Source organism: Staphylococcus sp. HMSC055A09 (assembly GCF_001809655.1).
GTDB classification, from domain to species: domain Bacteria; phylum Bacillota; class Bacilli; order Staphylococcales; family Staphylococcaceae; genus Staphylococcus; species Staphylococcus capitis.
The window spans coordinates 173,014-230,684 of record NZ_KV798364.1; the positions used below are offsets into that span (position 1 = coordinate 173,014).

Consider the following 57,671-nt stretch of genomic DNA (forward strand, 5'->3'; position numbering starts at 1 on the left):
TTTATGGTTCGCTATCTTATTTTCATATAACGTGTCTTTGTCCACTTTCTTCTCTGTTGTTAAGAAATAAAAGAGGAACGAAATCACAATTGTTATAACTAAAATGACACTCAAGGTCACTTTATTATATATATTCATATTTAGCTTGCCCCTTTTGAAAGATATTGCTGTTCTCCATTTTTCAATTCATTTTGTTCATAATGATCTAAACCTTCATTTGCTTTGGCAAATGTCACTAATAAGAAAATGACAATAACTAAGATGACAACGACGATTGGCAACCAATGTTTTTTAATATTCAAAAGTATAACCTCCACTATTATCTGATTTTAAATTAACTGTTTTATCTTTGATATTGTTATGGAATCTTACATGATCCAATTTATTCATATCATCTTTAGAGATTTTACCGTCTTTTGACTGAATTGGTGTGATATGGAATTTATTATGTTTTCCGTTCCAATCTTGTTGTACGACCATGCCTTTTTGGTTTTTCGATAAGAAGTCATCTGAAGTTGTATTACCTAAACTATAGAAAATAGGTGTATTTTTATATTTTTCTATTTTATGTACAACTGAATTATGACCAACAATAATGTCAGCACCAGCATCTGATAATGCGTGCGCATATTCTTTTTGTCTATCAGTTACATTTCTTTCATTAGGAATACCCCAGTCAACATTAACTACTACGTAATCATTGTTTTCTTTTAACTTCTTAATGAGTGGATAAAAAATCTTCGGATCTAAACTGATTGAAGTCGTATTTTTTAAAGGTTTAGTATAATTTGATTCAACATCTGTAAATGATACATTTGCGATTTTCTTACCTTTAATTTCTTGTTGAACAGTTTTACTATTTATAGGATTTGAACCATTTCCTGTTAAAAAGTTATAACCTGCTTGAGATTCAACTTTTCTCATTAACTCTGTCGCTTGAATATTATCAATAGACTTGTTGATGAGATTTACACTTTTAATATTTTGTTTACGTAAGAACATGATATTTTCTATGTTTTTATTAAGATCATCTTTTTGATTTTTTGAAAATTCATTAACCAATAAAGAAGCCGAAGAAAAATCACTATTCTTTAATGTGTCTTGAATTCCTGCAAATACATCATTCAAATTATTTTGGCGAATGTGTTTATTTAAAGTAATGTTGCCTAAGTATGTAAATCGAAGGCTATTTCCACTTTTAGCATCACTTTTGACAGGATCGACATGTATTGCTCTGATCGCAAATACTAATAGAATTAAAGCTAATAAAAGGACAATCGCCGTGTAAAGCGTGTTTCTTCTTTTATGTCTTTTAGACTGTTTAAGTAACCACTCACTGGGCGATAATCGTTTTTTCTTTTTCATTAATACGCGCTCCTTGTTCGTGATTAGTTGATAAAGCTATATAAGAACAAGATGACATAAGTAATACAAGTTAATAACATTGTAGTTGATAATGTAATTACGACACCTTGCTTTTGAACCGTATTTGCAATGATTCCTGGAATGACAACACCAATACCTGAAACTTCAACCATCTCAAATGGCGTGAGAGGATAAATTAAGTCAAATATAAACTTGAGTACCATACCAGTTAAAATCATAGCAGCGAATTTTCTTCTACCATATAAAATCACCCAATTACTAATACCGTTATTAACAATAAAGTAAGTTAAACAACTAATAATCAATACTGATAATAACATTATGGGTTGATCAAAAATTAAAGCTAAGTAACCAGGAACAACAAGTCCTGCCGGGTTGATCCCGAATTTCTCAGCAAATATTAAACTGAGAATAACACCTACGAATAAGGAGAAATATAACTCTGAACCTATCATTTTTTTATTCTATCCCTTCTATGAATTCCGCTATTCTTCCACCCGGGCCGTGGATGTTTCCTACACAAAAGACAAGTGCATTTTCTGACTCATGCATAATTCCTTTTTCAATTTCAGAGAATTCTTGCCCTTCGTAATTTAAATATTTCTTATCTGGCATTTTTTGCATTAGGTTTGAAACCATTTGCGTACTCTTACCAGTACAAATTAAAACATCATAATCAACATCTTCTAAGAAATTTTCAACGAATAATTGTGTTCTATCAATTCTATCTGAACGACAATTTAAAATGATAATTTTCTTTTTGTATGGATAATTATATGATTCAACTTTATTCAAAATTGCCTTTGTAGATTTTGGTTCATTTGCAGCAAAAGCATTAACAAAGACATTTTGCGTGTTATTTGCATGGAAATATTTAATACGCACCGCACCTGGATCGGCTGGGGCATTTAACATACCTTGAAGTGCTGTTTCATAATCTACACCAACAGCCTCTGCTATACCTAAGACAATGGCAACATTATCCGGGAAGACTAAGTAGTCAAATTTTCTTAAGTATGATTCAGGTATTTCGTCTTTATCTACAACGATGATTTCCGAATTTCGCTTTTTAGCTTCTTTCGCGAAGAAATCAGTATATTCATCTTTCATTACAACTAATTTACCATTATATGGAATAGTTGCTGTAAAGGCTTGAGCTACATCTTTAAGAGTTGGACCCAATACATCCATGTGATCTTCCATCACGTTTACAATAACGCCAATGTTTGCCTTTACTAAATCTTTTTGGAATGTAATTTGGTAGTCAGGGTTAACAGCCATACACTCATTAACAAGTGCGTTTGCTTTTTGCTTTACAACCTTACGAATAATATCACGCTGTTCACCAATATTTGCACCTTGAGGTTTTCTAATTACATCGTATTCTTTCTGTGTGAACCAGTACATCATTCTTGCATCTGTTCCAGTCGTTTTACCGATTACTCTGTAATGGTCTTCTCGAAGCACACTGTAAGCCATTCGAGTGATTGTAGATTTCCCACGAATCCCATTGATATTAATTCGTAAAGGGATTTTCTTTAGTCGATTCGCATGACGTCTTTTTTCTTTAATTCCTAGCCATAGAATCAACAGGACACACACTATAATGAGAATCAATCCGTCTTACCTCGCTTTTCTATGTAATATTAAATTGTTAATGGAAAATGATAAACACTAATTTAAATTAATTAACTCACAATTTTTACAAAAATTTAAAACGTTTCCATCATAGTAAAGTCTAAATAAAAAATTAATCAAAAGTCAATATAATCTATATAATTCATCATAATTCATTACAAATTTTTTTATTCTCTAACTAGTAGTAGACTATCATGTGCGTGTTGACTCAGTTTTAAATCTTTTAACCCAACATTAAGATAATGTAAATAAATGTAAAGTTATTGCATATACACTATGCATTTTTTAGAAAAAATGATAAATTTTATTTTTATATTGTAGAATTTTTTAATTCATTTCATATCTTTAGTAAAGTAATGAGAATTTTACTTTGAATTTACATTAGCTTAAAAAACACATGTTATCTTTAATATGAAAGTTACTACGACCTTAGGAGGATATGGATGGATAAACCAGTAAAACTCGCTGTTGGCGTCTATCTTGCAATCATACTAGTTGTTTGTAGTTGTTATCTTGCTTTTATACTTATCGGTAGTTTACAAGGTAAAGATATGAGTAATTCAGTTTTAGATAGTGATCATTCTCGTATCAACAACACATCTAGAAATAGTGATGAGGACGTAAGTTCAACATCAAGTCATTCAGATTCATCTCATTCACATTCTTTCACAACTTCTAACTACAAAAATGTAAATTCGAATAACACTCAAAATAATTATCATCAAACACCAAAAAATGCGAATTCCAGTTATCAGGTATATTGATAACAGAATTCGCATTTTTATTAATGTGATAATTGAAATTGTTTAGGTGTAACTTTGTATTTATCTTTAAACACCTGTATGAAATAACTCGTTGTAGAAAAACCGCAATCCATAGCTACTTCCGTTACATTATTATGAGTTAATTTAAGTTGCTTTGCGCCCTTTTCCAATCGATAATGCAATAAATATTGAAAAGGCGTCATACCTACATACCTTTTAAAGAGCTTAATCGTTTCTGAACTGCTAATGCAGGATATCTTACATAAGTCATGCATTTTTATTTTATATGTGTAATTCCTCTGAATAAAGTTTATGCACTCTTTTATTCTTTGATCAAAGTAATAATATTGTTTGGAATGATGAGTTTGATCAATCAGCATGACGAGATATTTCAAACAAATATAATACTCACTTAATATATTAAGTTGATAATGCTTATCTTTTGCTTCAAATAATTCTCCTACATTTTTTATCTTTTCAATTAATATCTTTTCTTCTACATTGACACCATTTATTTTCATATAAGGATGCTTATCAAGCGTATTAATAATTTGATTTACATATTTATAATTTACATAGTCTGTCGCATCAGGTAAACCAATATTCCAACAGTAAAAGGAAGTATCCGCTTCAAGCCCTTCTATTTTATGAACTACATTTGTATTAATAAACAAAGCTTGATCCTTTTTTAATACAACGGTTTGATTAGCAATTTCAATTTGAATAGTCCCACAAGTGACCACCATTAGCTGTAAATCATTGTGCCAATGCAAAGGGATATAACCTAGAATCGTTTGGTCAAGTTGAGTATGTAACATGATATGTTGACATAAGGAATCTGGATAATGAATAATTTCTTCTAAATTATCTTTCAATCGGATATTTATTGCCATGAATATCAACCTCAACATATTGATACTTTTTTAAAGTAAAAAGATATATTTCTCATTATATACTATATATCATGAGATTAATCATCATTATGGAGGTGGCGAATTGAAAGGTTATAAACAATCGAGATTAAAAGGTATCTTATTCGCTATTATAGGGGCAATCTTATGGGGATTAGGGGGAACTGTTTCAGATTTTCTATTTAAGCATGCAGGAATCAATGTAGACTGGTATGTAACTACAAGATTAATAATTAGCGGTTTATTTTTATTAGTCATGTTTAAAATAATGAATTCTAGACAATCCATATTTGTCATTTTTACTCGTGTATCTCACGTGATTACTTTGATAATTTATAGTCTCTTTGGCATGTTAATCGTTCAATATGCTTACATGGCATCAATTAATGAAGGTAATGCAGCAGTCGCTACTTTATTACAATATATTGCGCCTGTATATATCATTCTATGGTTTGCATTCAGAGGTAAAGAAAAGCTAAGGGCATTTGATATAGTTGTTGTACTCTTGACACTTGTCGGTACATTTCTGCTCTTAACAAACGGTTCACTTTCTAAATTAATTGTTGCCCCTTCAAGCTTATTTTGGGGAATCTTGGCCGGATTAGCTCTAGCATTTTACACTATCTATGCGGAAAAATTATTGAATAAATATGCCTCCATTTTAGTCGTTGGTTGGGCAATGATTATTTCCGGTATAATTATGACTTTACGTCATCCTATTTGGAACGTCAGTATGACTCAATGGCATGTGTCCACGTTTCTTTATTTAATATTTGGAATTATTGGAGGCACTGCTCTAGCATATTATCTATTTATTGATAGCTTGAAATATCTATCAGCTAAAGAAACAACGTTATTTGGTACGATAGAACCTGTAGTTGCAGTTGTAGCAAGTGGTTTATTTCTAGGTGTATCATTTAAGGCTTTTCAAATATTAGGAATTATTATCATAGTCGTTCTTATTTTAGTTCTTTCTTTGAAAAAGCAACCCAATATCGACAACTAAAATGATTACCAGCCACTAAAAATTAAAAAACTCACATGAGGAAATACCATAATGAGTGATTTTTCTCATGTGAGCTTTTAACTTATCGAAATTATTTTAGGATAATACGCTTTAATTGTTCTAAGAAGCGTTCTCGTTCTGGAATAGGAAAAATAGGATAAATATGGAACAAGCTATAACCTGGTATAAATTCGTGATTAATACCCTTTTCATTCAACATAGTTGAGAATTTAACAGCATCTGGATACAATGTTTCTTTCGTACCCGTTGTTATAGTAATATGCCCCAAATCCTCTAAATCTCCATACATTGGTGATAATTTGTAATGATCTAAAGGTGCATCGCCAGCCCATAAATTGACTAAATATTTACTACCTTCAATACCCAACATTGGATCTTCTTTTTCATATTTTCGAGCTTCTGGATTACTAAATGTTGCATCTAAAACAGGTGAAATTAATACAATATGGCTTGGTTGTGGTTCACTATCTTTTTTAAGCTGTTGAGCAAACGCTAATGCAATTTGTCCACCAGCAGAATCCCCCATTATTATCATTTGTTTTGAATCATCTATTTTATTTAGCAAATGATGATACAGCTTTGTCAGTAATTCAAATGTAGTACGATAATCCCTATGTGGAATTTTTGGATAAATTGGCATAACAACCTTCGCATTTAGCGAATCAGCCAATAAATCCATGTATTCAAAATGATAATCTAATGGGTCCTGAAACCATGCTCCACCGTGTATATACAAAATAGTACGTTGATCGCGTTGTCCTTCATCATTGACGATATAAACTAAGGAACCATCGTAGTCTTTAATTTGAACTCCATGACTAAATTCATAATCTGTTCCACTATATTTACCCGCTGTTTCGTATTTCGTTTCCTCTAGAGCTTTTTCTGCATCTTGTACATTTTCAAACGTTTTTTTCATTCCAGACATGCGAATCATTTTTTCTTGTAAAAAGCTCTTGTAACTTCTCTTTTCTTTGACTCTTGCATATAAAATTGTGCCGACAATAGTGGATCCTATAATGGTTGCTAATTTTCTCAACATCTGAAAGTCGACCTCCTCATTTTCTATTTAATACCATTTTAAATCAAAAATAGAAAAACTTTGAGTAAATGACTTCAACAGTCCCTAATTAAATAAGAAGATTAATTATTTAGTATTAATAAAACCATTACCTAAGACATCACGCACATCGTGTATGACGAGGAAGGCACTTTCGTCATAAGAATTAACAATCTTCTTCACAGTACCAATCTGACTTTGTGAAACAACAGCGTATAATACATCTGTATTGTTTTGCTGATAAGCGCCTTTACCACTTAATAATGTTGACCCTCTGCCAGTTGCTTGATATATGTCAGAGCTTATTTGTCTATTGTATTCAGAAATCACTGTCACAGCCTTCTTAGGATTAAAACCTTCTACTACAAAAGCCATTGCTTTCTCCACTATGAATAGCATAACAATTGTATAAAGTACATTTGAAACCGGTAAGACAAGAAGGAAGGATAGCACGACTAAAGCATCTAAAATTAATAATGCTTGAGAGGTTTTTACTTCTGAATATTTGCTTATAATTCTAGCAATAACTGATGTCCCGCCTAATGTACTTTGAGCAGCAATAACAAGTCCTGTGCCAATACCGATGAGTAAACCAGCGAAAACAGAATTGATAAAGTTTTCATGAATACCTAATCCAAAATGCTCTGTTAAATCTAGGAAAATAGAACTTGCTGTAATCGTTATTGCAGTGTATATAGCAGTCGTTCGGCTTAAAAATTTCCATCCTACAACAATTAAAATAGCGTTAATAATAAATGAACTTAGCGCCGGTGAAATACCTAATGTATAGTTCAAAATAAGCGATAGACCAATTGCTCCACCTTCACCTAAATTACCAGGAATAACAAAGCAATTGACTCCTAACGCAATAATTAACGTCCCTAGTAAACAAAAAATAACGTTTTTAAAGTGTTCTTGACGACGTTTTTTCTCCATTTGAGCCTCCTCCAAGTGTTTTCATTTTTTATATGTTTGATTTTTCTTATTCTTGAAAAAGTCACACGTCTCTAATAATAACACTAAGTTTTTGTCTACCCAATCAATGAAGTTTAAATAAAAAAAGAAATGAAACAAAAGTTGTTCCATTTCTTTATTTAAGAGAATCATGCATTAACTTAAGTTGATGTTCAAACGATTGCATATCGATAAAACGTCCTTGTCTATGCATTTCCTTACCATTTAAGAAAATTAAATCTACCGGTACTGTAAAAATTGATAATTCTCCAGCAATCTCCTCTACATGAGATTGATTGACGACACCTAATTTTGCAAAAGGATATTCTTGTAATAAGTCTTGAAGTTGTGGAAGGACAGCATGACAAACGCTACAATGATCTCTCATAACATGGATAACTGCTAGTTCATTAGATTGAATAAACTGGTTAAATGCATAAATACTTTGTAATGTTTGAGTCATGGTCATCACCTTCCTTTTATTTTCTATTATTATTAATTAAAACTTTTCTTTTAGCAAAGTTTTTATTTAATTTTTAAGAATATCTTGAAATACTTGTGGCATTTTTGTGATTTTTTCTCTATCTAAATCATAAAATCCACCCATTTGAGACCCTACGCAATGCACTTTATCACCTGACGAGATTTCAAATTTAAAAACCCATTTCAATTTACTAGCTTGAACAAGCCAACATCTACCCACTGGGCGATCGTGAATCGTTATAGGCACTTTATATTCAATTTCAGTTTTCATAAGGATCGGCGAAATGTGATTCTTAATCATCTCTGAGTAATTCATATATTGATTAATAAATACTGTTCGTAAGTCTTCAAACCATCTGACATAAACAATATTACTAACAATACCCATAGCATCAATATCGTAATTATTCACTTCTATCTCTTTCTCAGCTACTAATTTACCTTCATGATTCATAACTCATTCTCCTTTACTATATTCAATTTTATTTTACAACGTTATTTACAGATTTTCATTTAGATAAACTGATTAAGATTAATATGAGTAAATTTACTATTTGTCATAAAGATGACTTAAACCGCTTACAAGAAGCATGGTATAATTATTGTGAAAATATTCACAATATTAGGAGGTTTTGCTAATGAAAGCATACAACTATGTTAAACCCGGAGTGGCTGAACTCATTGATAAAGAAAAACCAGAAATTACTGAAAGTACTGATGCTATTATAAGAATGGTTAAAACAACAATTTGTGGAACTGATTTACATATTATTAAAGGAGATACTCCTGAAGTTACTGAAAATACAACTTTAGGTCATGAAGGTATTGGTATTGTAGAATCTGTTGGTAGCAACGTTAATAACTTTAAAGTCGGTGATAAAGTTATCGTATCTGCTGTTTCTTCATGTGGTAAGTGTTACTACTGTACAAAAGGTATATACGCTCATTGTGAAAATGATGGCGGATGGATTCTTGGGCACTTAATCAATGGTACTCAAGCTGAGTATGTTAAAGTTCCTTTCGCAGATAACTCTTTATATCATGCACCCGCTTCTTTACCTGATGAAGCACTTGTAATGCTATCAGACATTTTACCAACAGGTTATGAAATTGGTGTATTAAAAGGAAAGGTCAAACCAGGAAGCACTGTTGCAATAGTAGGTGCTGGTCCAGTTGGTTTAGCTACACTGTTAACTGCACAATTCTTCTCTCCTTCTAAAATAATCATGATTGATTTAGACAATAACCGATTACAAACAGCCCGCTCTCTTGGTGCAACGCATTTAATTAATTCTAAAAATGTCGAAGAGGCTATACAAAAAGTGAAAGAATTAAATCCTCGCGGTGTAGATGTAGCCATTGAGGCAGTAGGTATCCCACAAACTTTTGACTTATGTCAAAAACTCATTGGTGTCGATGGTACGATTGCGAACGTCGGCGTTCATGGTCTACCTGTTCAATTTGATATAGACAAACTTTGGATTAAAAATATCAATGTAACCACAGGATTAGTTTCTGGTAATACAACTGAAGAATTGTTAGAAGCATTAAAAAGTAAAATTATTCAACCTGAACAATTAGTTACACATTATAGTAAATTAAGTGATATTGAAAATGCCTACGAATTATTTAGAAATGCAACTGACCATAAAGCAATTAAGTTACTTATAGAGAATGATATTACTCCAGTATAATATACCCTTTTTTAAACACTAAAAAAATAAGCATTTAATTCTTACTTAATCATTATGTGACAGATGACCAAGTTTGAATTAAATGCTTTTTGCTAAATCAAAACTTTCATTATTATTTAAAATAGAAATATAAGTAAATAATTAAAAAAGGTAGCGTTGTTAAAGAATTGTTAAATATATGTACCATCATACTGTCCTTCAAGTTTCGCCTTCTATCATAAGCAATATAGAGAATAATTCCCATTAAAAAATAAATTGCATAAGAAAATATATTTGATGATAGATGTTGAGAGCTGAATATCAATGATGAGAAAATTAAGGGTAGCCAAAAGCGGCATTTCATAAATAAAGTTTCCTTAAAGATTCCTCTAAATACCAATTCTTCTAAATATGGTCCTATGATACAAAGACACAATACGGTTACTAATACAATAGTGGGATGAGGTAAATGGCTTTTATCCATAAGTGAACTTAAACTGTCATCTATTGTATCCTGATTTTGTGTGTTTGAATTACCTGTAAAAATAAACATTAAAGCATTCGCACTAATACTACAGAGAATTACGAGAAAGAAAAAACCAATATTGATAAAGATATCTTTAATACTCATCTTAAAATCTTGATATTCATAAGTACGATATAAATAATAGGATCTTATCCCCCAAATGATTAAAAGTGTAATTCCTAGAATAAACATACTCATCGCTATTGTATACCAATCATTCAGTCTTAAAGATAATGGAAGTGCAACAAGTGATAAACCCACAGGAACTTGTATTACGACTATCATTATTAAGTAGATGAGAACATTGATTATCTTGTTCCCTTGATGTCTAACTCTAGAATTCTTGTTTATTTTAGAATCACACATACTTTTAACCTCCAGCTTTAGTGATAACATTTATGTAACTTACATTACTACATTGCTATTTATTGTTACCGTTGTCAATGTTATACAAAAAAAGTGCACATCTTTGAAATCTCAAAAATATGCACTACCAATTATGTGTTATTTAATTTTCATTATAACTTTTCCTGGATCTACAGATTTAACATCTTCAATTGTTAATGTTTTATCACCTAAATTTGTGATAATTACCGGCGTAACAATACTTGGTGCGTTATCTTTTAGATAAGCTAAATCAATTTTCATTAAAGGTTGACCTTGTGTTACAGTTTCATCAGCTTGAACAAAGCTTTCAAAGCCCTGTCCATTCAATTTAACTGTATCGATACCAATGTGAATTAAGACTTCTACACCTGTATCTGATTCTAAACCAATCGCATGTTTCGTTGGGAAGATGGTTTTAACTGTACCATCAAATGGTGCTACAATTTCGCCTTTTTCAGGAATGAAACCTACGCCATCGCCCATCATTTTTTCAGAGAAAACTTTATCCGGAACATCCGTTAATGGAATCATTTGACCATGTCCAGGTGAATAAATTTCAGTTTCAATGACGTCTTCTACATGAACTGGTTCATCAGAAATCTCTTCAGTTACTGTTGTCTCACTAGGTTTAGTAATTTCTCCACTCATAATCTTTGCCATGTCATGCTTAATTTGATCTGATTTTGGGCCAAATATAGCTTGCATGTTATTTCCTACTTCTAGAACTCCAGAGGCACCTAACGCTTTCAATCCTTGAACGTCTACCTTCGATTTATCTGCGACTTCAACTCTAAGACGTGTAATACAAGCATCTAGATGTTTAATATTTTCTTTACCGCCCATAGCATCTAATACATCAAATGGTAATTTAGCAACACTTGAATTGCGTATCTCTTGTTCTTTATCTTCACGACCAGGTGTTTTTAATTTGAATTTTCTAATTGCAAAGTCAAATAAGAAGTAATACACAATCGCATACACAATACCTACTGGAATAACCCAAAGCGCGTTTGTGCGATGCCAGTTAAGTAAACCGTATAAAATATAATCAATAAACCCTCCGGAGAAAGTCATACCTATTTTTACACCTAACAAGTGCATGACCAAGAAAGAAGTACCTGCTAAAAATACATGAATCACATATAAAATGGGTGCCACAAATAAGAATGAGAACTCTAATGGTTCAGTAATACCTGTTAAGAAAGAAGTTAAAGCTGCTGATAACATTAAACCTCCAACAACTTTCTTACGTTCTGGGCGAGCATTTTTATAAATGGCGAATGCTGCCGCTGGTAAACCAAACATCATGAATGGATATTTACCTGTAGTGAATGCGCCAGCTGTAAATGGCACGCCATCTTTCAATTGTGCCATCCAAATTCTTTGGTCTCCACGTACTAAATCTCCAGCGTGATTTGTATAATGGCCAAATTCAAACCAAAATGGTGCATAGAAAATGTGATGCAGACCGAATGGAATAAGTGATCGCTCAATAATCCCAAAAATAAACGTAGTTAAAGTTAAGTTCTTATTCAATAAGAAGTTTGAAAGCCCATTTAAACCATCTTGAATAGGCGGCCAAACAAAACTTAATATGATACCTGTCGCAATTGCGACAACTGATGTCACGATAGGTACAAAACGCTTCCCTGCAAAGAAACCTAAGAATGCTGGTAATGTAATGTTATAAAATTTGTTATAACACCATGCAGCTAAGGCCCCCATGATAATACCACCGAATACCCCTGTTTGAAGTGTCGGAATTCCAAGAATTAATGCATGAGCAGGATCTTTAGCTGCTTGGCTTAATTCCTTAGCACCATTTGAGTATGAGAATATATCATCAATAGTGATATGTAGAACTTTACCCATTGTCGCATTCATAATAAGGTAACCTACTAGTGCTGCAAGTGCTGCTACACCGTCTCCTCCTGCTAAACCAAGTGCTGTTCCGATTGCAAATAATAACGGTAAATTGTCAAAAACCACTTGTCCTGAAGCTTCCATAACTGAAGAAATTGCTACAAACACAGGATGGTTTAACCACGGTGCAAGGTGAACAAGTTGTTCATTATGCATTGCATTACCAAATGCAAGCAAGATTCCGGCAGCAGGTAATATTGCTACTGGTAGCATTAATGCTTTACCAATACGTTGTAACTGCCCAAATAGCTTTTTAAACATATTAAACATTCCTCTCCATCTATAGTTGATACATGTAATGGCATAAAAAAAGACATGAACAAACAAGACCATCATTTTCTTTAATAACTCAAAAAGATGGTAAACCTCATTTGCTCATGCCTGCATAACCAGTAACACGCAATATTTAATATTTATTTACACTAAGTATACACAGTTAATAAAGCGTTTACAAGACAATTTTTTTATTTTTTATATAAAAAGAACCCGACTTAATAAGTCGAGTTCTGTAAATCATCTATTATAAGAAACGTTTAGCTGCTACAGAGATTGGTGGGATTTGATCAAAGTCTAAGTTTTTATCTTCAGTGATTGATCTGTAAGCCCATCTACTATAACCTAATGCTTCTTCGTTAACGATTTTACCTGGTAATGGTGCAGCGTTTGGATCAACGTGTACGTCTACGATAGTTGGAACGTCTTGAGCCATAGCTTCTTCAACGATATCGTCTAAACGACTAGCATCTCTAACAACATAACCTTTACCACCAGCAGCTTCAGCGAATTTAGCGTGATCCATATCAGAGAAATCAATCGCATATTCTAATTCACCAGCAGCTTGTTGTTCATATTTAATGAATGATAATTGTTTATTGTTTAATACGAATACAGTCATTGGTAAATCATATTGAACTGCAGTTGCGAAGTCTTGCATTACCATTTGGAATGCACCGTCACCAGCGATAGCAACAGCTTGACGGTTAGGGTAAGCAATTTTAGCTGCCATAGCACCTGGAAGACCGCAACCCATAGTACCTAACCAACTTGAGATGATGAATTTGTTATTAACTGATAAGTTTAGGTAACGAGTTGACCAAACTGTAGCAGTACCAACGTCTGCTGAGATAATAGCATCATCTTTTAAGTTAGCATTGATTGCTTTCATTAAGCGTTCTGGACGTAATGGTGATTTATTATTATTTTTATCTTGTTCCATCCATTTATCCCAAACAGCTTTACGTTCTAATGTTTTATCTAAGAATTGACGTTTAGCAACGTGTTTAATATTTTCAGTTAGTTGATGGAAAGCAACTTTACTATCGCCTAAAATACCAACATTGATGTTGAAACGATGACCTAAGTTAGCTTCGTTTGTATCAATTTGGATAGCTTTAATGTTTTTCTTAGGTAGATAGTCTACGTAAGGATAGTTTGTACCAGCCATGATTAATAAATCAGCATCTTGGATTGTTTGATAAGATGTTTTAGTACCAATTTTACCTAAGTTACCAATGCTGTATGGATGATCATCAGGTAAGATTGTTTTAGCTGGTAATGTGTGAATTACTGGGATTTTAGCAGCTTCGATAAATTCACGTAATTCTTCTTTAGCGTGTTGAGTACCCATACCAATAATCATTACTGGTTTTTTAGCTTTATCAATTAATTTAGCAGCTTTTTTAATGCTCTTGAATTTAGGAGATACTGGTTTAGGTTTAGTAGTATCTACTGCACGGTTTGTAGTATCTTTAATTTTTTGAGTTAATAAGTCGTTAGGACAAATAACTACCGCTACACCTTTTTTCTCATAAGCTGTACGGATTGCTTCATTAACGATTTCAAATACGTTGTCACCTTTTTGGATTTGGTGGTTGTATACAGCAACGTCTTCACATAATTTAGAAAGATTAGTTTCTTGGAATGCTTTAGTACCTAATAAAGTACTATTAGTTTGACCTGATAAAATTAATTGAGGAACGTTGTCCATTTTAGCATCATACATACCGTTTAATAAGTGAACTAAACCAGGTCCACCGATACTTAATGCAACACCAATTTTACCTGTCATTTTTGTGTAACTACCAGCAGCTAAACTTGCTACTTCTTCGTGACGAACGTGGTAGAATTTAAATTGATCTCTTACTGTACGTAAGCTATCTACTACTGCGTCAATTGAGTCACCTGGAATACCATATAAGTGGTCAATATCCCAAGCTTGTAATGCTTTAACTAATGCTTCATTTGCTTTAATTTTTGCCATTTTTACAAATAGCCTCCCTTTCTAGTATACGAGTACATCTTTCCCTTTAGTAAAACACTAAAATCAGTATTGGTATTAAGACTGAACTTATGACAGCCGTAAGAATCATACCAATAGAACTAAATGCTCCTGATTCTATATCTAATTCCAATGCTTTTGCAGTACCGAAGGCGTGTGAAGCATTTCCATAAGTTAATCCTTTAGCAATAGAGGATTTGAAACCTCCCATACGCAATAACATTGAACCTAAAATACTGCCGATTAAACCTGTAGTTATAATAAAGAGTACAGTCATTGTATCTGTGCCTCCCAATTCTTGGGAAACTTCAATACCAACTGCTGCAGTGATTGATCTTGGTAACAGGGTGACAATCGTGTCTTTAGAATAACCAAAGATTTTCAACGTTGTAAATACTAACACAAAATTAAGAAGTACACCCGTCAGTACGCTTGCAAAAATGATAGACAGATATTTCTTTATTTTGTGTCTGTTTTCATATAGTGGATAAGCAAGACAGACGACTGTTGCATTTAATACATGGTTAATCCATGTACCACCTTTCATATACCCTTTGTAACTCACTCCGAAAACTAATAGTATAATTATTATCCCAATTGATGCTATCAGCGCAGGGTTTAATAATGGATTTTTATATTTATCTTGGAGTCGCTTAGAACCATAGTACAAAATGACTGTTAATAATATCATGAGAACGGCTTGTAAATAATCATTCATGACTGATCTGTCCCTTTAGTTATTTTGTCTTTTCCTACCATTTTTTCAGCTATAAAGCCTGAAGATAAAGCAACTACACATGTACCTATAATAATTACGATAAAGAATAATACATAATTTAACGTAATATCAGAAGCTACATCCATAATACCTACCACTGATGGGATAAAGAAAAATACCATTGTCTTGAGTAAGAAATTAGCCCCTACATCAATCCAACTTTCTGGAATAATCTTAAACTGTAAAAGTAAGAAGAACAAAATTAAACCAACTATACTACCTGCTAGTGGGATGTGTAATAATTTCTGCACTTCTGTTCCTATATAGGTAATCAGTAATATCAGTGCAAGTTGAAGTACTAACTTAACCAAAAATTTAGCCCTATACATAGTCAACATCCCTTTCTATCAAATTGTGTCTAAATTGTTACTAACTTTTTTCAGTGTTATTTACTATTATAATACTGACTCTTCTATAGTAAAAATACATTTTAAGAATGTTTTCTATTCCTCTAATCTATGAAACCGTTTACATATCATCCTCAATTCTTAATCTCTGAATCGTCAACTGTTATTAGCATTGATTTGTAACGTAAAAATACAAATTTATCATGACTCAATAGCCAACTCATAAATAAAAGATATGAACTGGCTATTGTAGTCTTAATAATCAATTACAATTGAGGCGAACATATTACTCTACTTTTGTTCAGTCAATTTTTCTTTTAAGAACTCTATCCATTTATTTGTCGCATGACTTAAACGCTTATCTTTTTTCCACACTACGCCAAGTTCCCATTCTGTATTAGCATTTTCGAGTTGAATCATTTTCACATCATCATTTAATAACTCTGAGATAGTTGCAGGTAATATTGTAATTCCTAACTTATTGATGATGAGATTCTCGATAACGTTCCATTGTGAAATTTGAGAAGCCATATTAGGAACGAACCCAGCGTTTTTAGCATTTTCGATAATTTTATCATTCAAATAAAAATCTTCATTAAATAGTATAAAATTCTCTTCAGCGAGTTCCTCCATCTTAATTTTAGTTTTATAAGCTAATGGATGTTCCCTATGTAATACTACTCTTAAATCTTCTTTATTGAGTGAAATAGATTCAAATAAATGATGATCGACCGGTAAAGTCGTTACACCGATATCCACTTCATCATTTAAGATGAGGTTCTCTGTGGTTTTCCCTCCACTTTCGATAAGATTGTAAGTGATATTTGGATATAATTGATGAAAATCACCCAAAATCCCTATAAATTTACGCATACTCATAACTGCAGACATACTAATGTTAATATGCCCTGTTTCTAACCCATACAGACTATTAATTTCTGTAGGCAAGTTATCATATAAAGAAATAATTTCTTTACATTTATTGAAGAAAATTTTCCCAGCATCTGTAAGTACTAAATTTCTTTTACTTCTATCGAATAAGGGGACAGCCATTTCTGCTTCGATATCTTTAATTGCTTTACTTATTGTAGGCTGAGCGATGTATAAAGATTTAGATGCGTTTGTCATTCCACCTTGTTTTACGACTTCGACGAAATATTTCATGTGTTTAATGTCCACGCATATCCCCCTTTTTTATAAATAATATATTAATTATACAATATGATTGACCTTTTTAGCGATTAATAATTTTCCTAAAAGAATTGCATAGTCAAAATTCTTTATTAACAAGTATTTTTAAATAATTAAAATATGTTACAATGTCTGTGGCTCATATTACATTTTTTGAGGTGAGGAATTGAGCTTTTACGAATTTATGCAAAGTTTCCATGGTGATGACACACCGTTAGGTGAATTGGTTGATTGGATTAATCAAGATATCAATTTTCCTAAAGAAGTGAAGAGCCATAGTGAAATATTGACATATTTTCGAAATAATCCATGTCCTGAAAACATACCTGTGACAGTGATCAAACGCGCACTTGCTGTTTTCAACCAATTCACCCAAAATGTATAATGACCGTTAATACATTACGTTTAACATATTCTTTATACATGAATGCATGGAGTTAATCATCTCGCAAGACGTCCTACGGGGCGTCTTTTTCATTGTAAATTGCATACAATATTAACTTTATTACAAAAAGAAATACAATATTTCAAGAACATTACATTTGCTTGTACAATTCGTTTCTTATATTGTATTACGTATTTTTAAAGATTATTATATATACGGTTAAAAAATAAATACATTTTTTGGGGAGAAGCAATGAAACTTAAAAAATTATTATCACGTATTATTATCGCTACTGGAATCATGTTCACTGGAACTTTAACATATCAAACTATAGAACATACGCACGTATCACACGCTGCTTCATATAATTATTACAGCAAACATCAATGTACTTGGTGGGCCTATAAACGTCGAGTTCAATTAGGGAAGCCTGTTTCTAATAGATGGGGAAACGCTAGGAACTGGTACTACAACGCACGCCGTTCAGGTTACTCAACGGGACACAAACCAAAAAAATACGCTGTTATGCAATCTACTGCAGGTTATTATGGGCACGTGGCAATTGTAGAGAAAGTATACAATAGTGGAAGCATTAAAATCTCAGAGTATAATTATAATGTTCCTTTAGGTTACGGAACACGTATTATTAGTAAATCATCAGCACGTCATTATAATTATATTTATTAATATAAAATAAGCCATCAAACAAGTATGAAACCATATCAACATTTACTTATGGAATTCATTACCCGTTTGATGGCTTTTTAATTATGATTGACGTAATTCTTCTAAAATTTCTTTAGCTTTAGCTGTATTAGCGCGTGTTTCATGTTTCAATGCTTCCGCAACTTTAGCAATTTCTTCACCTTGTGCTCCAACAACAATTGCTAATGATTTATATTGTAAGCTCATATGTCCTTGCTGTATACCTTCTGATACAAGCGCACGACAAGCTGAAAAGTTTTGAGCTAAACCGACTGCAGCTACAACATGACCTAACTCTTGGGCTGACGCTACATTGAGTAAATCGAGCGAGGCTTTTGCAATAGGTAATACCTTCGTGCCACCACCCACAATCGCCAAGGTCATAGGTACTTCAATTGTACCGATTAATTTTCCACGTTCTTTATCATATTTCCATGCCGCAATTCCTCTATATTGACCATCACGACTAGCATATGCGTGTGCACTCGCTTCAGCACCTCTTGTATCGTTACCTGTAGCAAGAACTACTGCGTGAATACCATTCATTACACCTTTGTTGTGAGTAGCTGCACGATGAATATCAACTTGAGCTAATACTGAGGCACGTTCCATACGGTGTGCTACCTCTTCGCCACTTCTCTCACCTCTATTTAAATCGTTAACATCTATTTCGCCTTGCACTTTAACTACTGAAGCCGTCGCGTGATTAGATAAAATACTCATTAAAACATCTTTTTCAGGGAATTCGTTTTTAAGATGAGCAGTGATTGCTTCAAGAATTGTATTTAACATATTAGCGCCCATCGCATCTTTAGTATCAACATATACTTTCAATGATAGTAAATGTTGCTCAGGGAACGTATCTATTTCAATACGTTGGTAACCGCCCCCACGTTCTTTAATAGATGGATAAGCCTCATCAGCAATTTGATGTATTTGTGGTTCAAGTGCTTGGATATCTTTAGATAATTGTTCTGTATCTTCAATATCGTCAAACACAATTTGACCGATCATTAATCTTTGACTTGAGATTGTTTTAAAGCCACCACTTTGGTTAACAAGTTTCGCTCCATAACTTGCGGCAGCCACTACTGAAGGCTCTTCAACCATCATTGGCACCACATATTCTTTATCATCAACAATAATTTTAGGTAATAGTCCAACTGGTAGAGTGCCTTGACCAATTACATTCTCAATCAAACTATTTGCCACTTCTTCATTAATAAGAGGATGACTAAGTAATGAATCATAATTATCAGTATTGAGCCATCCATACTCGACTAATTGCTTTAATTTATCCTCTCGAGATAAATGTCTAAATCCTTTTTCTAAACTTTTCATGATTAAACTCCTTTTATATGTATCTTTCAAGTTATTTTAAACTTTTAAATATTTATTTTCCGGAAAATTAAATTTCCAATCATACCATATAGACGATTAATTTAATGATAACAATTCATCGTGTAAAACGCTTACATTTCTATTATACTTTGATGAAATATTCTGTTATATTTCATTGTATAACATTGTATTGGTTTGATATGATACTAATGCTACTTTAAAACTGAAAGGATGATTCGCCTTATGAACATAGGTATCGATAAAATAAACTTTTATGTACCAAAATATTATGTAGACATGGCAAAGCTTGCAGAAGCACGCCAAGTTGATCCAAATAAATTCTTAATAGGAATCGGACAAACTGAAATGGCAGTAAGTCCTGTCAACCAAGATATCGTATCGATGGGTGCTAATGCTGCTAAAGATATTATAACAGACGAAGATAAAAAGAATATTGGAATGGTAATTGTAGCAACTGAATCTGCTATTGATAATGCCAAAGCTGCAGCAGTTCAAATCCATAATTTATTAGGTATTCAACCCTTCGCACGTTGCTTTGAAATGAAAGAAGCATGTTATGCTGCAACTCCTGCAATCCAACTTGCTAAAGACTATCTTGCACAACGTCCCAACGAGAAAGTTCTAGTTATCGCAAGTGATACTGCACGTTATGGTATTAACTCAGGCGGAGAACCTACTCAAGGGGCTGGTGCTGTAGCAATGATGATTTCTCATGAGCCTAGCATATTAACATTAAACGATGATGCAGTTGCTTATACCGAAGATGTTTACGACTTCTGGCGTCCTACAGGTCACAAATACCCACTCGTTGCAGGTGCACTATCTAAAGACGCTTACATTAAATCATTCCAAGAAAGCTGGAATGAATATGCACGTCGTCAAGGTAAAACACTATCTGATTTCGAATCACTTTGCTTCCATGTACCTTTCACCAAAATGGGTAAAAAAGCTTTAGATTCTATCATTGATAATGCTGATGAAACTACACAAGAACGCTTAAAATCAGGATATGAAGATGCAGTATATTATAACCGTTATGTTGGTAACATCTATACTGGTTCATTATACTTAAGTTTAATATCATTACTTGAAACACGTGACCTCAAAGGTGGTCAAACAATTGGTTTATTTAGTTATGGCTCAGGTTCTGTTGGCGAATTCTTCAGTGCAACACTTGTAGACGGTTTCGAAAAACATCTAGACATTGAAGGACACAAAGCATTGTTAAACAATCGTACAGAAGTTTCTGTCGAAGAATACGAATCATTCTTTAAACGTTTTGATGATTTAGAATTCAATCACGACATTGAACAATCAGATAAAGACAATGATCTCTTCTACTTGAAAGACATTAATGACGATATTCGTGAATATCATATTGCAGAATAAATCATGGACAAATATCAAAGCTTGGAAGTCTTACCTAAGACTCCCAAGCTTTCTTTATGGCTTTGTACTATATTTCGGTCTATAAAGCTGAGACATATCAACATTTTCAATTTCTAGCAATTTAATTTTATTATCTATCGTGCCACCGTAACCTGTTAAACTTCCATCCTTACCTACCACACGATGACAAGGTATGATGATAGAAATCGGATTACGACCTACTGCCCCTCCTACAGCTTGAGCAGACATTTTTGGCTTACCTAACTTTTGACCAACACTTTTTGCAATGTTTCCATATGTTTCTAAGTCTCCATATGCTATTGTTATTAACTCATCCCAGACCTCACGCTGAAAGTCGCTTCCATGTGGTGCTAATGTAAAATCTATAACTGGATGATTACCTTCAAAATATTGTTCTAGCCACTGAGTCACTTTTTGAAATAGTGGTAAGTCCCCTTTTGTTTTAACATTTTCTATATGTTGGTTCGGATATAAAAGATGCGTAAGTGCAGAACCATCACTAATTAATTGCAGTTCACCTAGTGGGGATTGAAATTTCGTTTGATATTGCATTTCAATAACTCCTTTATCATATAATACGATTGCTAAGTTTAACTCTATTATTGAATGGGAATTTTTAACTCAATAAACATAGTGGAGGTAATAATATGATTCAGCATAAAAACGATGTGGATCTTCATTTTAATAAAAATAACTTAAGTCCTAAAAGTCAAAACCATGCCAATGAAATTACTATTTTTTACAAAGCACTGTATCAAATTAATGATATCGTGTTAGGTTTAATATTTCTGGTTGGAAGCTTTCTCTTCTTTAGCGATAAAACAATGATAGCCGGCACAGTCCTCTTTGTTATCGGTAGTCTTCAAATGACAGCACGACCAATTATCTCATTTATACATGATCTCAAATTATCTAATTATTATAGACGCCTATATAAAGATGAATTAAAAAATCAATCTGAATGAAGGTTGTGTGGTGATAGCATTCTTAAGTTTGTTTTAATATACTAGTGAATCGTAATAATTTTAATAAACATAAGTTGAATACTTTAAAAGCTGAGGCAATAAATAAATGCCTCAGCTTTTCACATATCATAAAAATTAATTATTCAAAATTATATAGTTCATAACCTTTATCTTTCGCATACTCTAAAGCGACAAGTTCTAAAATATTTATAAAGGCAGGTTCATCTTTAACTTTAATATATTGGAAAGTTAAACTATGTTCTTGAGCAGTGATACTTTTTAAATCAGATTGATCTAAGTTTTTACTTTGGGCAAACCCTTTTCTAAACTTTGTTGTACCACTATCTGAATGAGAGTTATATTGTCCTAATTTAGTGTATAAGTCTTTATTTATAGGTTTATAAGTCGTTGAGTACCCACCAGTTTGTCCTACGTAAACTGGTTTCTTTTGATCAAAAATAACATAAACCCCATACTTATCTTTGACTTTCTCACGATCTTCTTTTGTGAAAGCCAAAGCTTCTTTTTTATCATATTTAAATAACTTTTTTAATTTCTTCTTATTATCCTCTAGTAAGCTATCTAGTTTCTTGCTACCTTTCATTTATTAAATCCTCCGTATTAATAAAAATTTACATTCTAAAAAAATAGTTACATATAATATATCACTTTTTAAAAAGTTTAATCATTAGAAAAGTAAATTAATAATAACTCAATATTTACTTAATATAAAAACTTCCCTACTCTTATTTATTAAAATGAGTAGAGAAGTTCTTATTTGAGGAGGATTTTATTTAGTTCTAAGATGGCGAAGACTTTTTAGAAGAAGAGGTATTGCAATGACATTGCGATTTACAACTTCCACATTGACCTGCTTTAGATCGTTTAAAGAACTTAAATAATGTATACACTGTATAGCTTACAATAACTGCGATAATTAAAATGTTTAATAATACATACATAGAATCACTTCCTTACGTAAATAAATGGCTAACTTGATAAAACATTAATGTTAAAATGTACGCTGTTAATACTGGATAGATCACAGCAATAAGTGTCCATTTCCAAGAACATGTTTCTTTTCTAATAGTGGCAACCGTAGAGATACAAGGTACATATAATAGTATAAATATCATAAACGCATATGCTGAAATTGGAGTGAATTGGTGTTGAATCACATTGACTAAACCATTCTCATTGGAAGAATAAAGTATAGCCATTGAACTAATAATAACCTCTTTTGCTAAAAAGCCTGGTATCAATGTTGCTCCTGCCTGCCAAGTTCCAAAACCTAAAGGAGCAATGATAGGAGCAAAAACTTCTCCCAGTATATGCATAAAACTTTGGTTAATTTTCACATCAAATCCATTAGGGCCCATATAAGTTAAAGCCCAAATCACTACTGAACCACCGAAAATAAATGTACCTGCTTTTTTCACAAAACCTTTTGCCTTTTCCCATGTACTACGCCATAACGTTCTAATTGAAGGTACACGATATGTTGGTAATTCCACGATAAAAACCGAGTCTTCATTTTTCAAAATAAATTTATTCATAAAAGTACTCACTAAAAGAGCAATCAGAATGCCAATTAAATATAAACTAAGTACGATAAGTGATTGGTATTCTTTAAAGAATACACCTACGAACAAAGCATAGACGGGTAACCGTGCTGAACACGACATAAATGGCGCGATTAAAATAGTAATAAGTCTTTCTTTTTCATTTTCAATACTACGCGCAGCCATAATACTTGGAACATTACATCCAAAGCCAATAATCATAGGGATAAACGACTTTCCACTTAAACCAATGGATTCCATAGTCTTATCCATCAATACGGCAATCCTAGCCATATAACCTGAATCTTCGAGCAATGAAATAAAGAAGAATAAAACTACGATTTGAGGAATAAATACTAATACTGAACCTACTCCAGCAATAATACCATCAGTAATTAAGTCTTGAAGAAACGGTAATAGATGCAATTGTTGCATCAGTAGTTTTATCCAATCGGTTAATTGACCACCGATGAAATCGTCCATTTTATCAGATAAAGGCGTCCCCACCCATGTGAAAGTGGTTTGAAATATTAGCCATATAATACCTAAGAATATTGGAATTCCTAAATATTTATTCATAAGAATTTTATCTAATTTAGCTGTGAAAAATTGTTTTTCTTCTTCCGGATATTCAACAACATTTTTTAAGATATTATCTATAAATGCTTCTCTTATAACTTCTATACGTTCGCGTACGCACATATTAGAGTGTTTATCTAAGTTTGTTTTTATGGGCTCTAGAAGATTAATCAACTCAGCCCCTAATTCTTCGTTAATTTTGACATTATCAAGCAAATATTGAATTGCTATAAAACGTATTCGTTCATTTGGATACGACGTTTCTTTCTTGATAATTGAGCTAAGTCGTTCGATAGCTTCTTCAATCTCATTGCCATAATCAATTTTGAAGTGTTGTCTTTGATCAGATTTCAAGAATTGAAGTTCATGCAATAAAGTGTTTGTACCTTTAGCTTTTCTTGCTACTATAGGAAAAATAGGTACTTTTAACTTTCTCATTAGAGTGTCATAATTAATCTTTAAACCATGTTGAATAGCTACATCCATCATGTTTAAACCAATGATTATAGGAACATTGAGTTCTAGCAATTGAACAGTTAATTGCAGATTTCTTTTAATTTGACTAGTATCAATGATATTAATCATTCCAGTAAATGATGTTTCCATCAGAAATTCTGTAACAACTGTTTCATCTTTAGTGATTGGTGAAAGATCGTATACACCAGGTAAATCTATTAATTGTCCTAGATTTTCTTTTAATTTACCTACTTTTTTCTCGACCGTCACACCGCTCCAATTCCCAACGTACTCATAAGATCCTGTCAATGCATTGAATAGAGATGTTTTACCTACATTAGGGTTACCTAAAATGCAATAACTTTCATTCATATCATCTACTCCTCTAATGCAATTTGACGAGCATCTGATTGTCTAATACTAAGATATTGACCATTGATTTCAATTACACTTGGTCCATTAAATAAGCATTTACGCTTAATACTCACTAGACTGCCCTTCTTTAAACCAAGTGCTCCCAAACGATATAACATGCTTTTATTATTCAGATTGATACTTTTAACTTTATATTGTTTATTTTTCATCCCAGTCATTAAATTCAACATCATACTCACGCTTTCTAACCTTAATTAATAATCATTATCAATAAGAAAATCATATGCCTATTACCTATGATTTACAATATCTACAAAAAGATAAATGTGTCTATTTTTAGAAATGATTATCTATACATAAATCTAAGTTATTGCGTAATGGTTAATGCGACGATATAGTTTAACTATACAGTGTAGATGAGCGAGGTTATATTTATGAATGAACAAGACTTAAGAGTAGTGAAAACTAAAAAGGCGTTATCATCGAGTCTTTATCAATTGTTAGAGAAAAGAAGTTTCGAATCTCTTTCTGTTAATGAAATTTGCGAATCTGGAATGGTTCACCGGACGACTTTTTATAAACATTTCTATGACAAATATGATTTGTTAGTTTATCTATTCAAGTTACTCACTAAAGATTACTTTTCAACCGACTTAAAAGATCGGTTAAATAATCCTTTCCAAACAATTGAAGCTACATTTACAAATAAAGAAGAATTGGAAAAAATCGAAAAAGTACAAAAAGATGATGTATCATTCGGTAAAATATTTAAAGAAGTTTGTGTAGATATTATGAAGGCAGATATTAAAGAAAATATTCATCGTATCTCTGTTGATAAAACAATCCCAGAAGATTTAGTATTTTATATCTATGGTTCTACATTAGATGGATTTATGGAGTGGATTAAACAAGAAAACATTCAATGGCCCGCTTCAGAAATTGATAAAGTTTTCCATAAAGCAATCAACATTAGTATTTCTGAATAGATTTTTGTACTCTAAAATTAATTAGAAAAAGCCATCAATAGGAAGCATTTGAGTCAACACTCATTTTACCTTCCTATTAACGGCTTTATTTATTTTATCAGAACATTTCTGAAACAACTTTTTGTTCTAAGAAATTAAGTAAGTAGTCCGGACTACCTGTTTTAGCGTCTGTACCTGACATTTTGAAACCACCAAATGGATGATATCCAACTACGGCAGCAGTACAACCACGGTTGAGGTAAAGGTTACCTACATCATATTCATTTACTGCTTTAATCCAGTGTTCACGGTTATTTGTGATGACTGCACCTGTCAAACCATAATCAGTATCGTTTGCAACATCAATTGCTTCATCAAAGCTATTAACTTTAATAAATCCGACAACTGGTCCAAAAATTTCTTCTTGCATAATACGGTCAGCTGACTTAAGACCTGAGAAGATGGTTGGTTCGATGAAGTAACCTGTTGAGTCATCCGTGCCTCCACCTTGTTCTAATTTACCTTCCTCTTTACCAATTTCGATATAATTTTTAATTTTATCGAATTGTTTCTGATTAATTACTGGTCCCATAAATGTATTGTTTTCCGTGTTACCTAAATTTAAATCTTTAGTTAGTTTGACTGCTTTCTCTAAAATTTCATCATGCACGTCTTTATGGATAATTGCTCGTGAACATGCTGAGCATTTTTGTCCTGAGAATCCGAACGCAGACGTTACAATTGCCTCTGCTGCTAAATCCGTATCAACGTTTTCATCTACGACAATAGCATCTTTACCACCCATTTCAGCGATAACACGTTTCAAGAAGTTTTGTCCTTCTTGAACTACAGCACTACGTTCATAGATACGTGTACCTGTTGCACGAGAACCTGTAAATGTTACAAAGTGTGTATCTTTATGATCAACTAAATAATCTCCTATTTCTTTAGGATCACCAGGTACAAAGTTAACAACACCTTTAGGTAAACCAGCTTCCTCTAAAATTTCAATTAATTTATATGCTGTAAGTACAGTGTCTTCTGCAGGTTTTAATAGAACTGTATTACCAGCCACCACTGGAGCTAGTGTTGTACCCGCCATAATTGCAAATGGGAAGTTCCATGGCGGAATTGTAACGCCAGTACCTATGGGTTTATAGAAATATCTATTATGTTCACCTTCTCGATCTAACACAGGTTTACCTTCTGCTAAATCCATCATTGAACGTGCATAATATTCGATAAAATCGATACCTTCTGCAGCATCGCCTACTGCTTCATCCCATGGTTTTCCAGCTTCATATACCATAACAGCAGAAATTTCTTCTTTACGACGACGAATAATTGCTGCAACGCGTAACATCAATTCAGCACGATCTTTATGAGACCATTTCTTCCATGATTTATAAGCTTCGTTCGCTGCTTGAAACGCATTTTCTACATCGTCTTTTGTAGCTTTAGAAACTTTAGCAATTAATTGAGCTGTATCTGCAGGGTTTAGAGATTCAAACTTGTCACTCTTATCTATTTTTTCACCATTGATGAATAGCGGAATATTTTGACCAAGTTCCCCTTTTACCTTCTTTAATACTTCGTTGAAGCGGTCTACATTTTCTTGTACTGAAAAATCAATCCCAGGTTCATTTTTGAAAGGTACTACCATTATCATTAACCCCCTATGTATTATTAAGATTATTAAAACCACAAAACATTGACATACATTTCAAATGATAGTTCATATCATTTACCTTATTCTACTATGTTCACACCCGGTTTTGCAATCGCTTACATTTATATTATCTGAAAAGTCTTAAAAATAATTTGGAGTTAATGTGTCTTTTTATGATTAAATTTACAATTTTATGCATTTCAATTATTTTGTTTAGTAAAAAAGTTGTTGAAAATAAGAAAATTATTGTATAGAATTAATGGTTGAGCCCTATATTCTAAAAAATAAATAAATTCAGAAAGGTATAAACATATGAAAACTTATACATCAGTAATTTTTTGGATGCGCGCCATCGCGTGTTTAAGTATAGTAATCATTCACTCTATTACTACCACTTTTTCAAAAATGCATTCCGTCCCTCATAGTACATCACTTCGTCTATTCCAATTATTATTAATGTTTAGTACGCCAATGTTCGTTTTTATATCAGAATTTTTACTAGCAAAAAATTTTGGCTCAAAATTAAAAAAGGGCTTCTTCAAAAATAAATTGATTTATTTGGGCATACCCTACATTATTATTAATTTAAGTATTTCTTATTTTTACTTTAGTCCAAATAATTTACATGAATATTTATTCCATGTTAAAGAAACAATGTTTCATGGAGGGGCTGTTACATATTTTATAGTTATTATTTTTCAATTTTATATACTACATTGGCTATTTTCTAAATATCTAATTGGTTTGAATCCAATTGGGATGATTGTTATATCAATTTTTATCACCACAATGTATTGGGCTATGAGATCCTTTGTATCGCCTCCTGATAATCCTATAATAGCAGCTATTTGGGATCGAGAGGGATGGATGATTTTCATAGGTTGGTTAAGCTATTTTTTACTCGGTTTCTATATAGGCACTTACTATGAAGTATTTATGGAAAGAATAAAAAATTACTCTATTCATATAATTATTGGAGCATTTCTATCAATTCTTTTCATGTTTTCAAATTATTTACTTGGTATTAGCACATGGGTAGAATCTAAAAGAATAGATACACCTATTTATGTAACAATGATTATTTTATTATTTTTCCTCTTTTCTTCCTATATTAAGTATGTACCTAAGTTTATTGTATTTATAAGTAATTACTCCTATTGTATCTACTTAGTTCATTATTTTTTGTGCATGATTTAGGATTATTAAGCCATAACCCAATTAAAAATGTAATATTCAATACTATAGTTACATTATCTCTAGCTATTACAGTTGGATACGTTTTTAATTTATTTAAATTTGGAAAATATATTGTAGGTGGTATAGGAAAAGTTAACTACACTGCCGTTTATAAAAGTTACAAAAATAATCTTATGGATTAAGATCAAGAATGAAGAGCTTTATCTCATTTTTAAAATTAAAAGACTAAGCTAAAATCATGAGAATGTACATTTAAAAATTAGAGTTTATAATAGAATAAGCAATATAGCCCATAAATGAAATCATAGTACATTTATGGGCTATTCGTTGTTTTTTTAATATTACTGCTCAATCTTTCTAATCACTTTACAAGGATTACCTACTGCTAAGCAATGAGGGGGTATATCTTTGGTTACTACACTTCCTGCACCAATAACGGTTCCTTCACCTATCGTCACCCCAGGCAACACAGACACATGTCCCCCAAATCAAGTGTTACTTCCTACTACAATGGGTTCTGCTAGTTCTAGCCCTTTATTACGTTCCTCAAAATTAAGTGGATGTGTAGCAGTGTAAAATCCACAGTTAGGACCTATAAATACATTATCTCCAAACGTGATGCCACCGCCGTCCATTAAATAACAATTGGTATTAATAAATACATTTTTTCCGAACTTAATATTCCATCCATAATCTGTATCAAACGGGATTGAAATCCCCACATTCTCAAGTTTATAGCCGAATAATTTCTCCATTATTGCGTTGCGTTTTTTAACATTACTAGGGCGTGTGTGGTTATATTCAAAGCATAACTCTTTTGCTTGTAACCTATCCTCTTTCAACTCATCATCAAAATTAGCATCGTACCACTGATGTGCTAACATTTTTTCCTTTTCAGTCATGACTATCCCTCAATTCAAATAACAATATACTAAATAAAGCTGAGATAATCATTCATATCTCAGCCTCTAAACATATTTATATTTATGTCGTAATATAATCTCCACCATTAACATGAATGACTTGTCCTGTAATATATGAACTATCTGCTTGAGTTGCTAAGAACACATATGAAGGAGCTAGCTCTGCTGGTTGGCCTCGGCGACCCATTGGCGTATCTCCACCTTGATTTTCAACCTTTTCCTCATCAAATGTAGATGGGATTAATGGAGTATATATAGGTCCTGGTGCTACAGCGTTAACTCGAATACTTTTTTCCATTAATGTTGTCGCAAGAGAGCGAGTAAATGACACTATCGCACCTTTTGTCGCAGAGTAATCAATAAGATGACCTGAACCTCTATAAGCCGTTACACTAGTAGTGTTAATAATTGCGTCACCTTTTGAAAGATGTGGAACAGCTGCTTGCGATAAGAACATCATTCCAAAAATGTTCGTCATAAACGTCTCTTTGACTTGATCAGGCGTAATATCCTCAAAATTATCTCGTGGGAATTGAACACCACCATTATTTACTAAAATATTTAAACTACCAAAATCTTTAACAACATCATCAATGAGTTTTTTAGATTGTTGCTCGTCTTTTAAATCATGTGCATATGCTTTTGCATCTACGCCTAATTCTTTTAAACGTTTAACAGTGTCTTCAGCATCTTGATGTTCATCATAATAACCTATAGCAACATTTGCTCCCTCTTTAGCATATAGTATTGCTACGGAACGACCAATACCAGAGTCGCCACCAGTAATTAAAGCAACTTTGCCTTTTAATTTACCTGCTGCTTTATATTCATCTAATTCAGCTACTGGCTTAGGATTCATGTCCGCTTCTATACCAGGCTGTCTATCTTGAGTGTAGCCTTTTATTTCTTTATGAAAATCTAATAAACTCACTAAAAATCAACCTCCTCTATACTTACAAAACACATTCCCATATCGCACAACAAGCAAACACTTACACTACCACATAGAGATTTTATTTATTAAAATAGTTCTAAAGTACGATAGTATCTCAATACTATAGGCTCATGACCCTTAGAAAAAAATCACATATACTATATATTAAGAAAGAAACAAAGGAGCCACCATTATGAAAACATTACTAAAAGGAGTTATCTCAGTACTTATCATCTTAGGAATAGTTAAAACTTTTCAAGACCACGATATCCTTAACGAAGCCAGCTATTATTATGAACAAGCTAAAAGTGGTGAGCTAGTTCAAGACATCTCAAATTTAGATTTCAATAATTTTAAAAATTTAGATCTAGAAAACTTGAACCCATCAGACTTTTTCTAAGAAATGAATTGATTATTTATAAATCGAAATTGAAATAACAATCTAATAAACATTTACTAACGATATAACAAATATTCAACTATTTTTTATCCCTCTATCATTCATGATTGTAAAACAATTTCTTAAATATAGATTATAGACGCGTACCTCATCGACATTTGATGATGTGCGCGTTTTTTTATTACTAAAAGTTAGAAACTATTAAATTGACTTTAATACCTATAGGGGGTATATTGAAATTAAGAAAAACGCAGAAAGAAGGTATACCTTTGTCTAATAAAACTACCACATTGGATATTACCGGAATGACATGTGCTGCGTGCTCTAACCGAATAGAGAAGAAATTAAATCGATTAGACGATGTTACAGCTCAAGTGAATCTAACAACTGAAAAGGCAACAATTGAATATAATGCCGATGAATATCAACCAGAAGCATTTGTAGAACAAATCAAGAAATTAGGTTATGATGTTGCAACTGAAAAACAAGAATTAGATATTACTGGGATGACATGTGCAGCCTGCTCGAATCGTATAGAGAAAGTTCTTAACAAAATGGACGGCGTTCAAAATGCAACAGTCAATTTGACAACTGAACAAGCATTAATTGAATTTTACCCTAGTACAACGAATACGGATCAACTTATTCAAAGAATTCATAAATTAGGTTACGATGCTAAACCAATCACAAATAATAATTTAGAAAAGTCATCTCGAAAAGAACAAGAATTAAAATTAAAACGAACTAAATTAATGATTTCAGCAATCTTATCTGCACCACTTTTACTTGTAATGCTCATTCATGTATTTCCTGTTCATTTACTAGAAACTATAATGAATCCATGGATACAACTCATTCTAGCTACACCTGTACAATTTATTATAGGTTGGCAATTTTATGTAGGTGCCTATAAGAACCTACGCAATGGTTCTGCCAACATGGATGTTTTGGTGTCTCTCGGCACAAGCGCGGCATACTTTTACAGTATTTATGAAATGATCCGATGGTTACTAAATAAAGTGAATGAACCTCACTTATATTTTGAAACAAGTGCTATTTTGATTACGCTCATTCTATTTGGGAAGTATTTAGAGGCACGTGCTAAATCTCAGACTACCAATGCATTGGGCGAATTATTAAGTTTACAAGCTAAAGAAGCTCGAGTATTAAAAGATAATCAAGAGATGATGGTTCCTCTTAATGAAGTTATAGTGGGAGATACTTTAGTAATTAAACCTGGTGAAAAGGTTCCTGTAGACGGTGAGATTATCAAAGGAAGCACCTCCATCGATGAATCCATGTTAACTGGTGAATCTATTCCAGTTGAAAAGACAATCGGAGATGCAGTAATTGGCTCTACACTAAATAAAAATGGTTCTTTGATCATAAAAGCTACTAAAGTGGGCAGTGACACTGCATTAGCAAATATTATTAAAGTCGTTGAGGAAGCACAAAGTTCTAAAGCACCAATTCAAAGATTAGCGGACATCATTTCAGGTTATTTCGTACCTGTGGTTGTTGGTATTTCATTGATTACATTTATTATTTGGATTATTTTCATTCATTTTGGTCAATTTGAACCTGCGTTGCTTGCTGCGATATCAGTACTAGTCATTGCATGTCCTTGTGCACTTGGTTTAGCAACGCCTACATCTATTATGGTAGGTACTGGTCGCGCGGCTGAAAATGGTATTTTATTCAAAGGCGGCGAATTTGTAGAACGAGCTCACCATATAGACACTATTGTATTAGATAAAACAGGTACCATCACTAATGGTAAACCAAAAGTTACAGATTATGTTGGCGATCAAGATACACTTCAGCTGTTAGCTAGTGCTGAAAATGCATCTGAACATCCTTTAGCTGAAGCCATCGTCAATTATGCTAAAGATCAAAACTTAACACTTTTAGGCAACGAAACTTTCAAAGCTGTACCTGGCCTGGGTATTGAAGCGACAATAAATGGTCATCGTATTTTAGTTGGAAACAGAAAGTTAATGCATAACTATGACATCAATATAACTCAAGAACTCAATAACAAATTAATTCAATATGAACAACATGGTCAAACTGCAATGGTAATTGCAATTGAACATGAACTGAAAGGTATTATTGCTGTTGCTGATACTGTTAAAGATACTGCAAAACAAGCCATTAATCATTTACAAAATATGAATATTGAAGTAGTCATGCTCACTGGAGACAACAAACAAACGGCACAAGCAATTGCTAAAGAAGTAGGTATAGACCGTGTTATCTCTGATGTGTTACCTGAAGAAAAAGCTGAACAAATAGCTCTATTACAAAAAGAAGGACGAAATGTTGCTATGGTTGGCGACGGTGTCAATGATGCACCTGCTTTAGTTAAAGCTGACATTGGAATTGCAATAGGTACAGGTACTGAAGTAGCTATTGAGGCTGCAGATATTACAATTCTTGGTGGTGATTTACTACTACTCCCTAAAGCTATAAAAGCTAGTAAAGCAACAATTCGCAATATACGTCAAAACTTATTTTGGGCATTTGGATACAATGTCGCAGGTATTCCTATAGCCGCTTTAGGTTTACTTGCGCCTTGGATAGCCGGAGCAGCCATGGCATTGAGTTCAGTTAGCGTAGTGACAAACGCACTGCGTCTTAAAAAGATAAAATTATAAATTCCCGATTACCATTACTTTCATTAATCGGAATAGCGTTTTAAGATTATAATATAGATGAAGATATCGATAAAGGAGTGAAGTCTTATGACTCAAGAAATAATTCAAGTAGAAGGTATGAGCTGTCAACATTGCAAAAATTCAGTTGAATCAGCATTAGCAAACTTAAACGGTGTACAATCTGCCGAAGTTAATTTAGAAGAAAATAACGTTCGTGTAGAATTTGATGATTCAAAAGTGAACATCACACAAATGAAAGATGCTATTGAAGATCAAGGCTATGATGCAAAATAGTTATTAAATATAAATGCCTCAGAAAGATAGGTAAAATCTTACTGAGGCATTTATATTTTTTATTATATTTCAAAAATCTCTTTTAATATCTTTTCGCAACTATCCGTTGAATCGTTAGTCATTAATAAGTTAATCAATCTGGAATAGTCAACACTTTCATGTTCCACGATTTGTTGAGCTAACAGCTCTTCGTTCTTACTGCCTATAGTAAAACTACCATAATCGAATATATTAAAGTAGTAGCCAGTTTCTTTTTGGTATAGCTCTTCATCTTCTTGCAATAATATAATTGGTTTATTTAAATGCGCATAATCAAAAATGGTTGACGAATAATCGGTTATAATACATTCACTGATTAAATATAACTCTTGGATATCAACTAATTCATTAAAGAAACAATGCACGCGTTCATTAATATGACTGTAGCATTTACGTAGAGCCCCTTCATTTGGGTGAAGTTTAATAATAATATCATACTCTGTAGGCAAATAATCTATTAATTTCTCGATATCTATATTAGTAATTGTTTCCCTTTCGTTTCTTCTCCATGTTGGACAGTATAAGATATATTTCTTTTTATCAGATAACTTAAATAGGTATTTAAGTTTAATTCTATTTTGTTCTTCAAGTGTATTATTTTTTAATAAATACGTATTTCTAGGCGCACCATAATTAAGGATGTTTAACTTAGGATTTTTAGAGGTTTGGAAAGCAGACTCAAATAATTTCTTATTTAAATCTGAAGAAACTAATAAATAGTCCCACTTTTTCATTCTAGGAAGAAAATTTTTCAACTGAATCATACGTTCTTTCTTGTTATTAAGATCATTAACCATTTTCTTCATAGGTAGACCGTGCCAAGTTTCTACAAAAACCTGATTTCGATGTTTATACACTTTATCAATAGCATTACCATTTATAAATATATATTTACTTCTACGAAATTTATTAACATAATCGTCACTTGAGAGTCTTGTTGGGATAAACCCATTCTCTCTTATTTCCATGTCGACTAATGCATTGACAGAACTTACGAAAATCTCTTTTTCAGGATACAGACGACGAATTGCATGTGCAATATATTTCGGATCACCACTAAATGATTTACCATGAAAACATTCTATAAATACATATTTTTTACTAGGTTTAATTTTATTTAATTTTCTAAGATAAAATGGTCTATGTATAACATGAAATACTTTTCTTATACATTGATAACATTGTCTAGCTCTTTCTTTTAAAGTAACTTCATTTTTATCCTTTTTCAACTTACTTTTTCTTGCTACTGCGAGTTTGTAATTACTATTAAACCTAACTTCCTTAGAATTAATAGCAATATCTATATTTTTTAAGTAAGTTTCGGCATAATTTTTGTAATTAAATTTTTCTTGTAGCATTTCACAGTCTTCTATTCTTTCTTTATCATTATAATTTTTTTGTGCAAATGCTAATAAAATCTCACAATCTTTTTCAATGTCTTTAGTTAAAAATTCAGTACAATGATATGATTGATAAATTTCTTTTAGAAGTCCATCATCTCCACCATATATCAATGCTCTGTTACCTTTAAAAATCGATTCAATAATAGAATAACCAAGCGTTTCATAAGGGGATGTAGAAATATAAATATAATTCTGAGGTTGGTACCCATTAATGTAGACGTATTTATTCAGATTATAGTAGTTAACCAAGTTTTTATATAATGTTTCTGATGGGCCATAACCAATAATATTGAGTCTGATATTTATCGTATTTTTATTTTTTATTATGTAATTAAATAATTTTATCGCGTACGAAATATCTTTAACTTCATCCTCAAATCGTGATTTAATTAAAAAATGTTTATGTGTATTTTTGGTAATTTTATCAATGGGAATGTGTTCAGTATTCACGTATTGGTTAAAAACATTTTTATAATTAAACCTTTTAATAAAATCCGATTTTATACTTTTAGTACTTACTCTCACACAGTCAATTGTATCTAACGAAAGATCTATATCTTCAGTAATATACTTTAGTGGTCCATGTATTTCTCCAACAATTTTTATTTTGGGGTTATATTTTTTAATTAATCTCGAATATTTAAAAAATGCTTCTCTAGTAATAATTAATAATTGAGTTTTTGCTAATTGCTTTAAGTTGTTTAAATAAAAAATATCAACTGAATTGTTCGCTAAGTCTTCCTCTTGGATTAGTAAATCTTTCTGTGCTTGATCGAATTTTTTATAATTAAAATAGTTAACTGTATGTTCATTTTTCAAAAAAGCTTTAATTAAATTGATATTACTTCTAGAAGTTCCCCCTTTGGCAAATATGTTAAAACCAAGTATAGTGATTTGCATTGTTGTTCCATCCTTTATATGTTGTTGAATCATAGTTAGTGTTATTCTTATAAAAGCTCATTTTAACTAATTCACTCTCAGACGAGTATCTCCAATATTTATGACATCCATAGCAGCATCTAAGGCATCAACAATAAGATTCTCCACTGCTGCTTCAGTATAGAAAGCAATATGCGGTGTTATAATAATATCTTCCCTTTGTATTAATGAGTTTAATAATTCATCGTTCAAATCTTCTCCACGTCGGTCTGTTGTAAATACACCTACTTCAAGTTCATAAGTATCTAAGGCAACTCCCTTTAATCGCCCTTGGTCTAACGCCGATATCAGTGCTTGAGTATCAACTAAAGAACCTCTTGCACAATTTACGAATACCGAGCCCTTTTTGAAGTAACTAAATAAAGCCTCATTAAACAAATGATGATTATATTTTGTAGCTGGAATATGCACAGTCACAATATCCGCTTCTTCAATCGCTTCTTGCAAAGTATCTTTGTAAGTTACATACTTAGCCACATTTTCATTCGGAAATGGATCATATGCTACTACTTCACTACGATATCCTTCGGCAAATATTTGAGCTACAATACTACCTATACGTCCAGTACCAATTACAGCAACTTTTAAATCACTCACAGACTGCGATAAAATCGATGGTTCCCATCTAAAATCGTACTCTTGCATCTTATTTTGAATGCGATTTGAATAACGTACGACATTAACAGCTTGAGTAACCGCAAATTCAGCAATACTACGTGGTGAATATGACGGCACATTGGAAATAATTAGATTATATTTAGTCGCTAAGTCTAAATCATAATCATCAAATCCAGCACTTCTTTGAGCGATTTGTTTTATCCCAAATGATTCTAACTTCTTATAAATTTCTTCAGAGATAGGTAAAGTTTGAGATAATGAGAGACCGTCACTACCTGAAACTGTCTCGACATTATCTTCTGTTAGTTGCTCTCTTGATAAATCAACTTCTATATTATTACGCTTAGACCATTCTTCAATATAAGGTAAATCCTCATCTCTAACACTCATAATTTTAATTTTAGTCATTCTCAATCATCCCCTCTGATTAACATTTAGCCATTATACATGTTGGCAAGGTCTGTTAATCTCTCTGTAGCTTCTTCTAGTTGCTTATCGTCTAATGCAAGAGAAATACGCACATAATGCTTGCCGTTTTTCCCAAAAGGTATACCTGGTGCTACTAAAATAGATTTCTCTTGCAATAAAAACGTTTCAAATTGTTCACTATTATACCCTTGTGGCGTACGCAACCAAGAATAGATACCACCTTTAGAATGAACAAATGGTAATTTTGCTTCTTTAAGTTTTGCTTCAAATGTGTCACGTCTTCGTCTAAATGTTTCATTTTGTTGTATCAAAAAATCATCATAATTATTTAAAGCATACGTGGCGGCATCTTGTAATGCTCCAAACATGCCAGCATTAGTATGTGTTTGATACTTTTTCAAAGCTTGAATCATGTCTTTATTTCCTACAGCAAATCCGACTCTAAATCCTGACATATTATATCCTTTGGATAAGGAAAAGATTTCGATAGCGACATCTTTACCATGTTCCGATGCAAGAATACTTGGGTTTTTATCATCAAACCCAAAGGCACTATATGCAAAGTCATGTACAATTTTAGTATCTGTATCTTTAAATCGTTGTACTGCTTCATCAAATACGGATTGTGTAGCTGTAGAACCAGTAGGATTATTAGGGTACGTTAAATAAATTAATTTAATGTCTTTTAAAACTTGTGGATCAATTTTATTCCAATCAGGTAGATAATCTGGTGGCTCTAGTTCTAGGGGTACAGGGTTAGCATCTGCTAACATGACGCCAGCTAAATAATCAGTATATCCTGGATCTGGTAAAAGCACCGTTTCGCCAGGATTGACTACACACGTTGGTAATGCAACTAAACCATTTTTAGTGCCATATAAAATGCAAACTTCTTCGTCTTTATGAAGTGTGACACCATATTGTCGTTCATAAAAATTTACAATGGCTTCTTTAAAAGACTCTTTCCCGTGAAAAGCACCATACTTTTGATTCTCAGGAATACGTAACGCTTCAGAAAAATGGTCAATAATACCTTTAGGTGTTTCTCCATCGGGAATTCCTACCGCCATATTAATAAGCGGAAGAGATCCATGTTCAACTTTACGCCCCATTGTCTTTCCGAAATAACTATCAGGGATTGTAGCAAGTCTATTTGAAATTACCATTATAAGCCCCCTTTATTAAATCTCAATCCTCTTATTATTATCAATTTTATCAACAAGATTAATTATGTCAATATTAACAATTTTCAGATAAGTGAAGTTAATTATCTCCCTTTCCCTAATTCTAGAATAACGGTAATTATTATGAATCAGCAAAAAAATTCCCACTAAATATATAAAAAATCCATAAACGAATGATTTATTTTCAAACATTTATGGACTCTTTTTCAAATTGAATGACTCCTAATTTTCACTAAATATTATTGTCTATATCTTTCAACATTTCATTTACAGTAATTTTAGCGCTAGTTAATACAATAGGTACTCCGGCACCAGGATGTGTACTCGCTCCAGCAAAATATAAATCTTTGTAATCTCTCGAAACATTTGGAGGTCTGTAGTAGTTACTTTGGGCTAATGTCGGCATTAAACCAAATGCTGTACCAAACTTCGCATTATAATCATTTTCAAAATCGATTGGTGTATAAACAGTTTCAGATATAACATTTGATTTTACATCCTCTAATACGTCAATTGTCTCTAATTGACGATAGATAATATCTTTAACTTTCCTAATCACATTTTCATCTTTCCAATTAATATGACCTGTTTTTAATTCTGGCGTAGGCATTAAAACATAGATACCGGTTTGACCTTCAGGTGCCATACTCCGATCTCCAACTGCTGGCACATAAACGTAAATAGATGGATCTTCAGGTAATGAACCGTTAAATATTTCATCTATGTTTTGTCGGAATTGTTGGGAAAAAATGACATTATGTAGCAACATCTCGCTAGTCACATCTTTATCAATACCAATATACATTAAAAATGCAGAACAAGAATAATCTAATTTTTCAATTTTACTAGGTTTATATTTTTTTACGGGTGAATGTGAAGGCATCAATTTTTCCGCTGCATAAGGAAAATCTGCTGTACATAATACTTTATCGAATCGTTGCACAAGACCATTAACCCTTACGCCATCAGCACGCTTATATTTAGGGTCGATGATGATTTCTTCTATATTAGAATTTAATTGAATATTCACATCTAAATCTTTATTTAATTTAACAAGTCCACGTGTTAATCCATACATGCCCCCCTTAATAAAGTGAACACCAAACATCATTTCTACCATAGGAATAATTGAGTATAAAGAGGGGCCGCGTTTTGGATCAATTCCTATATATAACATTTGAAATGCTAATAATTTTTGTATTCGTTCATTATCAATATAATTTTCTATTAAATTATCAGCATTGTTTAATGTTTTTAATTTCAAACCTTTAATAAGCGAATCTACATTATAGAAATCCGTAACCTTTCTATATGTTTTCTCTAAAAAATGATAGCGCGCAATTTCATATCGCTTGTAAACATCAGTTAAAAATGACATAAACCCATGTGTCGTACCTGGTTCAATACTTTCAAGCGTTTCTTGAAGTTCGGCTAAATCAGTAGGTACTCTTACTTTGTCATTTTTCCCAAAGTAAACATCATAAATATAGCGCAATTGTTCCATATCTACGTAGTCTTCAAATTTCTTACCGCTTTCTTCAAATACTGCCTTGTATACCTCGGGAATCATCACGATAGAAGGACCTTTATCAAAGGTAAAGCCATCTTTAGTGAATTGACTCATTCGACCACCTGGATACCCATTTTTTTCAAAAATTGTTACATTATTACCTTGCGAAGCAAGTCTTGCTGCCGCTGCTAATCCAGTGACGCCTGCTCCTATTACAGCAATATTCATACTACATTCCACCTATAAATGATATTTCTTTTTTATTGTTTTATACATTTTTACCTTATCTAATTTAGAAACGTAGACACGACGATGTAATGTATAGGAAGCTTTTCTCACTTCATCTAATATGCCGCGGTAAATAATTGAAGCTAATTCAATAATTGGTTGCGCTTCTTTATTGAAAACACCAAGATTTGATAGTGCAATATCATAGTCTTCTTGAGCTAGTTTCGCATGATGCTCCCATAAATCAATATATTGCTGTGACACTCCATTGTTAAAATTATTTTCAATAGAGACATCAAATCGAGACAAACTCGACTTACTGAAGTAAATTCTGTCATTCTCAAAATCTTCTCCTACGTCTCTTAAAATATTGGTTATTTGAAGTGCTTCTCCTAGTTTACGCGCGATTCGATACGTTTCTTCATTTGGTTGCTCCGCTAGTACAGGAGTTAATACTTCTCCCACTGTACCTGCTACGCCATAGCAATAGTTTAATAATTCATCATCAGTTTCAAACATCTCAAAATCCTGGTCTTCATATACAGTTTGAATGAGATTATAAAAAGATTGATATTCAATTGTGAAATTTTGAGAAACTGTATACAAAGCTTCCATAATCATTTGATTGCTTTTAAATTCGTAGTTTTCAACGTCATGATTTTTCTCGATAGTTATAATATCTTCGTGTATATTTTTAAGTATTTGAGGATTTTCATGTACGTCAATACTGTCATCTATAATTCGACATACTGCATAAATCGCCCATACTGCTTTGCGTTCATTTTCAGGTAAATAATCAAAAGCATAAGAAAAACTTTTAGAATGTTCTTTCATAATTTGATGGCAGTATTTAAAGTTTTTTTCATTCGATGTCATGGAATTCCTCCTATAATTTAATGGCCTAGTTTAAAATTCAACTTATATCAAATGTACGACCCTTCCATTTTACCTTTTTTGAAAAATGAGCGTGTCGCCATGAGTTTATAAAGATAATAATAAAGAACACAAACAAAATTGGATGAAGAATGAGCAATATTATCGAAAAAGCACCCACTCTTCTATGTAAACTTACAAATTCCCATGTATATAAAATATAAACAATTCCGGAAAATATTAACGATATCGGTTTAGCAATCCATCCAAGTAGTAAAGCCATTGTAGATGTGAGTGAGCCCATTAACCACATTACAATCGCCAACATTACTTTAGGTTCAGTTTGATTGGCTCCTACTGAAAAATGCTTTGTCCATCCTTGTATAAGTGAGCGAAGTCCTTCTTCATACATGCGAAACTTAACATATTCACTACCTTCGTATACTGTAACAGGCAAGTTAGATTGACTAAATGCCTCTCCTAATGCAAAGCCTTCTATAATAGTGTTGCGTGCGTTTTTATGACCACCTGTTTTAAAGTAATCCTCTTTATTCATTATTGTGACAGGACCAAAAGCCGTATAATTATTAAATTTACCCGCTAAACTTGAAAATCGATTCATTCCGACAATCGTCATTAAATTAAAGATAGCCGAAAGACTCTCATAAAATTTAAAAGTCTCATGGTAAGGTTGAATACTTAATAGTCCTTGATTCCCTTGCTTAGCAAATGAATTTAATATCGCCTCAATAGCATGACTATTAAAGATGACATCTGCATCAACAAACATCATTAATGGCGTTTGAACATGTTGGGCTCCTTGATAGCACGCATGAGATTTACCATACCATTGGCTATCTTCTTTAGTTTCATAAACAGTTGCTCCATAAGCTTTGGCAACCTCACTCGTCCCATCTTGAGACGCATCGTCCATAACTATAATTTCATAGATGCCATGTTGCTTAGTCAAAGATCTTAACAAGTGTGGCAACCTTTGCGCTTCATCTCTAGCTGGTATAATAACTGTTAATTCATTGCTATGAATAGTACTATGTTTCGAGCGAGATAATGTATGTCTTCTATTATATATAAATTTTCCACAAATTAATGAAATAACAGATGCTAATGATAAAAGGAGTTGTATAAGTTTCAATTCTTTCTAACTCCTTCCCGCTTCAATAGCATTAATTTTGTCTGCAACTTGCATGCCACTTAACGTTACCATTGGCATACCTCCACCTGGATTTACAGAGCCTCCCACAAAGAAGAGATTGTCAAAGTACTCACTTTGCTTAGGAAATTTAAACCCTTTATTTTTCTTCTTATCTGCGACTACACCATATATGGCCCCTCTATTTGAGCGATAATTATGTTGGATATCCTCAGGCGTCCAAATATCTTCATATATAATATGCGCTCTCAAATCAGTCAGTCCCATTCGTTCTAATTTCGTTAGTACACGTTCTTTAAACGCTGCATATTCTTCTTTTTTAAATGGTTTATCTTGAATATAGGGTATATGTGGTAAGACTTTAATATTTTCATATCCTTGTGGCGCTTGTTGTTCATCCGTTTTATTAACATTTACTAAATAGATTGTCGGATCTTGAGGTAATACCTTTTGATGGAATACTTCATCATAGTTTTTCTTAGAGTCCTTTGAGAAAAAGAAATTATGATGAGCAAGTTGAGAATAGGATTTGTCTATCCCTAAATGTAATACATAACCTGAGCTTGCAGGTTCATATGTTCTTTCGAGTTGGTCAATTTTTTGTTGATTAAAATGCAATAACTCTCTATAGGTAGGGATGACCTCCATATTGGAAATTATATAATCCGCTTCAACATACTTCCCACTACTTAAACGTACGCCCGTAACGCGTTGATGATACGTTTTAATATTTTCAACAGCAACCCCCATTTGTATGTCCACGCCTTCTTCAATAGCCAATTGTTTTAGCGCTAGTGCCAATTTATGAATTCCACCTTTGACATACCATAATCCTTGTTCTTGTTGCATATGAAATAACATTGAGAGAACTGCAGGTGCATCATAGGAAGAAGAACCTACATACTTAATAAAGTAACCTAGCATATCTCTTAATTTTGGATTCGAAATATAACGGTGAATTGCTTGTTGCATTGTTGAAAAGTAATCAAAACCTCGCAATGCTTTAAAAGGTCCATGATATTTTATAATTTCTCGTAACGTATCTAAGCCAAAATTGAAATATCCCTTTTCAGTAAAACGATGTATACGCTTAGTATATTTTAAATAATTGTCGAGTTCCTTCTTATCTTCTTGACCTAACTGCAAATTATTAAGTAAAGTTGCTTCAGTATTTTCATATAGATCAATGATTTCACCATCAGGAAAGAAACTCCGCCATTGTAACGGCAATCTTTCAATTTCGATATAATCAGCCATATTTTTCCCGCTATAGTTAAAAAGACGCTCAAATATGTATGGCATGGTTAAAATAGATGGACCTAAGTCAAAGCTAAAACCCTGTTTCTCTAGACGATTCACCTTTCCACCAATATGATTATTTTGCTCAAATAATGTTACTTTATACCCACTTTGAGCCATTCGAATAGCAGCGGATATCCCTCCTAAACCACCACCAATAACTAAGATGGATTGAGTCATATTACTTACCTCGCTTTTCAATTATACGTATTAAACGTTCGATTCTTGGACGATTATATCGTTGTGCTACAATCACTGGAAGATGGCTAAACGTTACGTACGCAATGTTAATCATTTTGATGTACCGTGGAGCTTTAACAAATAGCCACACAGGTAAAATGGAAATCCAATGTATCAATTCTGCACGTCTCATTTCCAATAATAAGCGACGCGTCTGTTCAATATTTACTGATAACTTGCTTTTATCATAGATATCCTTATTAATTTGAGCACCTTCAGGTATCAATCTTTTCCACTTACTTACCTTTAAAGTATGATCCCAAAGTTCACCATTTTCTTCCCATTGAAAAGATCGAAATAAACATGAATATTTTTCAAAAAATGATTTAGGGATACGTGTACCTAAATGTGCAATAGACATTTGAACGACAAACCAAAATAGACTGTGCAAAATAATAAGGCGAGTTATAGATTTAATAGCTTTCATACTTTCACAGCTTTCTATTTACAAATAAAACCTTAAATAGTTATTCGATTATATTCCCTCTCATATCAGATGCGAAACGCAAATGCCATGTTATTCTACACTACTAAAAAATTGCATAAAAAAAGAGGATGACATATTGTCATCCTCAAAGATTATAACTCGAATTGTCTTTCCAGTTATAAACTATATCTTACCACCAACCGTTAGATTGACGGAAAGAAATTGCGTTACCGATTGAACCATAACGTTCTTTAGCGTAGTTAATCATACCTTTAGTTTGGTTAGATACTGAACCGTAACCCCAAGATTGGTTAGTTTGACCTAAACCATGGTATTGACCGTTAGAAGCGTTAACGTTACCACCTGATTCAGGCATTACAATAGCGTTCCATAATTCTTCAGTACCACCAGCAGCTAAGAATTGAGCTTTAGTAGAACCACCAGTTGAAGCTGAGCTTGATGGTGCTGAGTATGAAGTTGTTGAAGTGCTGTAATTATGAGTTGAAGTAGTTGGAGCTGAAACAGCTTTAACACTTGTATTGCTTGATTGTTGGTTTGAACTTACTGATTGGTTTGAACTTTCTTGGCTGTATGAATTAGTGTAATCAGCTGATGATTGAGTAGTTGAACCAACTTGAGCATAGTTCCATGACCAGTTAGTACCATTAGAAGTGAAGTTGTATTGGAAACCATTGTTTACGAAGTGGATATCGTAAGCACCAGCTTGAACTGGTTTAGAGTTTAATTGTTCTGGGTTGTGTTGAGCTAAATCAGCTAAGTGAGCTTGATCTACGTTAGTAGTTTCAGAAGCGTGAGCTTCGTTACCTGTTAATGCATAACCTGCAATTCCTAAAGATACTGCTAATGATGAAGCGATAACTGTCTTTTTCATAATATAAAATCCTCCAAATATGTTTTAAAATTAAAATTTGTAAATTATATTCTAAGTGTTTGATTTCGTTGTGCTACATTGAAAATGTTTTTTGTTAACTTTTGACGGTATTCACTATACCACAAAAATCTCGTTTGTATATTACACGTTCCTTACAAAAAATTACAATAGAAGTTTGATTTTGTAATCTTGAAACAAAAACATTTCTCTTTGTAACATATAATTTCTTAAAAATTGTTTAAAATTACATTGGTATTTGTGGTTTTACATTAGTTTTTAGGTTGGTTTGACCCAACTTTCAAATAGTCTGTAATATTACAGATTTCATTTTTGTTACACTACCGTAATAATTCTATAATCTAATTTGACCCAACAAAAAAGTAAAAAAGATGAATTTCAAAGAAATATTCTTGAAATTCATCCTCTGATACAACTTTTTCTTATCTATAAAACGTCTTCGCATCTTTTAATAATCGTTTTGAGAACTTCGAGACGACTTGTTTTTTTATGATCTGCTTTTATCACATGCCATGGCGCTAACTTCGTATTCGTATACTTAATCATATCTTGACTGGCTTCTAAATACATATCCCATTTTTCTCTATTACGCCAATCTTCGTCTGTAATTTTCCATTGCTTATTTGGATTTTGTTCTCTATCTTTAAAACGTTGCAATTGTTCTTCTTTATCTAAGCATAAAAAGAATTTGATAATTATGGTACCTTCATCCGTCCACATTCTCTCAAACTGATTAATTTCATCATATGCGCGTTTCCATTCATGATGCTCTGCAAATCCTTCGACTCGTTCCACCAATATTCTTCCATACCAACTGCGATCAAAAATTTCGATGTGTCCTGATTTAGGCATTTTTTTAGCGAATCTCCATAAATAATGATGATTCTTTTCAACATCTGTAGGCGCACTGATTCCATTAACTTCATAACCAGTCGGATCTAACTTTTCTCTGATACGTTTAATATTCCCACCCTTACCTGCAGCATCCATACCTTCGAATACTAAAACTAAAGGGATTTTACGTTTGTACAACGCAAATTGAATTTCTCTCATACGGGTTTGTAATTCTACTATTTGATGTTGGTAATCTTTTTTCTTAATTTTAGATTCTTCAATATTAAATAACGACGTTGAGAAATGACTATTAAATTCTCCATCTATATATTCTTCATGTTTTTGGTATTTTTCAAGCGCATATTCTAATCTTTCTATTATATTTAGATACATGTTTGTTATTGCTTGTTCTCTAACCGTATAATCAATGATTTGCCAATCATTACAATTGTGTATGATACGTCTCATTTCATTTAAATAAACATCTTGGGGTATTACCTCCTCATATTCTTGAACCTTCCATCTCATCAACGGGTTACTTTTAGTTTGTTGAATATGAGCTTGACGTTTCTCTTCATTTATTTCTATAAAGAACTTAATTATTTCATAATTATCTTTCTTCAACATTGATTCGAAATTACTAATTTGTTTAAGTAATGAATCATAATTAACATATTGATGATGTTTGATATTATTTTCCTTATAATCAAGATAATGTGAATACCAGCTTCTAAAATAAATGTTGATGTCACCTTTTTGTGGCAGAGTATTCCAATATTTTTGTAAAAATTGATATCTTAAATCGTATGTTTCTGGAGATTTCGTAGCGATAAAGTTTGTATACTTCGCGTCTAATTGAAGTAATAAATCATTTGATAAACGTGTCTTACCAGACGCGGGTATCCCTTCAAAAATGATCATGACAGGTATACCTAACTCATGGGTCTTTCTACTCAACTGTGCCACTTTTAATTGTAATGTGTCGATGTGATGCGACATGATTTCACCCTCTATATTTTTATTACAATAAACATCCAATTTTACACTTTTATTTTAGCACAGAAAAAATCTCCTCAATGTATCACACATCGAAGAGACTCTACTCTATCCCATAAATTTAAATATATCATTACGATATAGATGAATTACTTTCCGTAATAATAAATCTAAAATCCAAGCAATTAAAAACGGCACTACAAAAAACGCAACTATAATCAGTAACAGACTTAACCATACTGAATCAACATGCATAAATTTAAAAGCATTAATAGGTCCTACCATACCTATAAATCCGAAGCCCGCTGATTCCTTTGTTCCACCAATACCAATGATACCTGATGCGATACCTGATAATGCTGCTGTGATAAATATTGGTACCATAATCACAGGATATTTGACCATATTAGGCATCATCATTTTTACGCCACCAAAGAAAATTGATAAAGGAATGCCTAAGCGATTCACTTGGCTCGTACCAATAAGAAGGACAGCTTCTGTAGCAGCAATACCTATTGATGCCGAACCAGCTGCAATACCTGATAGGCCAATTGCCATTGCAATTGCGACGGTTGATAATGGCGATATAATAATAAAGCTAAATACCATAGATATCAACATACTCATAAGGACAGGCTGTAATTCAGTAAAGCTATTCAACATATTTCCAATACCTGTAGTAATTAATCTCACATAAGGTAATGTAAAAATACCTATCGTTGCTGATAGGCCGCCTACAATTGTCGGAAAGACTATCAGGGCCATACTTCCTACACGTTCTTCAATTAATAATATGAATAATACTGCAATTGCAGCTGTAATCATCGTATTAATAAGGTCCCCTATACCTGCGACGATCCATACACCATTTTTAAATTGAGCTGCACCACTTCCAACATAAGAAGCACTAGCAACTACGGCAATTGCCAATGGTGTTAAATTAAATTTCATAGCAATAAGTGCACCGATAAGGGCCGGTACAGTAAATTGGATGGCTTGCACGACTCCTAGTAAAGTTTTAAAAATAGGCTGATATTGCATTAAATATTTAAAAATCTCTCCCAAAATCGCATTTGGAACGAGTCCTGCGACAATTCCAATTGCTACCCCTGATAAAACTCTAAAAATAAAATCCTTTGGTCCGTCGATATTTCTAATAGCTGACATGACTTAAACCTCCCAATGTGCTGAGTAATAATTATGTATAAAGACAAAGTCTTGATTCGCAAAGTATGATTCAAGTAAATGATTCTTAGATGCAATAACTTAGAGGGATATTTAATGATATTCATACACGCGTCTCAAGACTATGAGTAATAGTATATCACGTTTTCAGAAAATTTAGATAATTATTTTTGCTATTATCTTACAAATTTTCAAATTATGCGAAAACCGTATGATTTAATATTTACTCGAAGATATACTACAATCATTGACACAAGGGAGGTAACGTTATGTGGAAGAAAATTGTATGTTCTGTTGGGGCCACAACAGGTGCTGCTATTGTGGGCTCTTACTTATATACTAAATTAATTGAAAAACGTAGTTATAAGAGCTTTTTAAAAGAAAAATTTAATCATGTTTCACGTGGCAAACAATACTTTATTAAGCCGAAGAAGATTGATCAAATGCTTAAAATGGCTCAAATCGAAAATAGCAAACCTTTCAAAGCTACAAAATATAGATTTAATCATAGAGTGGATATACGAGAATATTATGGTACACATACGTACTATGTTAATCATCAAAATGATCCACATCAGTTAAAGATTTTATATATGCATGGTGGTTCTTGGGTCGCAGGTCCATTCAAAGAGCATTATCAAATGATGGATCAACTTGCTACTGATTACAACGCAGAAGTTATTGCACCTATATACCCTAAAGTGCCTCAAAGTGGCAAACGCGCAACATTTGATTTAATGACTCATATTTATCGTAATCTTTTAGATTCTGTGTCTTCATCCGACCATATTATCATTATGGGAGATTCTGCAGGCGGTAACATCACATTAAGCTACGCGCAGTATCTTAATGAAATTAATTTACCTCAACCAGGTCATATTATCACTATATCACCAGTGGTTGATGCCACATTTACTAATCCAGAAATACCTCATTACGAAAAGGTAGATAGTATGATTGGTAAATAAGGACTTAAAACATTTGCTAAAATATGGGCTGAAAGTGATGAGTTAGACAATTATAAAGTATCTCCAATTAATGGAGACTTTAACAATCTCGGTCACATCACTCTTTCAGTAGGAACACATGAATTACTTTATCCTGACGTAATTAAGTTATCTCGTAAATTAAACTCTGAAGGAATTAGCCATAATTTACTTATTGGAAGTCATATGCTTCATGACTATGCGATTCAGAATATTCCAGAAGCAAAACAATTTAGAGAAAACTTAAGATATATCATCAATGACAATCGAAAAATTAAAGATAATATTATTTAAGATAAATGATTCCCTAAGAAAGATATTATTTTTACTCTTTCTTAGGGATTTTTTTGTATAAAAAACACTCCCTCTGTAATAGAGGAAGTGTTTTTAACTATTATTCTTCTGTAGTTTCTGCATCATCTTCTGTTGGAATTTCAGCTTTACGAGATTCTTTTTTGTATTTTTGATACATCAAGAATAATACTAGAACCCAAACTGGAATAAATAGAACTGCTAATCGCGTACTACTATTAATAAGTAAAATAACAAAAATGAAAGCAAAGAATACTAAAATACCATAAGCCGTGTATTTACCACCAGGCATTCTATAATTACTTTCTTTATGTTGCTCAGGATTGTGCTTTAAGTATCCAATATAAGCTACCATAATAACTGCCCAAATTGAAATATTCAACACAGTAGAGAAAGTAGTGATTTGAACGAATACTTTAGTAGCATCTTTAAAAATCGCATTTAATATTACTGCAATGCCTAATAATCCACAAGTAACTAAAATTGCATTGTAAGGAACGCCATTTTTGTTTGTTTTATGTAAAAACGGTGGACCTTGATTTCTTCCAGCTAAGCCAAACATTGTACGGCTATTCGCAAATATACCACTGTTACATGATGAAGCCGCTGCTGTTAGTACAACAAAGTTAATAATACCAGCAGCAAAAGGAATTCCTATTAATCCGAATAATTTAACATAAGGACTTTCTGCAGGATCTAATTTGTCCCAAGGAACTACTGACATAATGACTGCTAATGAACCTATGTAAAAGATTAAAATTCGGAATGGTACGTTATTAATTGCTTGAGGTATTGTTTCATGAGGATTTTTAGTTTCCCCTGCTGTAATACCTATCAATTCAATACCAATAAATGAGAATATTGCCATTTGGAATGACATAAAGAATCCTGAGGCACCATTTGGGAAGAAGCCGCCTTCTTTCCAAATATTAGTTACCGTCGCTGGACCGTAATCCGTCTTCATAGCAAAGATTACCATTACAATACCAACAATAATTAAAGCTAAAATTGTAATAACTTTTATAATAGATAACCAAAATTCAAGTTCACCAAATAATTTGGCACTAAATAAATTCAATGCTACTAATACTAATATTGTAGCTGCTGCAGTAATCCAGTTAGGCATGTCTGGATACCAGAAGTCGACGTATTTGGCTACAGCGGTAACTTCCGCCATACCTGAAATAATCCAAGTTAACCAATAAGTCCAACCAACCATAAATCCTGCCATTGAACCTATGTGATGATGGGCAATGTCACCAAATGACTTGAAACCTAAGTTCGATAAGAGCAATTCTCCCATCGCTCTCATAAACATAAATAATATAAAACCTACTATAATATAAGTAAGTAATATGGATGGTCCTGCTAAATGAATAGAAGCACCTGCGCCCAGGAATAATCCTGTACCAATAGCACCACCAATTGCAATTAATTGGATATGCCTATTGCTTAATTCTCTTTGCAGTTTATCTGCCATAACCTTTCCTTCTCCATTTCATGGAGTATATTTATGACTGAAATCGATATGTAAAATTAGATACCCCTTTTTAATCTAATAAACAATTTTTCTCAAAATCAAATCATTTATTCTTATAAGTTATATAATACCCCAAACAATCAAAAACAATCAAATACTAGAATAATTTGTCTTTTTTATCTTTTCCAATACTTCTAATAATTCCTTTATTATAAACATTTATAACAAATTGAACAATTTCATTAATATTCACCGTTTTATGGTAAATCGTACAACTTCAATATGTATCTGATGAAAGTTGATATTTTTCTTCATAATCACGTCAATTCCTCACAAATTGTGAGAAGTTTTCATTTTTTAAAATCAAACCAAAAGATATAGTAAAAGGCACCATGTACTGAATGAGAATACACGGTGCCTATTTATATATTTTTCACGCTTATTTAACAAACAAGAAAATTAAACTTATGCCCATCAGGATCTTTAAACATTGCTCCATAATACCCTTGTCTTACACCTGGTTTTTCAATAATTGTTCCACCAGCAGGTTCCACTTTCGCTAATAATTCATCAACGTCTTTATTTTCTTTAACACCTAACGAAACCATCACTTCATTAGGGCTTGAATCGACATCTTGATGTGATACAGACTCGAAGTGATTATTTTCTATCAATATCACAATCGTTTGTCCAATTGTAATACCTAACATTTTATCTAGCATTTCTGGATTTTTATTAATTTCAAATCCTAGAGACTTAAAGAACTGTTCGCTACGATCTAAATCTTTTACATTTAGATTAAACCACATTGAATGCATCGTACATGTCACCTCTCATTTATAATTAGACGATTTCAAGTTTAAAATGCCGCTTGAGCAATCCATTCATCAAGTGTTAAGCGCGTGGGATTAAGACGTTCCATTTGTACAAAATCTATAACATAACCTTTATTTTCAAGCCAACTTCTTTCAGCAGTGCCACTCGTAAATTCGCCTTCAATTTCAGTTGGTTTACCTGTTACGGTTGCAAAAGTTTTGACTACTTCATTTAGAGTCAGCTCATCAGAAGCAATTTCTATATCTTGATGATTATATGTTTTAGGATCTTTGAAAAGTGCTGACGCAATTTTAGCAATATCGATAGAAGAAATCATTGAAAATTTCACTTCAGGATTAATAAATTCTGGGATTTTAATTTCTCCATCTGAAACTTTAGTGATTCTTAAGAAGTTATCCATAAAAAACGATGGTTTAATAATTGTAAAATCTAAACGAGATGCTTTTATCTTATTTTCTAATTGTGCTAATGCTTCAAAGTGAGGACCTGTTCTATCACGATTAACACCACCCGCTGTGCTATAAACGACATACTTAACTCCTTGTTCTTCAGCAGTTTCGATAATATGTTTACCTTGCTTTAATTCCTCTTCAACATGGTCTGGAATAATAGGCTGAACGCTATATACTCCATATTGGTCAGCCATCGCTTGAGTCAAGCTTTCTCTATCACTCAAATCGCCCTCAAAAATCTCTAATCGATCATTATGAATTGATGTTAACTTTTCATTATTTTTATTTCTAGTAAACGCACGCACATGCCAACCATCTTCCAATAATTGTTTAACAACAGCATTTCCTTGTTTACCAGTTGAACCAATGACTAATATACTTTTACTCATGTTTATCTCTCCTATTGTAAGAACCAATAATCTTCTTTTTCGCCTTTTAAATAAGTATATTCTTCAGGTGTTTGACCATTTTCTTTAATATTTGAATTTATAATGTCACGAACATCCCAAACGCGATGGATAAATCTTTGTAACTGATTACCAAAGAAACCGCTAGGAGCATTCATGTTTAATACCTTTTCCACTTCTTCAACCGAAATACTCATTTTATTTGCTATGTCTTCAATATTTAAAGTTGAATTATGGAAATGTTCTCGTAATTCTATAGCAGTGATACGTCTTTGCTCTTTATTTAGTGACATATTATAGTGTCCCACTTTCATCTTATTTTTTAATTAGCATTATATTTGAATTCTAAGTAAGTGAGATTTATAATAAACGGATCATTATCCGTTTGTCAACATTAGCTCATTAAGTAGGTGAATACATTGCGTAAAGATGCTCTTCTAAACCGTCAACGTATCGAGAATAAAGCGATCGAACTATTTAAACAATACGGCGTTGAGACAATCAGTATGAATAGAATTTCTAAAGAACTTGGTATCGGTATGGGAACACTTTATCGGCATTTTAAGGATAAAAGCGATTTGTGTTATCACATTATCGAGCATGATTTCGATGAAATTATTCAAAAAATGAATGATGTAGCTGCTTCATCTAATTCTAAAGAAGAGAAGATGGAACACTCCCTAGATGTTTTTTTGACATTTAAATATGAAAATAGTGATTTATTAAACTGTATTGAGGAAAGTAATAGTAAGTCTCAATTTCATCAAAACCAATTTTTCTCTGATTTATTTAATTTTTACTATGATTTATTTAAAGATGGCGAGGATGATTCTTGGGCCATATTCAAAACTGATATGTTATTAAAATCACTTTCTACTAAAGCTTATGAAATTCAAAAAAATAAAAGACAACTTTCAAATAATGAAATAAGAGATAACTTAATAAAACTATATTTAAATTAATTGAGGTGTTCATGAATGGAAAAAGTTACGTTAATTACTGGTGGAAATAAAGGTTTAGGTTATGAGACAGCTAAAGAATTAAAAGCGAAAGGCTACAAGGTTTATATAGGATCTAGAAATGAAGAACGTGGTCAACAAGCTTCAAAAGAATTAGGCGTCGACTATGTTCAACTAGATGTAAGTGATGATAAATCAGTTCAACAAGCCTTTGAAACTATTTCAAATAAAGAAGGCCGTGTTGATGTACTTATAAACAATGCCGGTATTTCAGGAGGATTCGCTAAAGTCGCTGATTTTACTGCTAAAGACGTCGAAAAGGTATATAACACAAATGTTTTTGGTATCGTACGCATGATGAATACCTTTATTCCATTATTAGAGAAATCAGAGCAGCCTGTAGTTGTAAATGTGAGTAGCGGATTGGGTTCATTTGGAATGGTTACAAACCCAGATACTGCTGAATCGCAAGTTAATTCACTTGCGTATTGTTCTTCTAAATCAGCGGTCACAATGATGACTGTACAGTATGCTAAAGGCTTACCACACATTCAAATTAATGCAGCAGATCCAGGTTCTACTAATACTGATTTAGTTGGTGATTTCAGTAACAACTCTAAACCTGCTTCAGAAGGTGTAAAACCTATCATAAAACTTGCTACTATTGATAAAAATGGTCCTACAGGAACATTTATTGATGGTAATGGCACAATGCCGTGGTAAATCATTAACAAGTTTGGCCTCATGTTTAACGGGAAAAATTTTCAATGAAATCAATGAAAATTACACATATATAATTAGTTATTAAGATATTTATTATCTTAGGGAGGAAATACACAATGAAAAGTATAAACTTTGAAGAACATTATGTTGTTGAGGATATACAAAAAGAAACAATGAAACATATGACATCTGATCCTAAAGGTGTACCTATGCAAACGATGTTAAAAGGCCTTGAAGAAAAATCTGGTTTTACTGATGCAGATGAAATCAAACATCACGATGCACGTATTCAATTCATGGATAAACATGACGTTGAAATGCAAGTATTATCTTATGGAAATGGCGCCCCTTCCAATCTTGAAGGCGAACGCGCAATTGAATTATGTAAACAAGCAAATGATACGTTAGCACAATATATCAATGAACACCCAGATCGATTTGTAGGATTTGCTACATTACCAATTAATGAACCTAAAGCAGCAGAAGAAGAATTTAAACGATGTGTAAAAGAATTAGGTTTTAAAGGCGCATTAATTATGGGACATCCTAAGAGTGGCTTCCTAGATCAAGATGAATATGATGGCATCTTTGCTGTAGCTGAAGAGTTAAATGTTCCTATTTATTTACACCCTTCTCCAGTTCAAAGCGATGTTTACCAAGCTTATTACAAAGGTAACTACTCAGACGTAACAGCAGCTACATTTGCTTGCTTCGGTTATGGTTGGCACGTAGATGTAGGTATTCATGCCATTCACCTTGTGCTATCAGGTGTATTTGACCGTCACCCTAACCTCAACATGATCATCGGTCACTGGGGCGAATTTGTTCCATTCTTCTTAGAACGTATGGATGATATTTTATTTGCTGACCATCTAGAACATCCTATTAGTTATTATTTCAAAAATAACTTCTATATTACGCCAAGTGGAATGTTAACTAAACCACAATTTGATCTAGTAAAAGCAGAAGTTGGCGTCGACAGAATTTTATATTCAGCAGATTACCCTTATGTTGAACCTGAAAAATTGGGTACATTCTTAGACGAATTAGATTTAACTGAAGAGGAAAAAGAAAAAATCAGCTATAAAAACGGAGCTAAATTATTAGGTCTTGAGTAACACTTACACGAAATATATAAGTGTGTCTTTTCTTTAATACGAAAAATATTTAAATGGAGGTTTCAATGATGGAAACATTAGAATTGCAAGGCGCAAAATTACGTTATCATAAAGTTGGCAATGGACCACTTCTTATTTTAATCCCTGGTGCGAATGGAACTGGTGATATCTACATGCCACTAGCTAAACAATTACAAGAAAAATTTACAGTTGTAGCTGTAGATCGTCGAGGATATGGACAAAGTGAATTAACTGAATCATTACCAGAGGAAGTATCTAACCCAGAGAGTCGTTATCGCGTGAAACGTGATGCACAAGATATTGCTGAATTAGCTAAGTCATTAAGTGACGAACCCGTATATGTTTTAGGCTCAAGTTCAGGTGCTATCGTTGCAATGCATGTCCTAAAAGAACATCCTGATGTTGTGAAGCAAATTGCATTTCATGAACCACCGATTAATACATTCTTACCGAATGCTAAATATTGGCAAGATAAGAATGCTGAAATTATTGATATTGCTGTGAATGAAGGCATGCCTCAAGCTATGAAACTTTTCGGTGAAACATTAAATATTAGTTCTATTGATGCACAATCAATGTCTAAACCTGCTCAAGCAGAAGATGATGCAGAGAGTAAAAAACGTTTTGAAGAAATGTTAGGTTGGTTTAAATATGAAATTCGCCAATACACAGAATCTGATATCTCTTTAGAAGATTTAAATCATCATAAAGATATCATCACATTACTTAATGGGACTGATTCCAAAGGTTCTTTCCCTCAAGAAGTTAACTTCTATATTAAAGATGAAACGGGAATTAATATTGTAGATATCCCTGGTGGTCACTTAGGTTATATACAAAAGCCTGAAGGATTCGCAGAAGTATTACTCAAAATTTGGAACTAATCTTAGCTTAAAGTATTAAAGGGAGTTTATTAAATGTTATTTGAAAGAAATAAACCTTATACTCAAGAAACTTTGTTAGATAAAGAAAACATTTTAGAATTAATTCAATTCGAACGTTTTTGTCGCGATAATGCCTTATGGGATAGCATGAGAACTTGTTTCGCTAAAGACTCACATGTGAACATTTCTTGGTTTAATGGTACTGGAGAAGAATTTGTATCCTCCTCTGAAGCAATGAATCGATACGCGCCACATCAAATTTATAATACACAAATGTGGATTAATAACCATCGTGCTGTAGCAATTATGCAAGCAACAATCCAGTTTCGAGTAGATATTAAAAACGTAGAAATGCAATTGGATTCAGACACTAAAATTATCTACTGTCTTGATAAAGACAATGATGACGTTTGGTATATTTCTAATTTAAGTTGTATTTATGAAAAAGATAAATTAACTCCTGTCATTCCAACGACTATTAATTTACCTAACTCAGAATTTAGTGAATACCGAGAAAGTTATGCTTGTTTATCATATGCGCTCAATGAACTAGGGTATGATGTTAACCATGACTTACCAGGTATAGATAGACCTGATGAAGTTAATAAATACTATCGCCAATTAGATAAATGGTTAACTGAGAAAGATGATGATGAAGAAGAGAAACATTAGAGTTATAAACCAAACTCAAAATAAATAAGTAACGTTTACTCTTATATGCAGAACTGCTGCCTAGTTTTAAAATATCGCAACATTATACAAAATATTTAAAATCACTTATTTCTATAAAGGAAGTTTGCTCAATGAAGAAGATAGATTTACATGCACATTACATTTCACCTGGTTATAGCCAATTTCTTGATGACTATTTTAATGGTGAAGGTGACGGCGTTAAGACGCCCCCATTTTCAGTAGAATCATATTTAGAATTAATGAAGAAGCAAGATATTGAATATGGCGTATTATCGATTTCAAGCCCGCACATTAGCGTTGCACCTGATGACGAGATGTTAAAACTTGCTGAAGAAGTGAACGACTATGCT

General features: G+C 32.6%; 57 protein-coding genes and 2 pseudogenes (2 of these 59 only partly in view). 19 read left to right on the top strand and 40 right to left on the bottom strand.

Features of this window, described 5'->3' with window-relative positions:
* The 5 genes in view from HMPREF2642_RS04050 to pgsB are tightly spaced (at most 23 nt apart) and all read right to left on the bottom strand, a layout consistent with a single transcriptional unit that may run on beyond the window.
* Positions 1–138 carry the 5' portion of a gamma-glutamyltransferase gene (locus HMPREF2642_RS04050; RefSeq protein ID WP_002432872.1) on the bottom strand. It extends 1,467 nt beyond the left edge of the window, so only the first 138 of its 1,605 coding nucleotides appear in the window; its start codon is at positions 136–138; its stop codon lies beyond the left edge, outside the window.
* Between the two features lie 2 nt (positions 139–140).
* Entirely contained in the window at positions 141–302 is a 162-nt protein-coding gene (locus HMPREF2642_RS11550) for a hypothetical protein (RefSeq protein WP_002432774.1), read from the bottom strand.
* On the bottom strand, positions 292–1,365 hold the full coding sequence (locus HMPREF2642_RS04055) for a CapA family protein (protein ID WP_070597686.1): 1,074 nt from the start codon (positions 1,363–1,365) through the stop codon (positions 292–294). The genes HMPREF2642_RS11550 and HMPREF2642_RS04055 overlap by 11 nt, the downstream gene beginning before the upstream one ends.
* Before the next feature lie 23 nt (positions 1,366–1,388).
* Positions 1,389–1,841, bottom strand: a complete 453-nt coding sequence (gene pgsC / locus HMPREF2642_RS04060) for a poly-gamma-glutamate biosynthesis protein PgsC (protein WP_030058780.1) — start codon at positions 1,839–1,841, stop codon at positions 1,389–1,391.
* Between the two features lie 4 nt (positions 1,842–1,845).
* Positions 1,846–3,003: a poly-gamma-glutamate synthase PgsB gene (gene pgsB / locus HMPREF2642_RS04065; protein WP_002432337.1), complete on the bottom strand. Its 1,158-nt coding sequence runs from the start codon at positions 3,001–3,003 to the stop codon at positions 1,846–1,848.
* Between the two features lie 464 nt (positions 3,004–3,467).
* On the opposite strand from pgsB, the gene HMPREF2642_RS04070 reads away from it, so the two are divergent.
* Entirely contained in the window at positions 3,468–3,788 is a 321-nt protein-coding gene (locus HMPREF2642_RS04070; RefSeq protein WP_030058779.1) for a hypothetical protein, read from the top strand.
* Positions 3,789–3,808: 20 nt separating this feature from the next.
* Here HMPREF2642_RS04070 and HMPREF2642_RS04075 read toward each other — a convergent pair whose 3' ends face one another.
* Complete coding sequence (locus tag HMPREF2642_RS04075) at positions 3,809–4,681, bottom strand: AraC family transcriptional regulator (RefSeq protein WP_070597687.1); 873 nt, start codon at positions 4,679–4,681, stop codon at positions 3,809–3,811.
* Positions 4,682–4,784: 103 nt separating this feature from the next.
* Between HMPREF2642_RS04075 and HMPREF2642_RS04080 the strand changes: the two genes are divergently transcribed.
* Positions 4,785–5,705, top strand: a complete 921-nt coding sequence (locus HMPREF2642_RS04080; protein ID WP_070597688.1) for a DMT family transporter — start codon at positions 4,785–4,787, stop codon at positions 5,703–5,705.
* A 91-nt stretch (positions 5,706–5,796) separates the two neighbouring features.
* Here the strand turns inward: HMPREF2642_RS04080 and HMPREF2642_RS04085 are convergent, their stop codons facing one another.
* From HMPREF2642_RS04085 to HMPREF2642_RS04100, 4 genes are all read right to left on the bottom strand, one after another.
* Positions 5,797–6,768 carry an alpha/beta hydrolase fold domain-containing protein gene (locus tag HMPREF2642_RS04085; RefSeq protein ID WP_030058775.1) on the bottom strand — a complete coding sequence of 324 codons (972 nt, stop codon included), beginning with the start codon at positions 6,766–6,768 and terminating at the stop codon, positions 5,797–5,799.
* Positions 6,769–6,873: 105 nt separating this feature from the next.
* Positions 6,874–7,722, bottom strand: coding sequence for a YitT family protein (locus tag HMPREF2642_RS04090; RefSeq protein WP_002432918.1), 849 nt, complete (start codon positions 7,720–7,722; stop codon positions 6,874–6,876).
* A 154-nt stretch (positions 7,723–7,876) separates the two neighbouring features.
* Positions 7,877–8,203: a thioredoxin family protein gene (locus HMPREF2642_RS04095; RefSeq protein ID WP_030058773.1), complete on the bottom strand. Its 327-nt coding sequence runs from the start codon at positions 8,201–8,203 to the stop codon at positions 7,877–7,879.
* A 66-nt stretch (positions 8,204–8,269) separates the two neighbouring features.
* A complete protein-coding gene (locus tag HMPREF2642_RS04100) occupies positions 8,270–8,677 on the bottom strand; it encodes an acyl-CoA thioesterase (protein WP_030058771.1) in 408 nt (135 codons plus the stop codon).
* 184 nt (positions 8,678–8,861) lie between these two features.
* Between HMPREF2642_RS04100 and HMPREF2642_RS04105 the strand changes: the two genes are divergently transcribed.
* Entirely contained in the window at positions 8,862–9,917 is a 1,056-nt protein-coding gene (locus HMPREF2642_RS04105) for a zinc-dependent alcohol dehydrogenase family protein (RefSeq protein WP_030058768.1), read from the top strand.
* Between the two features lie 112 nt (positions 9,918–10,029).
* On the opposite strand, the gene HMPREF2642_RS04110 is transcribed toward HMPREF2642_RS04105, so the two are convergent.
* The 6 genes from HMPREF2642_RS04110 to HMPREF2642_RS04135 all read right to left on the bottom strand — a co-directional run bounded on the left by HMPREF2642_RS04110 (position 10,030) and on the right by HMPREF2642_RS04135 (position 17,314).
* Complete coding sequence (locus HMPREF2642_RS04110) at positions 10,030–10,788, bottom strand: CPBP family intramembrane glutamic endopeptidase (RefSeq protein ID WP_070597689.1); 759 nt, start codon at positions 10,786–10,788, stop codon at positions 10,030–10,032.
* A 138-nt stretch (positions 10,789–10,926) separates the two neighbouring features.
* A complete protein-coding gene (ptsG, locus tag HMPREF2642_RS04115) occupies positions 10,927–12,993 on the bottom strand; it encodes a glucose-specific PTS transporter subunit IIBC (protein WP_030058764.1) in 2,067 nt (688 codons plus the stop codon).
* 259 nt (positions 12,994–13,252) lie between these two features.
* Positions 13,253–14,992, bottom strand: coding sequence for a pyruvate oxidase (locus tag HMPREF2642_RS04120; protein WP_023351115.1), 1,740 nt, complete (start codon positions 14,990–14,992; stop codon positions 13,253–13,255).
* A 46-nt stretch (positions 14,993–15,038) separates the two neighbouring features.
* Positions 15,039–15,728: an LrgB family protein gene (locus HMPREF2642_RS04125; protein ID WP_030058762.1), complete on the bottom strand. Its 690-nt coding sequence runs from the start codon at positions 15,726–15,728 to the stop codon at positions 15,039–15,041.
* Entirely contained in the window at positions 15,725–16,117 is a 393-nt protein-coding gene (locus HMPREF2642_RS04130) for a CidA/LrgA family protein (protein WP_016898577.1), read from the bottom strand. Before HMPREF2642_RS04130 ends, HMPREF2642_RS04125 begins: the two co-directional genes overlap by 4 nt.
* 309 nt (positions 16,118–16,426) lie before the next feature.
* Positions 16,427–17,314 (bottom strand): cidABC operon transcriptional activator CidR, encoded by an 888-nt coding sequence (locus HMPREF2642_RS04135; RefSeq protein WP_002432609.1) that lies wholly within the window; start codon positions 17,312–17,314, stop codon positions 16,427–16,429.
* 178 nt (positions 17,315–17,492) lie between these two features.
* Between HMPREF2642_RS04135 and HMPREF2642_RS04140 the strand changes: the two genes are divergently transcribed.
* Together HMPREF2642_RS04140 and HMPREF2642_RS04145 are read left to right on the top strand one after the other, a co-directional pair.
* Entirely contained in the window at positions 17,493–17,711 is a 219-nt protein-coding gene (locus tag HMPREF2642_RS04140) for a sterile alpha motif-like domain-containing protein (protein WP_002432484.1), read from the top strand.
* Between the two features lie 252 nt (positions 17,712–17,963).
* Positions 17,964–18,398 (top strand): CHAP domain-containing protein, encoded by a 435-nt coding sequence (locus HMPREF2642_RS04145; protein ID WP_002432351.1) that lies wholly within the window; start codon positions 17,964–17,966, stop codon positions 18,396–18,398.
* Positions 18,399–18,479: 81 nt separating this feature from the next.
* Here HMPREF2642_RS04145 and HMPREF2642_RS04150 read toward each other — a convergent pair whose 3' ends face one another.
* Positions 18,480–19,760 carry a hydroxymethylglutaryl-CoA reductase, degradative gene (locus tag HMPREF2642_RS04150; RefSeq protein ID WP_256276637.1) on the bottom strand — a complete coding sequence of 427 codons (1,281 nt, stop codon included), beginning with the start codon at positions 19,758–19,760 and terminating at the stop codon, positions 18,480–18,482.
* 240 nt (positions 19,761–20,000) lie between these two features.
* Between HMPREF2642_RS04150 and HMPREF2642_RS04155 the strand changes: the two genes are divergently transcribed.
* Positions 20,001–21,167, top strand: a complete 1,167-nt coding sequence (locus HMPREF2642_RS04155) for a hydroxymethylglutaryl-CoA synthase (RefSeq protein WP_030058758.1) — start codon at positions 20,001–20,003, stop codon at positions 21,165–21,167.
* A gap of 54 nt (positions 21,168–21,221) precedes the next feature.
* Here the strand turns inward: HMPREF2642_RS04155 and HMPREF2642_RS04160 are convergent, their stop codons facing one another.
* A complete protein-coding gene (locus HMPREF2642_RS04160; RefSeq protein WP_030058756.1) occupies positions 21,222–21,740 on the bottom strand; it encodes a methylated-DNA--[protein]-cysteine S-methyltransferase in 519 nt (172 codons plus the stop codon).
* A gap of 95 nt (positions 21,741–21,835) precedes the next feature.
* On the opposite strand from HMPREF2642_RS04160, the gene HMPREF2642_RS04165 reads away from it, so the two are divergent.
* Positions 21,836–22,153 carry a YrhK family protein gene (locus HMPREF2642_RS04165; protein ID WP_030058754.1) on the top strand — a complete coding sequence of 106 codons (318 nt, stop codon included), beginning with the start codon at positions 21,836–21,838 and terminating at the stop codon, positions 22,151–22,153.
* Positions 22,154–22,292: 139 nt separating this feature from the next.
* Here HMPREF2642_RS04165 and HMPREF2642_RS04170 read toward each other — a convergent pair whose 3' ends face one another.
* The 4 genes from HMPREF2642_RS04170 to HMPREF2642_RS04180 form a co-directional block, all read right to left on the bottom strand.
* The gene (locus HMPREF2642_RS04170; protein WP_002469886.1) at positions 22,293–22,757 is read right to left on the bottom strand and encodes a hypothetical protein; all 465 of its coding nucleotides are present in this window, start codon (positions 22,755–22,757) and stop codon (positions 22,293–22,295) included.
* 196 nt (positions 22,758–22,953) lie between these two features.
* Positions 22,954–23,115, bottom strand: a complete 162-nt coding sequence (locus HMPREF2642_RS11395) for a FeoB-associated Cys-rich membrane protein (protein WP_023351110.1) — start codon at positions 23,113–23,115, stop codon at positions 22,954–22,956.
* A 12-nt stretch (positions 23,116–23,127) separates the two neighbouring features.
* Positions 23,128–25,122: a ferrous iron transport protein B gene (gene feoB, locus HMPREF2642_RS04175; protein ID WP_049427857.1), complete on the bottom strand. Its 1,995-nt coding sequence runs from the start codon at positions 25,120–25,122 to the stop codon at positions 23,128–23,130.
* 5 nt (positions 25,123–25,127) lie between these two features.
* Positions 25,128–25,355 (bottom strand): FeoA family protein, encoded by a 228-nt coding sequence (locus HMPREF2642_RS04180; protein ID WP_002432860.1) that lies wholly within the window; start codon positions 25,353–25,355, stop codon positions 25,128–25,130.
* 204 nt (positions 25,356–25,559) lie between these two features.
* Between HMPREF2642_RS04180 and HMPREF2642_RS04185 the strand changes: the two genes are divergently transcribed.
* Positions 25,560–26,111 carry a TetR/AcrR family transcriptional regulator gene (locus HMPREF2642_RS04185; protein ID WP_030058749.1) on the top strand — a complete coding sequence of 184 codons (552 nt, stop codon included), beginning with the start codon at positions 25,560–25,562 and terminating at the stop codon, positions 26,109–26,111.
* A 97-nt stretch (positions 26,112–26,208) separates the two neighbouring features.
* On the opposite strand, the gene pruA is transcribed toward HMPREF2642_RS04185, so the two are convergent.
* Positions 26,209–27,753, bottom strand: a complete 1,545-nt coding sequence (gene pruA, locus HMPREF2642_RS04190) for an L-glutamate gamma-semialdehyde dehydrogenase (RefSeq protein ID WP_030058747.1) — start codon at positions 27,751–27,753, stop codon at positions 26,209–26,211.
* A gap of 318 nt (positions 27,754–28,071) precedes the next feature.
* On the opposite strand from pruA, the pseudogene HMPREF2642_RS04195 reads away from it, so the two are divergent.
* Positions 28,072–29,138, top strand: a pseudogene (locus HMPREF2642_RS04195) (acyltransferase family protein).
* Between the two features lie 159 nt (positions 29,139–29,297).
* Here HMPREF2642_RS04195 and HMPREF2642_RS04200 read toward each other — a convergent pair.
* Positions 29,298–29,858, bottom strand: a pseudogene (locus tag HMPREF2642_RS04200) (sugar O-acetyltransferase).
* Between the two features lie 82 nt (positions 29,859–29,940).
* Positions 29,941–30,810 (bottom strand): SDR family oxidoreductase, encoded by an 870-nt coding sequence (locus HMPREF2642_RS04205; RefSeq protein ID WP_002432492.1) that lies wholly within the window; start codon positions 30,808–30,810, stop codon positions 29,941–29,943.
* 196 nt (positions 30,811–31,006) lie between these two features.
* On the opposite strand from HMPREF2642_RS04205, the gene HMPREF2642_RS04210 reads away from it, so the two are divergent.
* The 3 genes from HMPREF2642_RS04210 to copZ all read left to right on the top strand — a co-directional run bounded on the left by HMPREF2642_RS04210 (position 31,007) and on the right by copZ (position 34,164).
* The gene (locus HMPREF2642_RS04210) at positions 31,007–31,213 is read left to right on the top strand and encodes a hypothetical protein (protein ID WP_002432535.1); all 207 of its coding nucleotides are present in this window, start codon (positions 31,007–31,009) and stop codon (positions 31,211–31,213) included.
* Between the two features lie 305 nt (positions 31,214–31,518).
* Complete coding sequence (locus tag HMPREF2642_RS04215) at positions 31,519–33,870, top strand: heavy metal translocating P-type ATPase (RefSeq protein ID WP_229346803.1); 2,352 nt, start codon at positions 31,519–31,521, stop codon at positions 33,868–33,870.
* An 87-nt stretch (positions 33,871–33,957) separates the two neighbouring features.
* A complete protein-coding gene (copZ, locus tag HMPREF2642_RS04220) occupies positions 33,958–34,164 on the top strand; it encodes a copper chaperone CopZ (RefSeq protein ID WP_030058741.1) in 207 nt (68 codons plus the stop codon).
* 62 nt (positions 34,165–34,226) lie between these two features.
* On the opposite strand, the gene HMPREF2642_RS04225 is transcribed toward copZ, so the two are convergent.
* The 11 genes from HMPREF2642_RS04225 to HMPREF2642_RS04280 form a co-directional block, all read right to left on the bottom strand.
* Positions 34,227–36,506, bottom strand: coding sequence for a CDP-glycerol glycerophosphotransferase family protein (locus HMPREF2642_RS04225; RefSeq protein WP_030058739.1), 2,280 nt, complete (start codon positions 36,504–36,506; stop codon positions 34,227–34,229).
* Positions 36,507–36,572: 66 nt separating this feature from the next.
* Positions 36,573–37,571 (bottom strand): D-lactate dehydrogenase, encoded by a 999-nt coding sequence (locus HMPREF2642_RS04230; RefSeq protein WP_070597690.1) that lies wholly within the window; start codon positions 37,569–37,571, stop codon positions 36,573–36,575.
* 26 nt (positions 37,572–37,597) lie between these two features.
* Complete coding sequence (locus HMPREF2642_RS04235) at positions 37,598–38,758, bottom strand: aminotransferase class I/II-fold pyridoxal phosphate-dependent enzyme (RefSeq protein WP_070597691.1); 1,161 nt, start codon at positions 38,756–38,758, stop codon at positions 37,598–37,600.
* A gap of 250 nt (positions 38,759–39,008) precedes the next feature.
* On the bottom strand, positions 39,009–40,514 hold the full coding sequence (locus HMPREF2642_RS04245) for a phytoene desaturase family protein (protein ID WP_070597692.1): 1,506 nt from the start codon (positions 40,512–40,514) through the stop codon (positions 39,009–39,011).
* A gap of 12 nt (positions 40,515–40,526) precedes the next feature.
* A complete protein-coding gene (locus tag HMPREF2642_RS04250; protein ID WP_030058728.1) occupies positions 40,527–41,390 on the bottom strand; it encodes a phytoene/squalene synthase family protein in 864 nt (287 codons plus the stop codon).
* Positions 41,391–41,427: 37 nt separating this feature from the next.
* Positions 41,428–42,540, bottom strand: coding sequence for a glycosyltransferase family 2 protein (locus HMPREF2642_RS04255; protein ID WP_030058726.1), 1,113 nt, complete (start codon positions 42,538–42,540; stop codon positions 41,428–41,430).
* Positions 42,541–42,546: 6 nt separating this feature from the next.
* Complete coding sequence (locus tag HMPREF2642_RS04260) at positions 42,547–44,037, bottom strand: phytoene desaturase family protein (RefSeq protein WP_030058724.1); 1,491 nt, start codon at positions 44,035–44,037, stop codon at positions 42,547–42,549.
* A gap of 1 nt (position 44,038) precedes the next feature.
* A complete protein-coding gene (locus HMPREF2642_RS04265) occupies positions 44,039–44,524 on the bottom strand; it encodes a glycosyl-4,4'-diaponeurosporenoate acyltransferase CrtO family protein (protein WP_030058722.1) in 486 nt (161 codons plus the stop codon).
* A gap of 190 nt (positions 44,525–44,714) precedes the next feature.
* Entirely contained in the window at positions 44,715–45,416 is a 702-nt protein-coding gene (locus HMPREF2642_RS04270; RefSeq protein ID WP_030058720.1) for an aggregation-promoting factor C-terminal-like domain-containing protein, read from the bottom strand.
* 444 nt (positions 45,417–45,860) lie between these two features.
* Entirely contained in the window at positions 45,861–47,267 is a 1,407-nt protein-coding gene (locus tag HMPREF2642_RS04275) for a phosphate--AMP phosphotransferase (RefSeq protein ID WP_030058718.1), read from the bottom strand.
* Between the two features lie 105 nt (positions 47,268–47,372).
* Positions 47,373–48,431: a PTS sugar transporter subunit IIC gene (locus HMPREF2642_RS04280; protein WP_030058717.1), complete on the bottom strand. Its 1,059-nt coding sequence runs from the start codon at positions 48,429–48,431 to the stop codon at positions 47,373–47,375.
* Positions 48,432–48,718: 287 nt separating this feature from the next.
* Between HMPREF2642_RS04280 and HMPREF2642_RS04285 the strand changes: the two genes are divergently transcribed.
* The gene (locus HMPREF2642_RS04285; protein WP_256276631.1) at positions 48,719–49,417 is read left to right on the top strand and encodes an alpha/beta hydrolase; all 699 of its coding nucleotides are present in this window, start codon (positions 48,719–48,721) and stop codon (positions 49,415–49,417) included.
* A 412-nt stretch (positions 49,418–49,829) separates the two neighbouring features.
* Here the strand turns inward: HMPREF2642_RS04285 and HMPREF2642_RS04290 are convergent, their stop codons facing one another.
* The 4 genes from HMPREF2642_RS04290 to HMPREF2642_RS04305 form a co-directional block, all read right to left on the bottom strand.
* Entirely contained in the window at positions 49,830–51,227 is a 1,398-nt protein-coding gene (locus tag HMPREF2642_RS04290; protein ID WP_002432730.1) for an amino acid permease, read from the bottom strand.
* Positions 51,228–51,670: 443 nt separating this feature from the next.
* Positions 51,671–52,045: a VOC family protein gene (locus tag HMPREF2642_RS04295; protein WP_002432575.1), complete on the bottom strand. Its 375-nt coding sequence runs from the start codon at positions 52,043–52,045 to the stop codon at positions 51,671–51,673.
* A 41-nt stretch (positions 52,046–52,086) separates the two neighbouring features.
* Positions 52,087–52,905, bottom strand: a complete 819-nt coding sequence (locus HMPREF2642_RS04300) for an NmrA/HSCARG family protein (protein WP_030058713.1) — start codon at positions 52,903–52,905, stop codon at positions 52,087–52,089.
* Positions 52,906–52,916: 11 nt separating this feature from the next.
* Positions 52,917–53,216 (bottom strand): DUF2316 family protein, encoded by a 300-nt coding sequence (locus tag HMPREF2642_RS04305; RefSeq protein WP_002432863.1) that lies wholly within the window; start codon positions 53,214–53,216, stop codon positions 52,917–52,919.
* A 126-nt stretch (positions 53,217–53,342) separates the two neighbouring features.
* Between HMPREF2642_RS04305 and HMPREF2642_RS04310 the strand changes: the two genes are divergently transcribed.
* From HMPREF2642_RS04310 to HMPREF2642_RS04335, 6 genes are all read left to right on the top strand, one after another.
* Positions 53,343–53,885, top strand: a complete 543-nt coding sequence (locus HMPREF2642_RS04310) for a TetR/AcrR family transcriptional regulator (RefSeq protein WP_070597693.1) — start codon at positions 53,343–53,345, stop codon at positions 53,883–53,885.
* A gap of 15 nt (positions 53,886–53,900) precedes the next feature.
* Positions 53,901–54,605 (top strand): SDR family NAD(P)-dependent oxidoreductase, encoded by a 705-nt coding sequence (locus HMPREF2642_RS04315; protein WP_030058710.1) that lies wholly within the window; start codon positions 53,901–53,903, stop codon positions 54,603–54,605.
* Between the two features lie 116 nt (positions 54,606–54,721).
* Positions 54,722–55,723, top strand: coding sequence for an amidohydrolase family protein (locus tag HMPREF2642_RS04320; RefSeq protein WP_002432761.1), 1,002 nt, complete (start codon positions 54,722–54,724; stop codon positions 55,721–55,723).
* A 68-nt stretch (positions 55,724–55,791) separates the two neighbouring features.
* On the top strand, positions 55,792–56,628 hold the full coding sequence (locus tag HMPREF2642_RS04325) for an alpha/beta fold hydrolase (protein WP_023351087.1): 837 nt from the start codon (positions 55,792–55,794) through the stop codon (positions 56,626–56,628).
* Positions 56,629–56,661: 33 nt separating this feature from the next.
* Positions 56,662–57,300: a nuclear transport factor 2 family protein gene (locus HMPREF2642_RS04330; protein WP_030058708.1), complete on the top strand. Its 639-nt coding sequence runs from the start codon at positions 56,662–56,664 to the stop codon at positions 57,298–57,300.
* Positions 57,301–57,431: 131 nt separating this feature from the next.
* Positions 57,432–57,671, top strand: the 5' portion of a protein-coding gene (locus HMPREF2642_RS04335) for an amidohydrolase family protein (RefSeq protein WP_070597694.1). 705 nt of this gene lie beyond the right edge of the window; the window shows 240 of its 945 coding nt (coding positions 1–240); its start codon is at positions 57,432–57,434; the stop codon falls past the right edge of the window.

Bases quoted from the DNA above. Each gene is read 5' to 3' on its own strand.
- HMPREF2642_RS04055 (WP_070597686.1), bottom strand. From the start codon at position 1,365: ATGAAAAAGAAAAAACGATTATCGCCCAGTGAGTGGTTACTTAAACAG.
- pgsC (WP_030058780.1), bottom strand. From the start codon at position 1,841: ATGATAGGTTCAGAGTTATATTTCTCCTTATTCGTAGGTGTTATTCTC.
- HMPREF2642_RS04070 (WP_030058779.1), top strand. From the start codon at position 3,468: ATGGATAAACCAGTAAAACTCGCTGTTGGCGTCTATCTTGCAATCATA.
- HMPREF2642_RS04075 (WP_070597687.1), bottom strand. From the start codon at position 4,681: ATGGCAATAAATATCCGATTGAAAGATAATTTAGAAGAAATTATTCAT.
- HMPREF2642_RS04085 (WP_030058775.1), bottom strand. From the start codon at position 6,768: ATGTTGAGAAAATTAGCAACCATTATAGGATCCACTATTGTCGGCACA.
- HMPREF2642_RS04090 (WP_002432918.1), bottom strand. From the start codon at position 7,722: ATGGAGAAAAAACGTCGTCAAGAACACTTTAAAAACGTTATTTTTTGT.
- HMPREF2642_RS04095 (WP_030058773.1), bottom strand. From the start codon at position 8,203: ATGACTCAAACATTACAAAGTATTTATGCATTTAACCAGTTTATTCAA.
- HMPREF2642_RS04100 (WP_030058771.1), bottom strand. From the start codon at position 8,677: ATGAATCATGAAGGTAAATTAGTAGCTGAGAAAGAGATAGAAGTGAAT.
- HMPREF2642_RS04105 (WP_030058768.1), top strand. From the start codon at position 8,862: ATGAAAGCATACAACTATGTTAAACCCGGAGTGGCTGAACTCATTGAT.
- HMPREF2642_RS04110 (WP_070597689.1), bottom strand. From the start codon at position 10,788: ATGTGTGATTCTAAAATAAACAAGAATTCTAGAGTTAGACATCAAGGG.
- ptsG (WP_030058764.1), bottom strand. From the start codon at position 12,993: ATGTTTAAAAAGCTATTTGGGCAGTTACAACGTATTGGTAAAGCATTA.
- HMPREF2642_RS04120 (WP_023351115.1), bottom strand. From the start codon at position 14,992: ATGGCAAAAATTAAAGCAAATGAAGCATTAGTTAAAGCATTACAAGCT.
- HMPREF2642_RS04125 (WP_030058762.1), bottom strand. From the start codon at position 15,728: ATGAATGATTATTTACAAGCCGTTCTCATGATATTATTAACAGTCATT.
- HMPREF2642_RS04130 (WP_016898577.1), bottom strand. From the start codon at position 16,117: ATGTATAGGGCTAAATTTTTGGTTAAGTTAGTACTTCAACTTGCACTG.
- HMPREF2642_RS04145 (WP_002432351.1), top strand. From the start codon at position 17,964: ATGAAACTTAAAAAATTATTATCACGTATTATTATCGCTACTGGAATC.
- HMPREF2642_RS04155 (WP_030058758.1), top strand. From the start codon at position 20,001: ATGAACATAGGTATCGATAAAATAAACTTTTATGTACCAAAATATTAT.
- HMPREF2642_RS04160 (WP_030058756.1), bottom strand. From the start codon at position 21,740: ATGCAATATCAAACGAAATTTCAATCCCCACTAGGTGAACTGCAATTA.
- HMPREF2642_RS04165 (WP_030058754.1), top strand. From the start codon at position 21,836: ATGATTCAGCATAAAAACGATGTGGATCTTCATTTTAATAAAAATAAC.
- HMPREF2642_RS04170 (WP_002469886.1), bottom strand. From the start codon at position 22,757: ATGAAAGGTAGCAAGAAACTAGATAGCTTACTAGAGGATAATAAGAAG.
- HMPREF2642_RS11395 (WP_023351110.1), bottom strand. From the start codon at position 23,115: ATGTATGTATTATTAAACATTTTAATTATCGCAGTTATTGTAAGCTAT.
- feoB (WP_049427857.1), bottom strand. From the start codon at position 25,122: ATGAATGAAAGTTATTGCATTTTAGGTAACCCTAATGTAGGTAAAACA.
- HMPREF2642_RS04180 (WP_002432860.1), bottom strand. From the start codon at position 25,355: ATGTTGAATTTAATGACTGGGATGAAAAATAAACAATATAAAGTTAAA.
- HMPREF2642_RS04185 (WP_030058749.1), top strand. From the start codon at position 25,560: ATGAATGAACAAGACTTAAGAGTAGTGAAAACTAAAAAGGCGTTATCA.
- pruA (WP_030058747.1), bottom strand. From the start codon at position 27,753: ATGGTAGTACCTTTCAAAAATGAACCTGGGATTGATTTTTCAGTACAA.
- HMPREF2642_RS04210 (WP_002432535.1), top strand. From the start codon at position 31,007: ATGAAAACATTACTAAAAGGAGTTATCTCAGTACTTATCATCTTAGGA.
- HMPREF2642_RS04215 (WP_229346803.1), top strand. From the start codon at position 31,519: ATGACATGTGCTGCGTGCTCTAACCGAATAGAGAAGAAATTAAATCGA.
- copZ (WP_030058741.1), top strand. From the start codon at position 33,958: ATGACTCAAGAAATAATTCAAGTAGAAGGTATGAGCTGTCAACATTGC.
- HMPREF2642_RS04225 (WP_030058739.1), bottom strand. From the start codon at position 36,506: ATGCAAATCACTATACTTGGTTTTAACATATTTGCCAAAGGGGGAACT.
- HMPREF2642_RS04230 (WP_070597690.1), bottom strand. From the start codon at position 37,571: ATGACTAAAATTAAAATTATGAGTGTTAGAGATGAGGATTTACCTTAT.
- HMPREF2642_RS04235 (WP_070597691.1), bottom strand. From the start codon at position 38,758: ATGGTAATTTCAAATAGACTTGCTACAATCCCTGATAGTTATTTCGGA.
- HMPREF2642_RS04245 (WP_070597692.1), bottom strand. From the start codon at position 40,514: ATGAATATTGCTGTAATAGGAGCAGGCGTCACTGGATTAGCAGCGGCA.
- HMPREF2642_RS04250 (WP_030058728.1), bottom strand. From the start codon at position 41,390: ATGACATCGAATGAAAAAAACTTTAAATACTGCCATCAAATTATGAAA.
- HMPREF2642_RS04260 (WP_030058724.1), bottom strand. From the start codon at position 44,037: ATGACTCAATCCATCTTAGTTATTGGTGGTGGTTTAGGAGGGATATCC.
- HMPREF2642_RS04265 (WP_030058722.1), bottom strand. From the start codon at position 44,524: ATGAAAGCTATTAAATCTATAACTCGCCTTATTATTTTGCACAGTCTA.
- HMPREF2642_RS04270 (WP_030058720.1), bottom strand. From the start codon at position 45,416: ATGAAAAAGACAGTTATCGCTTCATCATTAGCAGTATCTTTAGGAATT.
- HMPREF2642_RS04275 (WP_030058718.1), bottom strand. From the start codon at position 47,267: ATGTCGCATCACATCGACACATTACAATTAAAAGTGGCACAGTTGAGT.
- HMPREF2642_RS04280 (WP_030058717.1), bottom strand. From the start codon at position 48,431: ATGTCAGCTATTAGAAATATCGACGGACCAAAGGATTTTATTTTTAGA.
- HMPREF2642_RS04285 (WP_256276631.1), top strand. From the start codon at position 48,719: ATGTGGAAGAAAATTGTATGTTCTGTTGGGGCCACAACAGGTGCTGCT.
- HMPREF2642_RS04290 (WP_002432730.1), bottom strand. From the start codon at position 51,227: ATGGCAGATAAACTGCAAAGAGAATTAAGCAATAGGCATATCCAATTA.
- HMPREF2642_RS04295 (WP_002432575.1), bottom strand. From the start codon at position 52,045: ATGCATTCAATGTGGTTTAATCTAAATGTAAAAGATTTAGATCGTAGC.
- HMPREF2642_RS04300 (WP_030058713.1), bottom strand. From the start codon at position 52,905: ATGAGTAAAAGTATATTAGTCATTGGTTCAACTGGTAAACAAGGAAAT.
- HMPREF2642_RS04305 (WP_002432863.1), bottom strand. From the start codon at position 53,216: ATGTCACTAAATAAAGAGCAAAGACGTATCACTGCTATAGAATTACGA.
- HMPREF2642_RS04315 (WP_030058710.1), top strand. From the start codon at position 53,901: ATGGAAAAAGTTACGTTAATTACTGGTGGAAATAAAGGTTTAGGTTAT.
- HMPREF2642_RS04320 (WP_002432761.1), top strand. From the start codon at position 54,722: ATGAAAAGTATAAACTTTGAAGAACATTATGTTGTTGAGGATATACAA.
- HMPREF2642_RS04325 (WP_023351087.1), top strand. From the start codon at position 55,792: ATGGAAACATTAGAATTGCAAGGCGCAAAATTACGTTATCATAAAGTT.
- HMPREF2642_RS04330 (WP_030058708.1), top strand. From the start codon at position 56,662: ATGTTATTTGAAAGAAATAAACCTTATACTCAAGAAACTTTGTTAGAT.